Source organism: Streptomyces sp. CB02366 (assembly GCF_001905905.1).
Classification (GTDB): domain Bacteria; phylum Actinomycetota; class Actinomycetes; order Streptomycetales; family Streptomycetaceae; genus Streptomyces.
Map to the genome: position 1 here is coordinate 569,822 of NZ_LIVT01000004.1, position 56,054 is coordinate 625,875.

The 56,054-nt window shown below is 76.2% G+C and carries 21 protein-coding genes and 1 pseudogene (1 of these 22 cut by a window edge); 14 read left to right on the forward strand and 8 right to left on the reverse strand.

Features of this window, described 5'->3' with window-relative positions:
• Nucleotides 1-742: the 5' end (the start) of an MFS transporter gene (locus AMK24_RS16880; RefSeq protein ID WP_384579283.1), read on the reverse strand. The gene continues 752 nt to the left of window position 1, outside the view; the window shows 742 of its 1,494 coding nt (coding positions 1-742); the start codon lies at nt 740-742; the stop codon falls past the left edge of the window.
• A gap of 250 nt (nt 743-992) precedes the next feature.
• Here AMK24_RS16880 and AMK24_RS16885 point away from each other — a divergent pair, with 250 nt between their 5' ends.
• From AMK24_RS16885 to AMK24_RS16915, 7 genes are all read left to right on the forward strand, one after another.
• Nucleotides 993-1,643 (forward strand): TetR family transcriptional regulator, encoded by a 651-nt coding sequence (locus AMK24_RS16885; protein WP_073769558.1) that lies wholly within the window; start codon nt 993-995, stop codon nt 1,641-1,643.
• A 151-nt stretch (nt 1,644-1,794) separates the two neighbouring features.
• The gene (locus tag AMK24_RS16890; RefSeq protein ID WP_073769559.1) at nt 1,795-3,003 is read left to right on the forward strand and encodes an alpha/beta hydrolase; all 1,209 of its coding nucleotides are present in this window, start codon (nt 1,795-1,797) and stop codon (nt 3,001-3,003) included.
• Between the two features lie 86 nt (nt 3,004-3,089).
• Nucleotides 3,090-4,055: a DUF4429 domain-containing protein gene (locus AMK24_RS16895; RefSeq protein ID WP_073769560.1), complete on the forward strand. Its 966-nt coding sequence runs from the start codon at nt 3,090-3,092 to the stop codon at nt 4,053-4,055.
• 128 nt (nt 4,056-4,183) lie between these two features.
• The gene (locus AMK24_RS16900; protein WP_073769561.1) at nt 4,184-5,533 is read left to right on the forward strand and encodes a sensor histidine kinase; all 1,350 of its coding nucleotides are present in this window, start codon (nt 4,184-4,186) and stop codon (nt 5,531-5,533) included.
• On the forward strand, nt 5,530-6,219 hold the full coding sequence (locus AMK24_RS16905; RefSeq protein ID WP_073769562.1) for a response regulator: 690 nt from the start codon (nt 5,530-5,532) through the stop codon (nt 6,217-6,219). Before AMK24_RS16900 ends, AMK24_RS16905 begins: the two co-directional genes overlap by 4 nt.
• A gap of 423 nt (nt 6,220-6,642) precedes the next feature.
• The gene (locus AMK24_RS16910) at nt 6,643-7,821 is read left to right on the forward strand and encodes an alpha/beta hydrolase (protein WP_079190540.1); all 1,179 of its coding nucleotides are present in this window, start codon (nt 6,643-6,645) and stop codon (nt 7,819-7,821) included.
• Nucleotides 7,818-9,065: an acyltransferase family protein gene (locus tag AMK24_RS16915; RefSeq protein ID WP_199876439.1), complete on the forward strand. Its 1,248-nt coding sequence runs from the start codon at nt 7,818-7,820 to the stop codon at nt 9,063-9,065. The genes AMK24_RS16910 and AMK24_RS16915 overlap by 4 nt, the downstream gene beginning before the upstream one ends.
• An 87-nt stretch (nt 9,066-9,152) precedes the next feature.
• Here the strand turns inward: AMK24_RS16915 and AMK24_RS16920 are convergent, their stop codons facing one another.
• Complete coding sequence (locus AMK24_RS16920) at nt 9,153-10,166, reverse strand: aldo/keto reductase (protein WP_073769563.1); 1,014 nt, start codon at nt 10,164-10,166, stop codon at nt 9,153-9,155.
• Nucleotides 10,166-10,660 carry a MerR family transcriptional regulator gene (locus AMK24_RS16925; protein WP_073769612.1) on the reverse strand — a complete coding sequence of 165 codons (495 nt, stop codon included), beginning with the start codon at nt 10,658-10,660 and terminating at the stop codon, nt 10,166-10,168. Before AMK24_RS16925 ends, AMK24_RS16920 begins: the two co-directional genes overlap by 1 nt.
• Nucleotides 10,661-10,817: 157 nt before the next feature.
• Here AMK24_RS16925 and AMK24_RS16930 point away from each other — a divergent pair, with 157 nt between their 5' ends.
• From AMK24_RS16930 to AMK24_RS16955, 6 genes are all read left to right on the forward strand, one after another.
• On the forward strand, nt 10,818-11,093 hold the full coding sequence (locus AMK24_RS16930) for a small hydrophilic protein (RefSeq protein WP_073769564.1): 276 nt from the start codon (nt 10,818-10,820) through the stop codon (nt 11,091-11,093).
• Complete coding sequence (locus AMK24_RS16935; RefSeq protein ID WP_107427409.1) at nt 11,083-12,537, forward strand: sensor histidine kinase; 1,455 nt, start codon at nt 11,083-11,085, stop codon at nt 12,535-12,537. Before AMK24_RS16930 ends, AMK24_RS16935 begins: the two co-directional genes overlap by 11 nt.
• A complete protein-coding gene (locus AMK24_RS16940) occupies nt 12,534-13,193 on the forward strand; it encodes a response regulator transcription factor (RefSeq protein WP_073769566.1) in 660 nt (219 codons plus the stop codon). The genes AMK24_RS16935 and AMK24_RS16940 overlap by 4 nt, the downstream gene beginning before the upstream one ends.
• Before the next feature lie 182 nt (nt 13,194-13,375).
• Complete coding sequence (locus AMK24_RS16945) at nt 13,376-14,809, forward strand: SLC13 family permease (protein WP_073769567.1); 1,434 nt, start codon at nt 13,376-13,378, stop codon at nt 14,807-14,809.
• The gene (locus tag AMK24_RS16950) at nt 14,806-16,035 is read left to right on the forward strand and encodes a glycerate kinase family protein (protein WP_073769568.1); all 1,230 of its coding nucleotides are present in this window, start codon (nt 14,806-14,808) and stop codon (nt 16,033-16,035) included. The genes AMK24_RS16945 and AMK24_RS16950 overlap by 4 nt, the downstream gene beginning before the upstream one ends.
• Nucleotides 16,036-16,117: 82 nt before the next feature.
• Complete coding sequence (locus AMK24_RS16955; protein ID WP_073769569.1) at nt 16,118-16,930, forward strand: serine hydrolase domain-containing protein; 813 nt, start codon at nt 16,118-16,120, stop codon at nt 16,928-16,930.
• 115 nt (nt 16,931-17,045) lie between these two features.
• Here the strand turns inward: AMK24_RS16955 and AMK24_RS16960 are convergent, their stop codons facing one another.
• From AMK24_RS16960 to AMK24_RS16980, 5 genes are all read right to left on the reverse strand, one after another.
• The gene (locus AMK24_RS16960) at nt 17,046-18,362 is read right to left on the reverse strand and encodes an RICIN domain-containing protein (RefSeq protein ID WP_073769613.1); all 1,317 of its coding nucleotides are present in this window, start codon (nt 18,360-18,362) and stop codon (nt 17,046-17,048) included.
• A 162-nt stretch (nt 18,363-18,524) separates the two neighbouring features.
• Nucleotides 18,525-22,220: a hypothetical protein gene (locus tag AMK24_RS16965; RefSeq protein WP_073769570.1), complete on the reverse strand. Its 3,696-nt coding sequence runs from the start codon at nt 22,218-22,220 to the stop codon at nt 18,525-18,527.
• A complete protein-coding gene (locus tag AMK24_RS16970) occupies nt 22,217-23,143 on the reverse strand; it encodes a type VII secretion system-associated protein (RefSeq protein ID WP_079190541.1) in 927 nt (308 codons plus the stop codon). Before AMK24_RS16970 ends, AMK24_RS16965 begins: the two co-directional genes overlap by 4 nt.
• Nucleotides 23,144-23,448: 305 nt before the next feature.
• The gene (locus AMK24_RS16975) at nt 23,449-24,246 is read right to left on the reverse strand and encodes a type VII secretion system-associated protein (protein ID WP_073769571.1); all 798 of its coding nucleotides are present in this window, start codon (nt 24,244-24,246) and stop codon (nt 23,449-23,451) included.
• 16 nt (nt 24,247-24,262) lie between these two features.
• Nucleotides 24,263-55,846 (reverse strand): lonely Cys domain-containing protein, encoded by a 31,584-nt coding sequence (locus tag AMK24_RS16980; protein ID WP_143203715.1) that lies wholly within the window; start codon nt 55,844-55,846, stop codon nt 24,263-24,265.
• A gap of 58 nt (nt 55,847-55,904) precedes the next feature.
• Here AMK24_RS16980 and AMK24_RS16985 point away from each other — a divergent pair.
• Nucleotides 55,905-56,054 (forward strand): annotated as a pseudogene (locus AMK24_RS16985) (daunorubicin/doxorubicin resistance ABC transporter ATP-binding protein DrrA); the annotation flags it as partial.

Below are 56,054 nucleotides of genomic sequence, written 5' to 3' on the forward strand. Positions count from 1 at the left end.
TCAACGGGACGGAGCGGAACATCTTCAGCGGGACGAGGGGTTCCTTCGTCCGGTTCTGCCAGATGCCGAAGGCGATGAAGGCCGCGACGGCGGCGCCCAGCCAGGCCCAGGTCCGGCCGTCGCCCCAGCCCCAGGACTCACCGGCCTTGATGATGCCCCAGATGAGGGCGAACATCGCGCCGGAGAGCAGCACGATGCCGATCAGGTCGAAGGAACGCGGGGCGTTGGGGGCGCGGTGGTCCCGGAGGATCACCAGGCCGAAGACGAGCGCGAGGACGCCCACGGGCACGTTGATGAAGAAGACCGACTGCCAGCTGACGTGCTCGACGAGGAGGCCGCCGACGATCGGGCCGCCCGCGGTGGACGCGCCGATGACCATGCCCCAGATCCCGATCGCCATGTTCAGCTTCTCGGCGGGGAAGGTGGCGCGCAGCAGGCCGAGCGCGGCCGGCATCAGCAGGGCGCCGAAGAGGCCCTGCAACACGCGGAAGAGGATGACCAGCGAGATCTCGCTGGAGAGGCCGATCGCACCGGAGGCGAGCGCGAAGCCCGCGATGCCGATGAGGAAGGTCTGGCGGTGGCCGAAGCGGTCGCCCAGCTTGCCCGCGGTGATCAGCGCGACGGCGAGGGCGAGCAGGTAGCCGTTGGTGATCCACTGGACGTCGGCGAGCGAGGCGTCGAGGTCGCGCTGGATCGCGGGGTTCGCGATGGCGACGATGGTGCCGTCGAGGGCGACCATCATCACACCGATGGCGACGGCGAAGAGGGTCAGCCAGGGGTGGCCGCGAAGCCCCTTGACCGGGGCGGGTACTGCGTTGTCTTCAGGCTCCCGCGGCGCCTTCTCGACGGTGGTCTGACTAGTCATAGCGGCGAGACTAGTGACAGTCTCTGACAGTTGACAAACCAATTCACAAGACAGTAACTGTCACGTGGCTCACACAGGGCTCAAAGGTATGCTGAGCTGGAGAAATACGGAAAAGAGGGACGGCTACGTGACCGACGGGCAGGCAGGCGCGCCCCGGGCCGGACTGCGTGAACGCAAGAAGCAGCGCACCCGCGACGCCCTGGTGCGCGCCTCCCTCGAACTGTTCACCACCCAGGGATACGAGCGCACCACCGTCGACGAGATCGTCGACGCCGTGGAGGTCTCGCAGCGCACCTTCTTCCGCTATTTCGCGAGCAAGGAGGACGCCACCTTCGCGGTGCAGGAGCTGGTCGAGTCCCGTTTCCTCGCCGAGCTGCGCGGCCGCCCCGCGCACGAGGCCCCCTTCGAGGCCATGCGCGGGGCGGTGCTGTGCGCGTGGAACAGCATCGGCGAGGCGATCGAGGAGATCGTCACCGTCGACCTCCATATGCGCACCTATCAGATGATCGAGTCGACCCCCACCCTGCTCGCCGCCCACATGCGGCGCGGGGTGGCCCTGGAGAACCAGGTCGCCCTGCTGATCGCGGAGCGCGAGGGGCTCGACGTGGAGCGGGATCCCCGGCCCCGGGTGGCCGTCGCCGCGTTCTCCGCGGTGATGCGGGTGACCGGCCAGCTGTGGGGCCGCGGCCACGACCCCAGCGTGGAGGCGTTGCGCGATCTGACCGAGGAGTACCTCGACCAGCTCGTCCCGGCCCTCGCCCGCGACTGGCGGGGGTAGGAGCGGAAGGGGCGGTGGCGTCGGCCGGCGGTGGCCCGAACGGCGTGCCGGGTGACGCTCCGTGAGAAATCGGGGGTCAATCCCTCGCGGACGGGTGATGTGCCTCACGCGGGTCACGGAGGTCGGCGCGCGTCTCCTAGGGTGTGCCGCAGTGACTTCCTTCGACACCTCTCCCACGTTGACCGTCTGGCGGACTCTGCTCGCCTTGGCGGTGGTGTTCGTGATGCTGGCGACGACGGGCTGGAGCGCCGTCCGCGATCAGCACGGGATCGGGGAGCGCGAACGGGCGCTCGCCGCCTGGGCGCGGGACCGGACAACGGGTCGGGAGCTGCCGGAAGCGGACGCCCCCGCCGCCCGGCTGGCCCGCTTCTTCGCCGGCCTCACCTCGGCGCAGCGCATGGCCCTCGCGGTGCGGCACCCGTCGGTGGTGGGGAATCTGAACGGAGCCCCGGTCACCGTGCGCTACCGCGCCAACCGGGTGGCTCTCGGACGCGCCGTGGCCGTGGAGCGGGCGCGGGCCCGCGACCCGAAGCTCTCGCCGAGCGGCCGGGCCGAGGCGCGGGCCCGGCACGACAGGTTCCGCTCGCTGCTCAGGGAAAGACGCCAGATCCTGGCCTTCGACCCGTCCGGGCGGGGCCGTGCGGCCGAGGTGTTCGGGAACCTCGACCGGGCCTCCCGGGTCTCCGTCGTGGTTCCGGGCGTGGACACGCATCTGCTGACCCTGGAGCGCAGCAAGCGCCGGTACGCGGCGCCGGTCGGCATGGCCGAGTCCCTGTACGGGGCGGAGCGTTCGGCCTCGCCGGGCACCCGTACCGCCGTGATCGCGTGGGCCGACTACACCGCCCCGGCCGGGGTCGGCATGGACGCGGCGCTCGGCGGGCTCGCCGCCGAGGGCGCGATCCGGCTGAACGCACTGGTCGACGCGTTGCCCGGCAGCTCCAAGGTCTCGCTTTTCTGCCACAGCTACGGTTCCGTGGTCTGCGGGGTGGCCGCGCACCGGGCCTCGGCCCGGGTGGGCGACATCGCGGTCGCCGGCAGTCCCGGCATGCGGGCCGCCCATGCCTGGCAGTTGAGGACCGGCGCCCGGATCTGGGCGATGCGCGACGGGGACGACTGGATCGAGGACGTACCGCACCTGGAGTTCGGCGGGATCGGCCACGGGGCCGACCCGGTGGACCCGGCCTTCGGCGCCCGGGTCGTCTCGGCGGCCGGCGCGGCCGGGCACAGCGGTTATTTCGTGCCGGGTACCGAGAGCCTGGACAACTTCGCCGCGATCGGCGTCGGCGCCTACGGTTCCGTCAGCTGCGCAAGCGCCGCCGGCACGTGCCACAACGGTATTTCCGGCGGCCCGGAGGGCTGACGCGCGTAGAGGGGCGTGCCGGGCGGATTGACGGGGAGTTGCTTCGAGGGGGGACGTGCGCGACCGTGCCGCATACGATGAGGCACATGGGTGATGCGCTGGCCGGAATTCATGCCACCTGGGAGTTCGACACCGACTCCGTGCTCATCCGCTTCGAACGGGGCCTCCGCACACCGAAGCTCTTCCAGAGCCTGCGGGAGCGCCGCATCCCGTATGCGGCGCTGTCGTCGGTGACGCTGACCCCCGGCAAGCGGGGCACGGTGGTTCTGCGTGCCGTGCCGAGAGCGGGCGCCGATCCTCTGGTGGAGGCTGCCTCCGGGCAGCTCAAGGAGGGGTGCGACCCCTATCGGCTGGTGCTCCCGGCGGAGCGGGAGGGGCTCGCCGAGCACTGCGCGCAGGAGCTGCGGGCGTCGCTGGACCCGGCGTACGACGAGCCCGCGGACCGCTTCCTGGTGGCGGCCCCCGAGGCCCCGATGCACTTCAAGGCGTACGACGGCCGGGCCAGTTTCGACGGTGAGCGGATCTCCTTCCGGTGGTCCTGGACCGGGGCCTCCAGTGCCAAGTGGAAGGCGGGCGACCAGACCTTCCGCGTGAGCGAGCTGGCTGGAATCGTGTGGCGCTCCCCCGAGGCGTTGGACGGCTATCTGCGGTTGATACCCCGCACGGCGGCCCCGCTCGACCCCCGCGCCGGCGGCAGCCTGGGCGATCCGCTCGGTCCCGGGTGCCGCACGGACGCGGACGGCGTGCCGGTGGCCGACGCGCCGGGCGAGCCCCCGGCCGCCCGGGCCGCCGACCAGGACCCGGCCGCTGTGCTGTTCGGCCTGGGGTACGGGCCGGTGCACGAGTCGCTGCCGTTCGCCGCCGCCGTCCTGGAATCCGTACGCCGGACCCAGCCCGCTCCCGCCGCCGCCCCCGCCCTGGTGAGCGCCGGGCGGCGTGATCCGGCGGACATCGCCGAGCGGATCCATCACCTCGGCGAGCTGCACCGGGCCGGTCTGGTGACGGACGCCGAGTACAGCGCGAAGAAGGCCCAACTGCTCGCGGAGCTGTGACCCCGCCGGTCCTCCGGCGCCAGCCGGCCGGACCCCGTACCCCGTACCCCGGTATGAGACGACCCGCCCCCGGTCGGAACCACGGTATGACGCCGCCGGCCCCTCGGCCTGCCTAGGCTGACCGGGTCATGTCCACTCCCCCCGCCGGGCCCCCGCCGCCCGCCGACGGCCTGCTGAGCGCCGCCCGCCGCAATCTGCGCGAGCTGGCTCACGGGCTGTCCCACGCCTCCCATCCGTCCACCCCGCTGCTCGCGGACGCGCCGAAGCGGTGGCACCGCCTGCTGCCCTACGCCGTGGTGCTCGCCCTGGCCGCGATCTTCATCCCGGTCACCATCACCGTCCTGGCCTCGGACTACGGTGTGCCCGGCGCACTGGCCGGGGCGCTCGGGGTGGCCCAGGCCGCCCCGCTGCTGATGCTGGCCCACCGGCCCCTCCAGGCGTGGTGGATCATCTTCCCGGCCGACGTCGCCGGCGCACTGGTGCTGCTGGCCCACGACCCGGGGCGGTACGACACCTGGCCCTGGCCCCCGCCGACCCTGGTCGCCTACCTCTTCCTGCTGCTGGCGCTGGGCCTGCGCGAGACCCGGCGGACCGTCGTCGCCGTCTGGGCGGTGACGGCGGCGGCGGGGGCGGCGCTGCAGCTGGTCGCCCCCGCGGACCGCAGCACCGGCAGCGCGCTGCTCCTGCCGGTCCTCGGCGCGGTGGTCCTGGTGATCGGCGGGGCGGTACGGGAGCGGGGCGAGGCGACCCGGCGGCTGGCCGAGCAGGAGACGATCAGCGAGGAGGAACGGGCACGGCGCACGCTGCTGGAGGAGCGGACGCGGATCGCCCGGGAGCTGCACGACGTCGTCGCGCACCACATGTCGGTGATCACGGTGCAGGCGGACTCCGCGCCGTACCGGATTCCCGGGCTGCCGGAGACCGCGCGGGAGGAGTTCGCGTCCATCGCGGCGGCGGCCCGGGAGTCGCTGGGGGAGATGCGGCGGCTGCTGTCGGTGCTGCGCAGCGACGGCACGGAGGGGGACCGGGCCCCGCAGCCGGGTCTGGGCCGGCTCCAGCAGTTGGTGGAGGCGACGGTACGGGCGGGCCTGCCGGTGACGTTGTCGCTCGCGGCGGAGCTGGGCGAGGTGCCGCCGGCGGTGGACCTGTCGGCGTACCGGATCGTGCAGGAGGCGCTGGCCAACGTGGTGCGGCACGCCCCCGGCGCGCGCACCCAGGTGTCGGTCCGGGCCTCGCGGGGCCATCTGAACGTGCTGGTGGTCAACAGCCCCGCGCCGAAACCCACGGCCCCGCTGGAGAGCGCGGGGACCGGGCACGGGCTGGTGGGGATGCGGGAGCGCGTACGGTTGACCGGCGGCTCGCTGGACACCGGGCCGCTGCCGGACGGCGGGTTCCGGGTGGCCGCCCGGATGCCGCTGCCCCCGGCCGCTTCCCCGTCCGCGTCCCCTTCCGTATCCCCTTCTCCGGAGGATCTGTGACCATCCGCGTGATCATCGTCGACGACCAGGCCATGGTGCGGGCGGGGTTCGCGGCGCTGCTGGCGGCGCAGAGCGACATCGACGTGGTGGGCGAGGCGGCGGACGGCCGCCGGGGGATCGAGGTCAGCCGCAACCAGCATCCCGACGTGGTCCTGATGGACGTGCGGATGCCGGAGATGGACGGGCTGGCCGCCGCGCGCGAGCTGCTGAACCCGCCGGTGGGGGTGGTGCACCGGCCGAAGGTCCTGATGCTGACGACGTTCGACGTGGACGACTACGTGTACGAGGCGCTGCGCGCCGGGGCGTCCGGGTTCCTGCTGAAGGACGCGCCGCCCGCCGATCTGATCGCGGCGGTACGGGTGGTGGCGGCCGGGGACGCGCTGCTCGCGCCCTCGGTGACCCGGCGGCTGATCGCGGACTTCGCGGCGCAGCGGCCCGCCGGGGCGACGCGCGGCGGCCAGGCGCTCCGGCTGAACGGGCTGACCCCGCGGGAGAGCGAGGTGCTGGAGCTGATCGCCCGGGGGCTGTCGAACCAGGAGATCGCGGAGCGGCTGGTGCTGGCCGAGCAGACCGTGAAGACGCACATCGGGCGGGTGCTGGCCAAGCTGGAGCTGCGGGACCGGGCGCAGGCGGTGATCTTCGCGTACGAGTCGGGGCTGGTGACACCGGGCGACGCGAGGACGTAGACCCCACCGACGCCCCGGGGGGGGGCAGAGGGGCGCGAATCCGCCGGCGTCCGGGACGCCCGGGGCGGCAGGGACGCCCGGGGCGGCAGGGACGCCCGGGGCGGCAGGGGCGCGAACCCGCCGGCGCCCGGGAAGGCGGCGGCGCGAGCCCGCCGACGGCTGTCGGCCGCGGGGCGCCGGACCCGTCCGCGTCCCCGGGAGCGCGGGGCGCGGGCCCCTGCCGCCGGGCAGGGCGGGGCGGCGGGCCCCGGACACGGTCCCGCCGTCGCGGGAAGGCCCCGGGCCGTGCCCCGCGATCCGGCCCACCCCCTACCCCGGTATCACTCCGCGGTTGGCACTCCGGTGTGATGCCGCGTCACCCGTCCTCTTCCTACCTTCCTCCCGGCCGCGCCGACCGGTGCGGAGCAGGAGAGGGAGGGAACCATGCGCCGATACGCGAGGGCTCTGGTCGCGTTCGCCCTGGCCGCCGGGGTGGTGGCGGGAACGACCGGCTGGGTGTCGGGGGATGCGCAGCAGGCGCTGACCGGGCCGCCGCCGGGCAGTGCGCAGTGGCGGACGGACCGGGCGCTGGGCAGGGAGCTGCCCGACCCCGAGCGCTCGACGCCTGCCGAAGTCGCCGTGTTCTTCGCCGGGTTGAGCGACGAGCAGGGCCGCCTCCTGGCCCTGCGGCACCCGTCCGTCGTCGGCAACCTCGACGGAGCGCCGCTGGAGCTGCGCTACCGCGCCAACTCCCTCGCGCTGGCCGCCGACGACGACCCCCGTTACCGTTCGCTCGCCGCCCCCGGCCGCCGCATTCTCGCGTTCGACCCGCGCGGACGCGGCCAGGCCGCCGAGGTCTTCGGTGACCTGCGCACGGCGTCGCGGGTCGCGGTGGTGGTGCCGGGGAACGACAACGACGCCGGGACCTTCGACCGGAAGACCGTCGCGCACGGGGCCCCGCGCGGCATGGCCAGGACCCTGCACACGGCGGCCGGGCCGGGGACGGCGGTGGTCGCCTGGGTCGGGTACACCACCCCGGTGGGCGTCGGCCTCGACGCGGCGACCGGCGACCTCGCGGAGGCGGGGGCCGGGCGGCTGACCCGGTTCGCCGAGGGGCTGAAGGCGGACGGGCTCCCCGAACCCGCCGTGTTCTGCCACAGCTACGGCTCGGTGGTCTGCGGTCTGGCCGCGCACCGGCTGCCCGCCACCGACCTGGTGGTCCTCGGCTCCCCCGGCATGCGGGCGGACGATGTCACGGGGCTGCGGACGAAGGCCCGGGTGTGGGCGGCGAAGGACCCCACGGACTGGATCGACAACGTGCCGAACGTGCGCTTCGCCGGTCTCGGCCACGGGACGGACCCGACCGACCCGGCCTTCGGCGCGCGGCGGGTACCGGCGGACGGGGCACGCGGCCACGCGGGGTACTTCGCGCCGGGAACGGACTCGCTGCGGGCCTTCGCCGCCATCGTGCGCGGCACCGCCGCCCCCGAGGGCGCGCGGGCGCCGGTGAGCGCTCGGGCCCGACAGGACCGGCCGGCCCCGAAGAGCGCCCGCGCCGACGCGGGCGTACGGGCGCCGGAGAACACATTCGGCGCGCCCCTCCCGGAAGGTGCGACCCGATGACCGCCCTGTCGGTGTACGCCGCCCGCGACCACGCCCGGCGGTTCGCCGCCCGTGTCGACGCCTCCACCCCCGCTCACCGCGACCGCGCCCTGGACGGACTGCGGGCGCTGGCCCTGCTCGCCGTGCCGCTCGGCCACTGGATGCTCGGCGGGTTCCGGCTGGACGCCGACGGCCTGCACAACGCGAGCCCGCTGAGCACGTTCGGCGGACTGGCGCCCGCGAGCTGGGTCCTCCAGATGCTGGGGATCTTCTTCCTGGTCGGCGGGTACGCCTCGGTCCTCTCCTACCGCCGCCGGCCCTCCACGACCGGCGCCTGGCTGGGCGGGCGGCTGGCGCGCCTGGGCCGCCCGGTGCTCGGCGTGACGGCCGTGTGGGCGGTGCTGCTCTCGGTCCTGTCGTGGCTGGGCGTGCCCGGCGACACGTTGCGTACGGCGTCGACGCTGGTGATCCAGCCGCTCTGGTTCGTCGGGGTGTACACCGTGGTCACGGCCCTCACCCCGCTCTGCGTCGCCCTGGCGCGGCGGACCGGCGGCTGGGCGGCGCTGCCGCTGGCGGTATCGGTCGCGGTGGTGGACTTCCTGCGCTACGGACCGTTCGCGGAGGCGATGCCGTCCTGGCTGGGCGTGCTCACCGTCCTGCCCGGTTGGCTGTTCGCGTATCAGCTCGGCGTGTCCTGGGGCGAGGGCCGGATCGGGAAGCGCGGCGCCCGGCTGCTGCTGGCCGGGGGCGGGGTGCTGTTCGCCGTGCTGCTGCTCGTCTTCCACTATCCGGCGTCGATGGTCGGGGTGCCGGGCGAGGCGCGGACCAACTCGCATCCGCCGTCGCTGCTGGTGGTGGCGCTGGCGGCGACGCAGAGCGGGGCGGCGATCCTGCTGCGCGACCGGCTCGGGCGGCTGCTGCGCAGGCCGCTGCTGTGGGCGCCGGTCGTGGTGGTCAACCTGTCCGCGATGACGATCCTGTGCTGGCACCAGAGCGCGATGCTGGCCGCGGCCGTACCGGCTTCGCTCGCCGGGGCCGGGGGCGTGGCGGTGGCGGGGCTGACGACCGCGCCGGAGACGGTGGGCTGGCTCCTCGCCCGGTTGGCGTGGCTGCCGGTGTTCGCCGCGCTGCTGGTGCTGATCGCCCGGTACGCGCGCCGCTTCGAGGCCCCGTGGCGGGCGGGCACCCGCGCCGCGAACGCCCGCCGCGCGCTGGCCGGGCTCCTCGCGGCGGGGTTCGCGGTGTTCGCGCTGGGGCTGGCGTGAGCTGGGGCTGGCGTGAAGGGGGCGGCCCGGTCCGGGCGTACGGAGGTCCGGCTGGAGACCGCGCCCGCCGGGGCCCGGGCGCCGTGCCTACTCCCGCGCCGCCGCCGTACTGCTCATGTCCGGGTAGCGGTCCCCCGCCACCCGGCCCGCGATCGGCTCCAGGGCGGCCAGGTCGTCCTCCGTCAGGGCCAGCCGGGTCGCCGCCGCGTTCTCCAGGAGGCGGGCGCGCCTGCGGGTGCCGGGGATCGGGACCACGTTCAGGCCGTGCACCCGGGCGCGTTGCTGGACCCAGGCGAGGGCCACCTGCGCGGCCGTCGCCCCGTGGGCGGCGGCGATCGTGTGGACGGGCTCCAGCAGAGCCGCGTTCGTACGGGCGTTGTCGCCGCTGAACCGGGGCTGGCGCCGGCGGAAATCGCCCTCGGCCAGCTCCCGGCCCGCGTCGGTGAAGGCCCCGGTGAGGAAGCCCCGGCCGAGCGGCGAGTACGGGACGAACGTGACGCCCAGCTCCGCCGCCGCGCCGACGGCGCTCTTCTCGACGTCCCGGCTGAAGAGGGACCACTCCGACTGGAGGGCGGCGATCGGGTGCACGGCGTGCGCCTCGCGCAGTTCGGCGCCGGTCACCTCGCTGAGCCCGATCTGCTTGACCTTGCCCTGCTCGACCAGTTCCGCCAGCGCGCCGATCGATTCGGCGAGCGGGACGGCCGGGTCGCGGCGGTGCATGTAGTAGAGGTCGATGACGTCGGTGTCCAGCCGGCGCAGGCTCGCCTCGACGGCGCCGCGGAGGTAGGCGGGGTCGTTGCTGACGCCCCGGTGGAGGGGGTCGTCGGTGCGGACGAGGGCGAACTTGGTGGCGAGGGTGATCTCGTCCCGGTGGGCCCGGACGAACGGGGCGAGGAACTCCTCGTTGGCCCCGCGCCCGTAGGCGTCGGCGGTGTCGAGGAGCGTGACGCCCGCCTCCAGGGCCGCGTCGAGGGTGTCGCGGGCGGAGAGTTCGTCGGTGTCGCCGTAGAACTCGCTCATCCCCATGCAGCCGAGTCCCTGGACGCCGACCCGCGGCCCGCCCGCTCCCAGCTCCACCGTGGCGATCTTGTCAGTGGTCATCAGGCGCTGTGCCTTTCCGGCGCCCGGCGGGCGCCCGCGTAGAACCCGATCTTGTGGTCGAGGACGGCGAGGGTGTCGTGGAGCTCCGCGATCCGCGCGACCACCTCGCGGCGGGTCGCCTCCAGCAGTTCCCGCCGTGCCCCGACGGTGGACTCGCCCTCCCGCAGCAGCTCCGCGTACCGCACCATGTCGGCGACGGGCATCCCGGTCATCCGGAGCTTGCCCACGAAGGCCAGCCAGTCGAGGTCGCGGTCGCTGAAGCGGCGCTGCCCGGTGTGCGAGCGGTCCACATGCGGCATGAGCCCGATGCGCTCGTACCAGCGCAGGGTGTGCGCGGTGAGCCCGGTGCGGGCGACGACCTCGCTGATCGTGTAGCCGTCCCGGCCCGCGGGGCGGGGGGAGGGAGCGGCCGTGCGGGCGTCCGCCGTCGGGGCGGGCCGCGTCCGTGCGGGCGTCGCGGGAGTGCTCCGGGAGGTTCCGTCGGTCACCGTCATGCCCTCCACGCTAGATCCTTGGAGTGCACTCGAAGCAAGCGTGGCCGGCGGTTCTTCCGGACCGGGCCGCCGACCGGGAAAGTCCCTTATGCCGGAGATGAAGGAATGTTCATCCTCGCTTCATCTTCGGACCGCCCGGGACCGCCAGGGTGAACGCATGGCTTTCTCACCTCGTCTGGCGGCCCTGGCGGCCGTCGTCGCCGTGCCCCTCGGCATAGCGGCCACCAGCTACGCCATGACCGACACCTCGGAGGCGCCGAAGGTGCCGCCCGCCGTCCAGCTGGAGGAGAGCCCGCGCGGCACTCCCCCGGCGAGCGGCGGCCCGGCGCCGAGCGGTTCCGCCGCTCCGACCCGTACACCGGACGGCTCCGTCGTCCCGGGCCCCTCCGCGGCCGACGACGACGATGACGACGACTTCGGTGATGACGGTTAGCCTGCCGAGGGTCTCCGCCCGGGTCCGCATCCTGCTCTGGCTGCTGGTCGTGATGGCGGTCGCGCTGGGCGCGGTCGCCGTCACCGTGCGCTCCATCCTCCAGCGGGACGTGGACCACCGGATCAGCCAGCTGCTCACCCAGGAGACCGGGGAGTTCGCCAACTTCGTGCCGCAGGGCGTCGACCCGGACACCGGCGACCGGTTCGGCACGGCGGACCGGCTGCTGCGGATCTATCTGCAACGCCAGTACGCCGACCCCGACGAGGAGTTGCTGGGCCTCACCGGCCGCCCGGGCGACCGGCCCGACGCCATCCGCCAGCGGCGCGACCTCCCCCCGGACACCGCTCTGTGGCGGGACGGCGCCTCGCTCACCCGCATTCACGCCTCCGAGGACTCCTTCGGGACGCTGGAGCGCCCGCAGGGCGAGGTGCGCTGGGCGAAGGTCGAGATCGGGCCGTCCGCGGGCGGGCCGCCCGGGGCGTTCGTCGTCGCCTTCCACCCGGAGCGCGAACGGGCCGTCGCCGACAAGACGTTCTGGACGCTGCTCGCCCTGTCGGGGGTGGCGCTGCTGATGACGACCGGGGTCGGCTGGGCCGTCGCCGGACGCATCCTCGCCCCCGTACGGCTCGTCCGGGCGACGGCGGCCGAGCTGACCGAGCAGGACCTCACCCGGCGCATACCCGTGGAGGGCCGGGACGACGTGGCGGCCCTCGCGGAGACGTTCAACGCGATGCTCGACCGGCTGGAGCGGGCGTTCGCCGCGCAGCGGGTCTTCGTCGACGACGCCGGGCACGAACTGCGCACCCCGATCACCATCGTCCGGGGCCACCTGGAGCTGATGGGCGACGATCCGGCGGACCGGGAGGAGACGGTGCGGCTGGTCACTGACGAGCTGGACCGGATGAGCCGCATCGTCGAGGACCTGCTCCTCCTCGCGGGGGCCGAACGCCCCGACTTCGTCCGCCCCGAACCCGTCCAGCTCGCGGAGTTGACCGCCGACGTCTTCGTGAAGGTGCGGACCCTCGGCGACCGGGAGTGGCAGCTCGACGGCGTCGCGGACCGCGAAGTGCGGCTGGACCCGCAGCGGATGACGCAGGCGATGGTCCAGCTCGCGCAGAACGCCGTCCAGCACACCGTCCCCGGCCAGCGCATCCGGATCGGCTCCCGGGTCGAGGCGGCCCGGGAGGGGGCGGACCGGGCCGGGCCGGACCGCGTCGAGCTGTACGTCGCGGACCACGGGCCCGGAATACCGCCGGAGGACGCCGAGGTGATCTTCGAGCGGTTCCGGCGGGGCACGTCCCGGCGCGGCACCCGCACCAGCGGGGCGGGGCTCGGCCTCGCCATCGTCAAGGCCATCGCGGAGGGCCACCACGGACGCGTGGACCTCCGCCGGACCGAGGGCGGCGGAGCCACCTTCGTACTCACCCTGGAGACCGATTCGTGAACCGCATCCTGATCGCCGAGGACGAGGAGCGCATCGCCTCGTTCGTCCAGAAGGGGCTGCGCGCCAACGGCTTCACCACCGTCGTGGCGGAGGACGGGGACCTGGCGCTCGGCCACGCGCTGACCGGCGGGTTCGACCTGATGGTGCTCGACATCGGGCTGCCGGGCCGGGACGGCTTCACCGTGCTGCGGGAGCTGCGCGAGGCCCGGGTCACGCTGCCGGTGATCGTGCTCACCGCCCGCGACTCGGTCCGGGACACCGTGGCCGGGCTGGAGGGCGGCGCCGACGACTGGATGACGAAGCCGTTCCGCTTCGAGGAGTTGCTCGCCCGCATACGGCTGCGGCAGCGCACCGCCGCCCGCACGCCCGAGGTCACCCTGTTGCGCAGCGGGAGCCTCGCCCTGGACCTGCGGACCCGCCGGGCCCGTGCGGGGGAGAGGACGGTGGACCTGACGGCGCGCGAGTTCGTGCTGCTGGAGATGTTCCTGCGCCACCCCGGCCAGGTGCTGTCGCGCGAGCAGATCCTGTCGCACGTGTGGGGGTACGACTTCGACCCCGGCTCCAACATCGTGGACGTGTACGTCCGGGCGCTGCGCCGGAAGTTGGGGGCGGAGCGGCTGGAGACGGTACGGGGCATGGGCTACCGGCTGCCGTAGCCCCCGGACCGACGCCGGGCGGCCGGGCGGCTGAACGACCAGGTGACCGGGCGGCCAGGTGACCGGGCGGCCCGACGGCGCGGTGACGGGACGGCCCGGCGGCCGGGCCGCCCCGGCGGAGATGAAAAGCCCTTCACCGGCCGCTCATCGACCGCTCACCCCGCCTTCCGAGGCTGTACAGCGTGCCTCTCCCCCTCCGGCAGACCGCCGGCCTCTGCGCCGTCCTCGGACTCTGCGCCCTCCTCGCCGTCCCCGGCGCCGCCCCCGGCCTCGGCGTCGACGGGCGGCTCTCCCTCGCCGTCTTCGTCCTCGCCACCGCCGCCTGGATCGCCACCCCGGTGGACGACGCCTACGTCGCGCTCGGCGCGGGCCTGGCGCTGACGGTGACGGGAGTGATCAGCAGCGAGACCCTGTTCGCCACCTTGGGCGACGAGACGGTGTGGCTGCTGATCTGCGCCTTCGTCCTGGCCGCCGCCGTGACCCGGACCGGTCTGGCCGGCCGGGCCGCCGTCTTCCTGGTCGGCGGCGCCCGGACCGTACGCCAGCTGGTGCACCTGACCACGGCCGGCCTGGTCGTCACCGCGTTCGCCGTGCCGGCCACCTCGGGCCGGGCCGCGCTCGCCCTGCCGGTGTTCCTGGCCCTGGCCGCCGCACTGCGGGAGCGGGCGCGCCTCGTCATCATGCTCGCGCTCCTCTTCCCGACCGTCATCCTGCTCTCCGCCGTGGCCACCCTGATCGGGGCGGGCGCGCACCTGATCACGGTCGGGGTGCTGTGGGAGCAGACCGGGGAGCGGCTGGGCTTCGTGCGCTGGCTGGTCCTCGGGCTGCCGCTGGCGGTCGTCTCCTCCCATCTGGCCGCCGAACTGGTGCTGGTGACGACGACCCGGCGCGCCGACCGCAAGGGGCCGGTCAGGATCACGGCGGCGCAGATCCAGGAGCACTCCGGGACGGCCGTCGAAGGGCCGTTCACCCCGGCGGAGTCCCGGTGCCTGCTGCTGCTGGCGACGGTGGTCCTGCTCTGGTGCAGTGAGCCGCTGCACGGGGTGTCGCCCGCCGTCGTCGCGCTCATCGGCGCGCTCGTGGCGACCTCGCCCGCCCTCGGCACCGTGCGCTTCAAGGACGGGCTGCGGACGGTCCCCTGGCCGCTGCTGCTGTTCATGGCCGCCACCATGGCGATGGGCGTCGCCCTCTCCGACTCGGGTGCGGCCGACTGGCTGGTGGGCTGGATACCCCTGGGGGCGTCCACGCCCCCGTGGTTGTTCCTCACCGGTGTGGTCGTCGTCAGCACGGCCGCCCATCTGGCGCTCCAGTCGCGCTCCGCCCGCTCCTCCGTGCTGGTGCCGCTGGTGGTCGCGGCGGCGGTCGGGGCCGGGGTCAACCCGGTCACGGCGGCGCTGGCGTCCACGGCCGCCGCCGGTTTCTGCCACACCCTGCCGTCCTCGGCCAAGCCGGTCGCGCTCTTCGCGGAGGTGCCCGGCACCCCGACGTACACCCCGCGCGACCTGCTGCGGCTGTCCGCCTTCCTGGCGCCGCTCACCGCCGCCCTCGTCCTCCTCTTCGCCCTCGCCGTCTGGCCGTTGCTCGGCGTGCCCGTCCTTCTGGAGACCCAGCCATGACCACGCGTACCCACCGCACCGATCGCCCCCACCGCATCGCCATCGCCCCCAGCGGGTTCAAGGAGTCCCTGTCGGCCGCCCGCGTGGCGGAGGCCATCGCCACCGGCGTACGCCGGGTGGTCCCCGACGCCGAACTCGACCTGATCCCCCTCGTCGACGGTGGCGAGGGCACGGCCGAGGCGCTGGCCCTGGCGGGCGGCGGCCGGTTGGTGAAGACCACGGCGACGGGCCCCGTGGGCGACCCGGTCGCCTCCCACTTCGCCTTGCTGGGCGGTTCCGGCCCGCTCACCGCCGTCGTCGAGATGGCGGCCGTCGCCGGTCTCGCCCTGGTCCCGCCGGACCGCCGCCACCCGGGGGCGACCACGACGTACGGGGTCGGCGAGCTGATCCGGGCGGCCCTGGACGCCGGGGCCCGGCGCGTCCTCGTCGGCTGCGGCGACTCCGGTACGTCGGACGGGGGCGCGGGCGCGCTCCAGGCGCTCGGGGCCCGGCTGACCGACCGGCACGGCCGCGAACTCCCACCGGGCGGGGGCGTGTTGCACGAGCTGGAGCGCATCGACCCGTCCGGTCTCGACCCCCGGCTGGCCGGCGCCGAACTGCTCGTGGCCTGCAACCCGTACAACGTGCTGTGCGGGAAGCGCGGCGTGGCCCGGGTGTTCGGGCCGCAGAAGGGGGCGACCCCGGCGGAGGTGGAACTCCTCTCGGCCGGCCTGGAGCGGCTGGCCGCCGTCCTCACCCGGGACCTGGCCCCGCTCTTCGTCCCGCCGGCCGGCGCCCCCGTCGATCTGCGGACGTCTCCCGGCACGGGCGCCTCGGGCGGCCTCGGGGCCGGGCTGGCCGCCGTGGGAGCCCGCCTCCTCCCCCGTTACGACGTCCTGCTCGACGGCCTCGACCTGGACGCCCGCCTGGCCCGCGCCGACTTCGTCATCACGGCGGAGGGGGCGCTCGACCACCAGACCGTACGGGGGAAGATCCCGGCGGAGGTCGCCCGCCGGGCCCGCGCCTCCGGGGTGCCGGTCCTGGTGCTGGCCGGGACGATCGGGCCGGGGGCTCAGGACGTACGGGCGGTGGGCGTGGACGCGTACAGCGCGATCCTGCCCGCCCCGATGACGCTGGTGGAGGCGATCGGCCGCAGCGGCGAGTTCCTGGCCGACGCCACGGAACGCGCGATGCGCATCATGGCGCTCGGCACCCGGCTGGCCCCGATCGCCCCGCTGGCCGCGTGAGCGCGCCCGGGCCGGGACGCGGGTGCACCATCCGGGGGGCGCCAGGGGCGGGGCGTCTCGCGCGGCCGTTAGGCTCGGACCCATGGAGAGCCTGCGCATCATCGACACCTGGCCGGTCACCACGGCGGCGGCGGCCGTCGTCCGGGCGGACGGCACGGTCCTCGGCACGCACGGGCCGACCGGCCACCGCTTCCCCCTCGCCTCGGTCACCAAGCCGCTCGCGGCCTACGCGGCGCTGGTGGCGTACGAGGAGGGGGCCGTCGAGCTGGACGAGCCGGCCGGGCCGGAGGGCTCCACGGTGCGCCACCTCCTCGCCCACACCAGCGGCCTCGCCTTCGACGAGCACCGGGTGACGGCCCCGCCGGGCGAGCGCCGCCTGTACTCCAACGCGGGCTTCGAGGTGCTGGGCGAGCACATCGCGAAGGCGTCCGGCATCCCGTTCGCGGAGTACCTGCGCCAGGCGGTCCTGGAGCCGCTGTCCATGACGTCCACGACCCTGGACGGCTCCCCCGCCCGCGACGGCGTCTCCACCGTGGACGACCTGGTCCGCTTCGCCGCCGAGGTACAGGCTCCCCGCCTGCTCGACCCGCGTACGGTCCTGGAGGCCCAGAGCGTCGTGCACCCCGGCCTCAAGGGCGTCCTGCCGGGCTACGGCCACCAGAACCCGAACGACTGGGGCCTCGGCTTCGAGATCCGCGACTCCAAGTCCCCGCACTGGACGGGCGCCTCGTCCTCCCCGGCCACCTTCGGGCACTTCGGCCAGTCGGGCACGTTCCTGTGGATCGACCCGGCGGCGGGGGCGGCCTGCGTCGCGTTGACGGACCGCGCGTTCGGCCCGTGGGCGGCGGAGGCGTGGACGCCGTTCACGGACGCGGTCCTGGCCGAACTGTCCTGACCCCTCCGCCGCGGGGGCGACGGACGCCCCCCGGGCGAAGGGGAACGCCCCCGTTCCCGCGGTGCGCATCGCTGCACCGCGGGAACGGGGGCGTCGGCTCCGCCGGGGCGGACCCTCAGACGATCCAGTGGTCGCCGTACCCGCAGGGGGCGATTTCGAGCCGGGCGTCGTTTCCGGCGGAGACCCCGCCGGTCGGACGCAGGCACAGGTCGTTGCTGACGGCGTTGCGGATCCAGTTCGTGCCGTCGCCGCGGGGGTCGAGCCACCACAGCTGGTTGTCACCGGACGCGTTGCAGTGGAACTGCGCGACCTTCGTCCCCTCCGAACGGGCGTTGTAGTAGCCGAGGTCCAGGCAGAGCCCGTCCTTGCTGTTGCGGATCAGGAAGAGGGGCGCGTTCTGGGGCCCGCCGTCCTTGTCCACGATGTCGAGGTTCCACAGCTGGTTGTCGCCTGTGGTGCCGTTGCACGGGTACTGGTTGACGGCGTTGTTGATCTGGCCCTTGCCGTAGCCGCCGATGTCCACGCACTGGCCGGTCGAGGCGTTCTTGATCACGGTGTTCTGGACCCCGGAGCGTCCGTTGGCCCACTGGCGGAGCTGCTCGGCCGGCGTCAGCGCCGCGACCTTGGGCTTGGGCTTGGGCTGGGGCTTCTTCTCGACCCGGGGCTTCTCCGGGGACGGGCTCGGGGAGGGCGTGGCCGCCTGCTGGTGGACCACGGGCCCGGCCGGTTTCTCCTTCTTCTCCTTCTTCTCCTCCTTCTTGCTCGGCTTGGCGGAGGGGACCGGCGACTGGCTGGTGTAGGTCTCCGGGACCGGAGGACGTTCGCTGTCCAGCACCGTGCCGGCCGCGTTCTCGGTCCGGGTCCGCTCGGGATCGCGGTCGTCCTGCCCCGCCAAGAGGAAGGGCACCGCGATCAGGATCGCGCCGACGATCCCGGCCGCCGCCAGCATCGGCTTCTTGGGCCGGCTGCCGGGCGGTTCGTCGCCCTCCCGCGAACTCGCGCCACCGCCGCCGCCGGTGCCGGTGGCGGTCGCGGCAATGCCCGGGACCGGGCCGCCGACGCCGGCGGTCGCCGGTTCCGCGGTGGGGACGGACGCCGACGCCGACGCCGACTCCGACGACGCCGACGCGGACGCGGTTCGGGACGGTGCTGCGGCCCAGGAGGGCGCGGAGGAGGCGACGGGTTCGGCGGTGCTCTCCGCCTCTTCCCGGGGCGCGTCGGTACGCGCCGCCGTCGCCTCGCCGACCTTTCCGGCCTCCGACTCGCCGCTCGTGCTCGTGGGGACGTTCGTGGTCGTGTTCGTGGTCGTGGAGCCTCCGGACGCCGGGCCCGCCGCCCGGGCGGCGGCTCCCGCGGCAGGCGCGGTCGTACCGCCCGGCCGCTCGCCGCCCGGGGCCAGAGCGCTGCCGGGGTCGCCGGGCGCTCCGGGCATGGTCACCGCTCGGCGTACCGATACCGAGGGACTCCCGGCGCTCCGGCCGCTCCCCGGGCCGCCCTCTCCGGTGGACGTTCCCGACCGCGTGGGTATGCGGGGGGATGGATCATGGTCTCTTGCCACGTAAGGTCCTCGCTCTTGTCGGGATGGGGTGTCGCGTCACGGTCCGGCCCCCACAGCGCCCGCACAGCGTTCCGGCCAGGGGCCGGCGCCCGGGGGCGTCGCGTCGGGTCCGGGTGCGACGGCTTCCAGCCGGGCGAGCACGGCCCGATCCCCCTCGGGGTCGGGCGCGGCCGTCTCGGCAGGTCCGGTCAGTTCACGCAGATGGATCTGTACGCCGGGCCGGGCGCGGCGGACGGCCAGCACCCGGAAGAGCGTCCCGGGGGCGAACACGACCTCCTCCGGCCCGCGCTGCTCGGAGAACTGCCGTACGCGGCGGCCGGCCACCGACCAGATGACGTAACTGCCGCCCGGCGGCGGCGCGGTGCCGGGATCCAGCCGCACGGTGCTCAGCAGCGCCGCGTCCCGCAGCAGCGTTCCGGGGCGGGGCGGGGCGGGAACGCCGCCGGAAGCGGCGGGCCCCCCGCCGACGCCGCGCGTCACCGCGCCCCGGTAGGACGGCATCCGGTTCAGCGCCGAGGCGACGCAGGCGCCGTACGGCATCAGGTCCAGCTCGCGGTCGCGCAGACTCCGGGTCAACGCGCCGTGGCTGAGCGGTCCTTCGGGGAGGAGCAGGTACATCCGCAGCGCGATGAGATCGGCGCGGGCCGCCTCCTGTTCCTTGCCGCGCAGCGCGGGCATCCGGGCGAGCGCCCGCGCGACGGCCGCGCCGTGCCGGTCCCACATCTCGCCCGCGAGCGCGCGGAAGGCGGTCCGTTCGGCCTCGGAGCTGCGGTGCCCGGGGGCCAGCAGGACCGGGGGCAGCGGTGTCGGGGGGACGTCCTCCCCCTGGTCCCCGCTGTCGCGGCCGGTGTCCGCCGGGCCGGTGTCCTCGCGCTCGGGAACGGCTCGGGCGTCCGGCAGGTCCGGCAGCCGGGCGGCGCCGGAATCCGACGAGGCGGTCGAGGTGACCGGCGCCGTCGCGGGCGCCGGATCGGTCCCCGCGACCGGTACCCCGCGCGCCCCCGGTCCCGGGGACGCCGGAGCGGGGTCGGGAACGCGCACGGCCGTGCCGGACGTGCGGGAGCCCTGGGCGGGGCCCGGTCCGGTGGACGGTTCCGGGGTGGCGGCTGACGCCGGGCCGGCCGCGGTGGACGGTTCCGTACCGTCCTCCTTCGTCGGGGCCCCCTCCCCGGCCCTCTCGGGGCCGGGTGTCCGGAGCGGCGCACCGCCCGCTCCCTCCGGGCCCTCGGCGGGCGCGGGTCCGGCGTCCCCGGCGGGGCCCCGGCCGCCGGGCCCTTCGGCCGGTGCGGGCGCGTGGTTCCGCCGTCGCGCGCCGGAGGGGCCCAGGCCGCCTTCCGGGGCGGTGCTCCCGGCCGTCGCGGCGTTGTGGGCCACCCCCGTCCTCCCGGCCGTCGCGGCTCCGGCGTCCCCGCCGCCTCCGGCCTCGTCCGCCGCTCCCGCACGGCCGGGCCTTTCCGGCCCAGGGGTCCGTGCGAGGTCCTCGCCGGGAGCGGTGGTGGCGGCGTCCGGCCGCGGGGCGTTCGCGAACGGCTCCCGTCCTTCCGGCCGGCCTGCCGGGCCGGAGCGCCGCTCGGACGCCGGGGCCGGAGTCGTCGGGGCTGTGCCGGGGCCGCTCGCCGGTCCCGGGGCCGTCCCCGGGGTGCGGGCACGTCCGGCGAACCCCGTCGGAACGCGGTCGTCCGACCAGTCGAACGTCTCCCCTCGTCGCTCCCGCTCCCGCTCCCCTCGCGCCGCGCTCCTGCCGGACGCGCCCGAGACGCCCGGCCTGCCGGGCGCGCCCGGCATCGCGGACGCGCCCGGCATCGCGGACGCGCCCGGCATCGCGGACGCGCCGGGTGCACCGGACGTACCGGATGCACCCGACGTGCCCGGAGTCACCGACGTACCGGGCGGGGAGGGCGTGCCGGACGTGCCCGGAGTCGCCGCCGTACCGGGTGCCGCAGCCTCGCCTGGCGTACCGGACGCGCCCGCCCCTCTCGCGGTGTTCGCCCCCGCGCCCGCCTCCGCACCTGCGGTCACGGCCTCCCCGGGCTGCTGTGCCCGGTCGGTTCCCGCGCCCCTGCCGGAGGTCCTGGCCGGAGTGGCGGGGGCGGCTCCGGAGGTCCGCTCCGGCCGGTGGGGGGCCGCGGTCCGTGCGGACGGGGTCCGGGGCCCCTGGACCGGGCGCTCCGCCGGTCCGGCCGCCGCCGGGCGCCCAAGGGCCCGTGCGGGCGCGGCCGGTGACGACGGTGCCGGGGCGGGCGCGCCGACCGCCCCGGCCCGGGCGGGCCCGCCCGCGGTCGCCGGTCCGGTCCGGACCGGCGCCGGGGCGGCGTGGCGCAGGGTGCGCAGTCCGTACCGGGCGGCCAGCCGCCGCAGTTCGCGTCCGCCGTCGCGGGCCACACCGTGCACGTGAAGGGTCGCGCGCCCCCGCAGGTCCGGCGCCAGGGCTTCCAGGACGTTCGCCAGGACCGGCCACAGCGATGCGTCGAGGAGTTCGCCCGGCATCCCCAGCTCGATCACCGGTCCGCCCGGGTCCACCTGACGTGCCGTGGAGGGCAGTCCGGGGCCTCCGCGCGGGCCCACCCACATGCCGGCCCGGGTCACCGTGAGCTGCCAGTCCCCGCTCAGGCCGACCACCCCCTCCTCCGGGCGTGCCGGTCCCGGCAGCGGAGGGCTCCAGCGCAGCAGCCGGGGCGGCCGGGCACGGCCCTCCGCGTCGGGCGGGCCGCACCTGACGGCGTCCACGAACGGTATCCACGTCGGCGTGCCGTCCGGCGTCGCCAGGACCGATCGCACGGCGTACGTCCCCATCGGGCCGGAAGCCGCGACGAGCGGCAGCCCGGTCATGACCTCCACCTCGACGTCCAGCCGGTCGGCCACCGACTGCGCCAGCGGGAGCAGGTCGCGCCGCCCGCCGGGCACGAGCCGCACGGCGACCCGCACGTCCTCCGGCAGGGCTTCGAGCACCTCGGCGACCTCCTCGGCCGAGACGTCCTCGCCGAAGGGCACGCCGACCACCACGGCCAGACGCCGGGGGTCGACCGGTACGGCGTGGTAGAGGTCGCCGGGCCGGGCCGCCGCGGCCCCGGCGGGGCGCACCAGCACCCCGGCGGGTATCTGCTCGACGACGCAGCCGCCCGCCACGGTCGACGGCAGGCCGCTCAGCACGGACTGCCAGGACGGCTCCGGGCTGCGCGGGCCCAGGGGTTCGGGTCGCTTCCCCGGCGCGAACCGCCACCAGCCGCCCGCCGACGGGTGCCGTCCTACGCCCTCGGCGGGCGGGACGAAGAGGGTGCCGCCCGGTACGACGAGCGGCGCCCCGTCCGGCGCCTCGACCTCGATCCGCCAGCCGTCGGCGATGCGGCGCGCGGTGGCGGGCCTGCCCTCGGCATCGTGACCGGCCCCGGCCATGACGAGCCGTACGCTCCCGGCCCCCGACTCGCCCAGTGTGTCGAGCAGTTCGCTCAGCTTCGACCAGAAGGCGGTGGAGCCGGCCCCCTCCGCGCCCGCGATGACGGTCACGGTGTCCTCGTCCGCGCCCATGGTGCGGGCCAGGTCGGCGACGTCGGCCGGGGCGAGGGTGTCGTCGGAGAAGGTCCGCAGCAGCAGCATGCCGTCGTGGTCCTCGACCAGGAACCCTTCCCCGGTCCCCTCGTCCGGTCCGGCGGAGGCGGCCGGAGCGGCGTCGGCGCGGTCGCGCCCGGCGCCGGTGTCGCGTCTGCGTGCGAAGAGTCCGCCCCTGCCCCTCATGCCCGGGCCTCCGTCCCGGCCGAGGGCGCGGCGGCTTCCTGCGGGCCGGGCAGCCCGGTGGCCGCCCGGTCGGCGCCGGCCACGTCGGTGGCGGCACGGTCCGCGTCGGCCACACCGGCGGCAAGCCGGTCGGCGTCGGTCACGTGGACCGCCCGGATGCGCGGCGCGCTCGTCCCTCCCGGGCCGTCCGTGGCCTTCGGCCGGGCCTCGCCGCGCTCCTGGGCGGCGATCTCCTCGGCCAACGCCTCGGTCTCCATGATCATCCCGGCCGGTCCGGTCGGGTTGACGTAGAGGGAGTGCCCGGCGGGCAGCCCCGCGACCACGTCGGCCACCGGGACCAGCCGGGCGGCGAGCGATCCGAGGGCGCGGAGGTGGGCGGGGCTGGTGAAGACGGGCACCACGGGGTCGCCCTGGGCCGAGCGGAGGGCCGCCGGTTCGCCGTCGGAGCCGATGAGCACCGCGACCTTCGACGCGGCCAGGGCGCGCAGGACCTCGCCGGCCGGTCCGTAGCCGGTCACGGCGCGCTGGACGGCGGACTCCACCGGGTCGGTGGCCCTGGGCCAGCCGAGCGCCGCCGGGGAGGGGCGGTAACGGTCGTTGTCCTCCCACGCCACGATCGTCCCCGTGGAGTCCGTACGCCACCGGCCGGGAACCGCCCACTCCGGCGGTGCGCCCTGTCCCGACCACGCGGCGTCGGGAACGCTCAACCAGCGGCCGGGCAGCTTCCGGGCCGCCTCGACCACCTCCGGGGGCGGCTCGGGCAGCGGACCGGCCGGGTCCGCCGGTCCGCCCGCGGTCGGGACCGCTTCCGCCGCCAGGGGTTCCGGGGCCGGTATCGCCGGGTCGTCCTCGGCGGCGGGGAGGGGCTCGGGTCCGGGCGCCGGGGGCGTTTCCGGGGCGGACCTGTCGACGTACTCACTCACCGGCGGGCACTCCAAGAACAGAAGACACGAGCCATCGTTGCGAACTCACCCTCATCAGTTAACAGTCCGTCGGCGCGGGCCGGCGGGCGGGGCTCCCTCGGCCGTGGGGCGGGGGGGCCCGGCGAGCGGGCGGCAAACGGAATCCCCGTCCGGGCGACGAGACCGCTCACGGGTGAACCGTACCCGCACGAAGCGGAGTTCGAGGAGGGAGATCCGCGCCGTCCCGCCCTCCCCGCCGCCCGGCCCCCGCCTTCCCCGCCCCTCGGCCCCGCCGCCGTCCGGACGGGCGGCCGGGGCCGGCGGGCTCAGCCCTCTCCCCGGAAGAACTCGGGCCGGGCCCCGGCCGGTCCGGGGGGCCGGGGGGCGGTATCGGGGCCGTCTCCCGCCGCTGCCCCGGGGGGCCACGCGTCGGCCTCCTCCAGGCGCGCGAACTCCTCCAGTTCGGCGCCGGCCGCCAGCAGGGCGCTCGCCGTGACGAGTTGGCCGACCGGAGCGGACGAGCTGAGGACCAGGACTTCCTTCCCCTCGGGCAGGCGGTCCAGGAGGTCGGGAACGAGCATCATCTCGTGCGGCGGCAGCCTGTCCTGGTCCAGTTCCGGCGAGGCCGGGAAGACGGGGACGGCCTGGGTGCCGTCCTGCGCGTCGGTGACGGCGAGGCCGCCCTCGCCGTCGAGGCACACGGCCACTTCGGCGTCGGCGACCATCAGGGCGAACAGGTCCTCCGAGGCGTATCCGGTGGCGACCAGCTGCACGGCGGCGTCCACGGGGCTGACCGGCGGGGCCCAGCCGTGGGCGTCGGGCGAGGGGCGGTACCCGGCGTTCTCCTCCCACTCGACGATCTCGCCGTCGGCGTCGCTGCGCCAGCGTCCCAGGACCGCCCAGGGGGGCGTGGGTTCGTCCTCGTCGCCGCTCCAGTGCCGGTCGATCACGGACAGCCAGTGGCCGGGGGCCGCCTTGGCGGCCTCGACGTAGTCCGCGGGCGGCTCCCGGAACCCCGGCCCGCCCCTCGGCACGGCGGACGGTCCTCCCTGGACGCCGGAAGGGCGCGGGTCCGGGGCGGCGGGCCCCTCGGCCGTCTCCGCGTCGGCGGTGTTGTCGTTCATGGGCTCCTCGCTGCGATCAGGCACGGACGTCGTCCAGTATGCGGCGGATGCGGTCGGTCAGGCTGCCGGAGGGGTCCTGGTCACGGGCCCGGAACCAGGCGTTGACCAGCAGTTCCAGCCGATCCCCCGTCAGCGGCCCGGAACCGGAAGGGAAGTCGGGTCCGAGCGCCGCCAGGACGCGCAGGGCGTCCTCCAGGACGGCGTGGTGCCGCCGCTCCCACGCGGCGGCCTCGGGACCAGCCGTTCGGGGCCGGGCCGGCTCGGGGCGCGCGGTCTCCCCCGGCCCCGGGGGCGGCGGGGCCAGGACGGATTCCGGCGCGGAGGCCAGGGCCTCCACCACCTGGCTCAGCCGTGCCGCGGCGTCGGTGGGCGGGCCGCCGGGCTCCTCCGGGGTCGCGACCGGTGGGCGGTCCGGGCCCTCGGGGATTCCGGCCAGGTGGCGGTCCCCGTCGAGCACCAGCAGGGCGGTGGGGGCCCCGGCGGTGCGCTCGCCGTGGTACGTCACCTCGCCGTCCGGGCCCGCCACGGCCACCGTCACGCCGAGCCCGCGTGCCGTCGCCGCCGCGAGCGGGCCCATCGGCAGGGCCGGCGCCCCGTCACCGCGGGACGGGTCGGCGAGCAGCACCCTCAGCCGCTGTACGGGGCTCAACTCCACCCGTGACGCGGGGATGCGGTCGCCCAGGAGCATGGCTTCCGTGCGTACGGAGACGCTGAGGGAGGCCCCGACGCGGTCCAGGAGGGCCAGCGGAAGATCGCGGTCCGCGGCCAGTCGCCGTATCTCCTGCCCGGCCACGTCGTCGTCGGTGACCTCGCCCGCCAGCCAGGCGCGGAACTCCTGCGCCGTTCCGGCGCCCGCCTCCCCGAGCGCGCCGCCCGCCACCGGGCGCACGGCGAACAGCAGTGTTTCCACGGCCCGTTCACCCTCCTCCGGCGCCTCGTGGAGGGCGAGGGCCGTCCCGTCGAATACGGCGGTGTCCGGGCCGGTACGGCGGAAGCGCTCGCGGAGCGCGGAGGCGTCGCCCTGCCCGGCCCCGGCCTCGCCCGCGGAGGCGGCGGGCCGGGCGGCTCCGGTGGGCTCGGAGGGCTGGGCGGAGTCCGTGAGTTCGGCGGAACCGGGGAGTTCGGTGGAACCGGGGAGTTCGGTGATCCGCGGCGACGCTCCGGTCTTCACGGCCGGGCCGGGCGCCCCCGTCGCGGACTCCTGGGCCGGTCGCCGGGGCCTCCAGACGGTCCTGGACCACTGCCCCAGCTTCTTCTCCCGCAGTGCGGTGATGCGCAGCGGGTCGAACGGGTCGTCCTCGACGAGGTCCAGCGGCCCGGAGTAGGCGAAGGCGCTGCGGCCGGTGCGGTCGGTGAACGGCTGGGTGCGCCGGGCGTCGCCGTCCGTGAAGCCGGCCATCGGGAAGACGACGGGGACGTCGACCCCCGCGTCCGTCACCAGCGGCGCCAGGTCGAGCAGCGCCCAGAGTTCCTCGTCGGGAACGGGCAGCGGGGCGTGTCCGGGCAGGTGGACGACGATGCCGCCGTCGTCCGCCCGGACCCCGGTCCAGATCACCAGGGAGGCCCCGCCCGGCTCCGTGGACCTCCACGGGGCCGGGTGGGGCAGGGTGAGGACGTCGCCGCCGGCCTTGACCCGCGCGTACCACTGTGCGCTCTCCACGCCGTTCGGGGCCGGGCGTCCGCTCCAGTTGTAGCCGGTCGGTTCCGTCCCGTCGGTGAGGATCTGCCGGAGGGCGCCCAGTTCGCGGAGGTGGTGGGCGGCGAGTTGGTGCGGGTCGGCGATGTCGATCCGGCGGGCGTGGGCCCGTACCGCGAGGAACGTCAGTTCCGCCGTCGTCTCCTCGTCCCAGGGGTCCGTGTCCGCGAGGTGGAGGGCGCGGCGGCCCAGGCTCTCCTGCTGGGCCGGGTCCATCCGGAACAGGACCAGGTCGACGGCGGCCGTCATCGCCCAGAAGGCGCGGGCGATGTCCCTGGGGCGCGGCGTCACGGGTTCGGGGAGCCCCACCGCGTCCCGGACCAGTGCCGTGCCCTCGCCGCCGGAGAGTTCGTCGACGGTGTACGTCAGCGCGGTGTCCGGGAGCATCCCGGTGAGCGTGCTGCCGGGGTGCCGGTCGATCTGCTGCCGGGCGGCGTCCAGAACGCCCAGGTAGGCGTCGCGGCCCGGGGCGTCCCCGCCCACGCGCCGGGCGAGGAACGTCCACAGCTCCATCCGGAACGGGGTGAACCGCCGCATGCCGGGGTCGTCGGCGCGCAGGGTCTCCAGCGCGGCGATGCCCCTCAGCACCCGCTCGTACCGGCCGCCGGGCGTCCAGCGGTCGTCCTCCACGCCGTGGTCGAAGACCAGGCGCAGCGCGCGGACCAGCCGCAGCGTGGCCGCCCGGACCTCCGGCGGCACGGTGCCGGGGTCTCCGTGCAGGCCCGCGACCGCGGCCAGGCGGTCCAGTTCGGCGTCGGTCGGCTCGGGCCGGACGCGCACCACGCGGCCGACCACGCCGCCGGGGGTGTCCTCCAGCAGGTAGGAGTCGTCGTCCAGTCCCGCGGTCAGGGTCGGTCCCTCGACCTCCAGCCGGCTGGCGTTGGCCGTGTGCTGGATGAGGGACACCTCGTCCAGCGGGTCCTCCACGGGCGGTGCCGGGCGGCCCTCCTGCGGCTGGTCGAGGGGGTGGCCCGGCGACGCCGCGTAGCAGACCTGCAGGCCGATCCGGTGGCCGGGCGGCAGCTCGTGGACCTCGCGCAGTCCGCCGATGTACCGCCCGCCGTCGGCGGCGTTCAGCCATACCGTCGAGCCGTCGCGCAGGACGATCTCCAGCGCCCCGGGGGAGCCGTGCCCGTAGTACGTGTAGACGGCGGGGTCCGGGGTGTACGGCTCGGTGCCGACGACCTGGTCGCCCAGGGTGGTGGCCGCGTAGTGGACGCGCCGCCGCCGGTGGAAGAGGCCGCGCAGCATCCTCTCGCGCTGGTCCAGGTCGTCGCCGACCGAGACCCTGCCGTAGCGCTCGCGGCGGTCGAAGACCAGGGGCCGGGTCGCCACGTCGCTGTCGCGGAAGGTCCTGCCCTCGACCGAGGTCCACTGCCGGTCCTCGAAGGGGGCCGGCGTCGCGGGCGGGTCGAAGGGCACCCAGTCGCCGTGCCAGCCGGCGGGGTCGTGGACCGTCATCGTCGGGATGCGGGCCCGGAGGGCGGAGTCGTGGCGCAGCCGCCCGTCGCCGCTGGGCGCCCACACCCGCCGGCCCAGGCGGGCGGCGACCGCGCGCACCCACTCCAGGTACTGCGAGCCCGCGTACGGGATCGCCAGGACCACCGGCACCCGGGGCGGCAGCGCGGCCAGTTCCGGGTCCCCGGCCAGCTTCTCGGCGAACGCCTCCGGGGTCGTCCCCCGGGCGTCGAGGGCCCGGTCCCCCACCAGGTACGCCTCTCCGCCCCAGGGGGCGGGCTCGTCCGGCTCCCGGGTGACCGTTCCGTCCGTGACCTCCCGTACCCGGTCGGTCCGTACCCGGTCGGTCCAGGCTCCCGTCAGGTCGCGTCCGAGGACCGCCCCGGCGTCGTCCCGCAGCACGGTGGCCGGGTCCTGGAAGGGGTCCGCCCCCTGGGCGGCCGGGGTCGGCGGGCCGAAGAAGGTCAGATGGTCCCGGCCGGGGGCGGCCGGGGCGGTGAACCGGCGGGCTGCGGCGGTCCAGTGGCCCGGGGCGCCGGTCTTCGGGTCGGGCAGGGTGACGATGCCGAGCGGGGCCCGGGGGCTGGGGGCGGTGAGCGCCATCGGGGCGCTGTAGGCGTAGGAAGGGCGTCCGGTGCGCTGGGAGAACCGCGGCGCCAGCTCCGGGCTCGGGGCTCCCGGCCCGGTGGTCAGGAACAGCACCGGGATGCCGAGGGGGAGGGTGCGCAGCGCGGGGGCCAGGTCGAGCAGGGCCAGGAGTTCGTCCTCGGTCACGGGGACGGGGCCGCGGCCGGGCAGGTGGAGGACGGGGGCGCCGGACGGGCCGGCCTCGATGACGGTGAGGACGGGCATGGGCTTGCCGGGGCCGGTCCACTCCGGCGTGAGCCGGTGGGCGGTGGTCCCGTCGGAGCGGTGCACGGCGCCCCAGTCGATCCCGGCGGGGGCGGTGGCGCCGGACCAGTTGACGCCCTGGACGTTGGGCCCCTGCCGCAGCAGGGCCGCCGGGGCGAAGGCGCCGCTCTCCGCCAGGTGGAACGCGGCGAGCAGGTCGTGGTCGGCGGCGTCCAGGCCCCGTGCGATCGCCTTGGCCGACACCGCCCACACGGCTTCCTGCCGGGTCCGGTCCCAGGCGGTGGCGGCGTCGAGGTGGAGGACCTTGCGGCCCATGGCCTCCCGGGCGGCGGCGGTCATCGGGCGGAAGAGCTGGGCGGCCCGTGCCGTGGCCCACAGGGTGGACGCCACGTGGCGCGGGGTGAAGGCCGCCCGGGGCGGCAGCGACTGCACGTGGCGGATCATCTGCTCGCCCGCGCCCGTCAGTTGCTTCAGGGTGATCTGGAGCGCGGGCGAGGGTACGGCGTCGGTGAGCCGGGCCTCGGGGTCGGCCGCGATGCGGGCGGCCGCGTGGTCGAGGAGGGACCGGTATCCGGCCGGGTCCGGGGCCCGGCCGGTGTGCTCGCGGACGAAGAAGTCGAACAGGTCCGCGCGGAACGGGGTGAAGGAGCTGATGGCGGTGTCGTTGGCGCGCAGGCGTTCCAGCGCGCCGATGCCCTTCAGCGCCTGCTCGTAGCGCCCGCCGGGGGTGGAGCGGTCGTCCTCGATCCCGTTGCCGAAGACCGCCCGCAGGGCGCGTACCAACCGCAGCGTCGCCTCCCGGGTCTCGGGCGGCACGTCGTCCGGGCTCCGGTGCAGGCCGGCCTCGCGGGCCAGCCGGTCCAGCTCGGCGTCCTGCGGTTCGGGGCGGCGCAGAATCCTGCGGCCCCGCTCCCCGTTCGCCGCTCCCATGGCGGAGCGCCGGGTGGCGTCCATGCCGGTCATCCGGGTGGAGCCGTCGGTCTCGCGGCGGGTCAGGTTGGCGACGTGCTGGTCGAGGGGGACGTCGCCCAGCGGGTCGTCGACGTGCGGGACGGGGGCGAACGACGGCTGCTGGTGGGCGGGGTCGCCGTCCGAGGCGCTCCAGCAGACCTCCAGGTGCATGCGGTGGCCCGGCGGCAGCTCGCGGACCTCGCGCAGCCCCGCGATGTACGCGGCGGCCTCGCGCTTGCCGAGCCAGACGGTCCGGCCGTCGCGGAGCGGGAGCTGCATCCGGCCGGGTTCGCCGTGGCCGGCGTAGACGTAGACGGCCGCGTCCATGGAGACCGGTTCGGATGCCGTCTCCTGGGCGCGGGCGCCGGCGGGCGTCCAGTGGACGAGCTGCCGCATCCTGCGCAGGGCGCGGAAGTTGTGCTCCCGCCGCCGCATCCCGTCCTGCCGGTGGACGGCCATCCTGCCGAACCGCTGGTGGTCCTCGTCGGCGAGCGGGCGCGTGACGACGTCGCTGTCGCGGAACACGGTGCCGTCCAGCGCCGTCCACGTCCGGTCGGCGTAGGGTCCGGACGCCGGTGAGGGGGCGACGGACACCCATGCCCCGACCGGCGCGTCGGGGTCGGGGTCCATCGTCACCGGGACGTGGGCGTCGCCGGTGCCGTCCGGGACGATCCGGCCGAGCCCGCTGGGGCCCCACACGGTGCGTCCCAGCCGGTCGGCCACCGCCCGGAGCGTCCGCTGGTAGCGGTCGCCGGTGTGGGGGACGGCGAGGACGACGGGCACGTCCTCGGGGAGCTTCGCCAGTTCGGGGTCGGCGGCCAGCGCGTCGGCGACCGCCTCCGCGTCCAGGACCCGGCCGTCCGGCAGCAGCACCCGCCCGTCCTCGCCGTCCGCGCTGACCACGTACGCGGTGTCCGGCCACGGGGCCGGGCCGGTCGCGACGACCTTCGGCGCGGCCCCCGGCCGCGTCTCGATGGTCCGCAGGGTCGCCGGGAGGACCCGGCTGACGCTTCTCCCGGTCCAGTCGCGGCCCTGCGCGTCCCCGGACGGGCCGGTCAGCAGGGTCTTCGGGGCCAGCAGCGGATCGTTCGGCCCGGTGAACGTGCCGGACGCCGGGGGCGGGGCGGCGGTGGTCGACGCGGCGGCGGGCGCGGTGGCCGGGGCGGTGGGCGCGGTGCCCGCGGGGGCGAAGAAGGCGGGGCCGGCGGGGCCGGCGGCGGGTGTGTCCCAGGCGCGCACGCTGTGGTGGAGCGGGGTGATCGCCTTCCCCGACAGCTCCAGGTCGATCCCGGCCGCTCCGGCGGCGGAGAGCAGCAGGAACTGCAGGGCCACCGGCAGCGGCGGCTCCACCTGGCCGTTGGCGGCGAAGTACGCGCTGATCGCGGTGCGCAGGTCGCCCCAGGTGAGCGGGGTGGTGACGCCATTGGCCGCGCGGGTCCGCTCCAGGGCCCAGAAGCCCTGGAGCAGCGCCTCGAAGGCGTTCGCGTCGTTCTCCAGGAGGGGGCCGTAGACCAGGCGGATCGCGCGGACCCAACGGCGTACGTCCGGCGCCCGGCCCCGGTCGCCGGTGACCCGCTCGGCCCACCGGCCGCGTTCGGCGCTCGACAGCTCGGGGCGGAACCCGGCCCACCAGTCGCCCTCGGCCAACTGCCAGCGCGGTCCGCCCAGGTGGTCGGCGGCCACCAGGAACGCTTCCGCGCCGCTGCCGGTGGTCCAGACCCAGCGGTCCAGGCCGTTGGCCAGGATCTGGCCGGCCGGCGGCGTCTCCAGCGGGTCGAAGGGCGGCGGCCCCGCCAGGTCGGCCCCCGTCACCACGACCGGCCGCTCGGGGGCGAGCGCGGTGAGGTCCCCGTCCACCGCGTACAGGAAGTCCACGATCCGGGCGTAGTCGAACGCCGCGTCGGTGCCGTCGGTCAGGGCGAGGAGCGCGCCGCCGGGCCCGCCGCGCAGCCCGACCAGGTAGGCGTCCTGGAACGGCAGGCTCTGGACCGGGCTCTCCAGGGCCACCGGGCCGGAACGCACGTAGGTGAAGCCGACCACCTCGGGCAGCAGGCCGTACGTCTGCCGCAGTCCGTCCTGCCAGGCGTGCAGCGGCAGGGAGGACGTTCCCACCGGGGTCTCCCGCGCGTCGCGGTGCCGGACCGCCATCACGCGGTCCAGGAGGACGCGGGAGCCGTCCATCGCGACCACTTCCGCGTACCAGGGCAGGACCGGCGGGGTCTGCGCCGGGTCGGCGAGGACGGCCAGGGCGCCGCGTGCCGCGTCGAAGATCTCCCGGGCCCTCGTCCGCCCGCCCGGGGGGATGTTCGGCAGCAGCTCGTACGCCTCCACGAGCGCGGCCCGCAGAGCCAGGTGGGCGGGGTGGTCGGCGGGCAGCGGCCGGCCCAGGGCGTACGCGCCGAGCGCCAGCGCGACGGCCCGGCCGTCCCACTCGGTCAGCGGCCGGCGGGTGGGGCCGCCGGCCTGCGGGATGCCGGCCCGTGCCGCCACCACCAGGAAGCCCGCGACGCCCTGCACCACCGGGTTGTCCGTGATCCGCCGGACGGACTCGCGCAGCACGTCGTCGGGGAGCGGGGCCCGGGACCCGAGGGCGCGCTCGTAAGCGGCGCGGCTGAGGGCGGACAGCTCGGTGACGGCGCGCTGGATCTCCTCGGGCGTCATGAACTGGCCGGTGTAGCCGAAGTGCCGCAGCTCCGCGAGGACCAGGGGGACGGCCAGCCGGCCGTCGTCGGTGTCCAGGGTGGGGTAGTCGCCGTCGTCCATGCCGACGGCGTAGCGCTGGCTGATGGCCTCGCCCTCGGAGGTGCGGCCGGTGAGGACGGCGGTCCAGTGCTCGCGGGGCGTGGGCACCTCCGTGCCCGCGGTGTCGAAGAAGGCGGGGTCGGCGGGCAGGTGCGGGGCCAGCCGGTGCCGGAAGAACTCCAGCAGTCTGCCCAACTGCTCGGCGGCCTCGGCGGAGAGCTGGTCGTGGCGCTCGTCCAGGAACGCCCGGGCGCGGGGGCGCAGCGCCCGCAGGATCCGGTCCAGGGCGTTGCGCGAGGCGGCGGGCAGGAGGTTCTTGATCAGCTCCGGGTCGGCGCCCGGCGGGCGGGCGTGGTCGAAGACATCGCCGATCGGCGCGGCCACGACGTTCTGGAAGCCCAGCCAGCCGTAGCCCCACACCTCGTCGATCTCCGGGATCGCCGCGAGGAACGGGGCGATGTGGCTCTCCACGGCGGGCGTGCCGAGGATGTGGTTCGCGTACGTCGTGATGAGGGACTGGCCGAAGCTCCGGGCGCCGGCGATCGCGGTCTCGAACTTCGGGACGGTCAGCCGCTGGTGGGCGATGTCCTGGAGCTCCCGGAGGCCCACGGTGGGGTAGCCGAGGGTGAGCTGCCCGTAGGCGGTCCGGTCGAAGCCCTCGGGGGCGGGGTTGACCGCGGTCTTCAGTCCCGTCTCGGTGAACGTCCAGCCGCCGAGCGGGCCCAGCATCTCGGTGAGCGGGACGGCGGCCCGCCGCTCGTCCGGCAGCCTTCCGACGGCACGCGCCCGCTGCAACTGGGCCATGCCCTCCTCCTGGGACTGCCGGCGCTCCCCCGGGAGTACGGCCATGGGGTCGAGGACGAACTCGCCGATGACGAAGTTCCGCCGCACCGGGCGCGGTTCTCCCGGCGCCACCCGCGGCTCGTCGACGTGGAGGAGGCCGTCGGCCGTCATCCAGAAGCCGCGGCTGTCGGTGACGAGCGTGATGCCGGGGCCGTGGGCCAGGACCAGGGTCGAGGTGAGGCGGCCGGGTATGTCGAGGAAGAGGTCGCGGCGTTCCTCGACCTCCAGGCCGATGGCGCCGTAGCCGGGCTCGACCGCCGCGTCCAGCCCGGCGAGGGCGGTGGAGGAGGACGGGGAGAACTCCGGCAGCGCGTGGGCCAGGGCCTGCCCGGCGGGGCCGACGACCACGGCCCGGGCGTCGGACGCCGCGACCGCCGGGGGGAGCGACGACACCTGGCGGCCGTGCCCGGCCGCCAGGTCCACCCACACCACGCCGCCGCGTCCCCCCGGGTGGTAGGCCGCCCAGGCGTGCCCGGTCGCCGCTCCCTGACGGCGTGCCAGGACGAAGGCCGCCGCTCCCGGGCCCTGGGCGGCGACCGCCCCGGCCACCGCGTCCCACGACCGGACCCGGCGCCATCCGGGGCCCGCCACCAGCGACGTTTCCGCCACGGGTACGCCGATCACCGAGTCGTCCACCGTTCCGGCCGGGCGCACGCCCCGGGGGAACAGCTCGCCGCGCAGCGCCCCCAGCAGGACCAGGCACCGTTCGGCCGTCAGGCCGCGCAGCGGCTCCCGGCCCGTCACCCGGGGGACCAGCGCGGTCAGTTCCGCGCGGCTGAGCGGCGGCGGTACGGGGGCCTCGACCCCGGTCAGGCTGCGCGGCGCCGTGAGCGCGGTGGAGGAGGGCGCGGCGGGGGCGGTGGGCGGGGCCGTGTCCGGTACGGAGGCGGGCCGTGCGGGCGGCTTCGGCGAGGAGAACAGGGCGTCGCCGTACGGGGCGGGCACGAGGACGCTGGAGTTCAGGCCCCGCAGCCACGCCTTGTGCCAGACGCCCTGCCGGCCGCCCGCCGTGCCGGGCCGCCCGATCAGCCGCAGCGGGGCGGGCGCGCCGTCCGGCGGCGGGGTGGTGGGGGCCACCGTCAACGCGCCGCCGTAAGACCAGCCGTTGCGGGCGGTGCGGTCGGAGAAGGCCTCGGACAGGGTGGCCGCGCGCCCCGCGCCGCTGCCCGCGCCGGACAGCACGAACAGCACGGGTACGGCGAGCGCGACGGTGCGCAGCGGCGGGGCCAGGTCCAGCAGGGCAAGGAACTCGCGGTCGGCGACCCGCAGGGGCCGCATGCCCGGCAGGTGGAGGACCACGAAGCCCTCGGCGTCGGTGTCGGTCCACACCACCATGGCGTCGCCGGGCTCGCCCTCGGCGGCCCAGGGCGCGCGGAAGTGCTGGAGCGGGGCGCCGTCGTCCCCGGTGTCCTGCCGGCCCACGACCCGCAGGTCGAGCCCGGCCGGCGCCGGACCGCCGCTCCAGTTGAACCCCTGGAAGGCCTCCCCGGCCCGGAGGTGGTGGGCGGGGCCGAACGCGCCCCGGGAGGCGAGCTGGAAGGCGGCCAGCGTGAAGAAGTCCGCCGGGTCGAGCCCGGCCGCGACGGCCTGGGCCGTCAGCGTGTACAGCTGCTGCTTCCGCGCCGGGGCCCACTCCTCGTCGGGGAACAGGTGCAGGACCCGGCGGCCCAGCTTCTCCGTGAACGCGTCGTCCCGGCCGGCCATCTGCCGGGCGGCGCCCGCCATCGCCCAGAAGGCCCGCGTCACGGCGCGCTTGGTCACCGGGACGTTCTCGGGCTGCCGCAGCACGTTGCGGACGAGCGGTTCGCCGAACTGCGTGACCTGCCGCACCGCGTGCTGGATCGCCGGATCGCCGATGGCCTCGCCGAGGGCGGCCTCCGGCTTCCGCTCCAGCAGTCCGGCGGCCAGGTCCAGGACCTTGCGGTAGTCGTCGGGGCCCGGGTTCCTTCCTGCCGCCCGCTGGGCGACGAAGGTCCACAGCTCCATGCGGAAGGGGGTGAACCGGCTGAGCGCCGCGTCGTTGGCGCGCAGGGTCTCCATGGCGCCGATGCCCCGCAGCAGCCGGGCGTGCAGGGCCTTGTCCTGCTCGGCTTCGGGGCCGAAGACGAGGCGCAGGGCCCGCACCAGGCGCAGGGTGGTCGCCCGCACCTGCGGCGGCGCTTCCCCGTCGTCGGTGTGCAGGCCGGCGGTCCGGGCCATCTCGTCCAGCTCGTGCGGCAGGGGCTCGGGGACGACCCACCTGCGCCGTCCGACGACTCCGCCGGGGGCGTCGTGCAGGATGTGGGCGTCGGTGTGGAAGCCGCTGCTCATCAGCGCCCCCTCGGTGACCCGGCGGCTCACGTTCGCCGTGTGCTGGGCGAGGGGGACCTCCTCCAGCGGGTCCTGGACGGCGGGCGCCGGGCGGTTGTCCAGCTGCGGCAGGGCCGGGTTGCCCGCCGCGTCGCTCCAGCAGACCTCCAGCTTCATCCGGTGGCCCTCGGGCAGTTCGGCGACCTCGGGCAGTCCGCCGATGTACCGTCCGCCGTCCGCCGCGCCCAGCCACACCGTCCGGCCGTCGCCCAGGGCGAGTTGCAGGCCGCCCGGCAGCCCGTGGGCGACGTACACGTACGCCGCCGGGTCCGGGGTGCGGGGCTCCTCGCCGATCAGGGCGGTCCGGCCGCCGGACGCCATCAGGTGGACCTGTTTCCCGGCGCGCTGGTAGGACCGCATCAGCTCCTCGCGGCCCCGGACGTCGTCCGCGTGCGACATCCGGCCGAACCGCTCGTTCCGGTCGGAGACCAGGGGCCGGGTGAGGACGTCGCCGTCGCGGAAGACAGTGCCGTCGAGCGCCGTCCAGGCGCGGTCCGGGAGCGGTGCGACCGCCTTCGTCGGCCGGAACGGCACCCAGGAGCCGAGCGGCTGGTCCGGCCCGTGGTCGATGAGCGCCGGGACGTGCTCGCGCTTCTTGTCGCGCACCAGGCGGCCGTCGCCGCTGGGCGCCCACACCGGCCGCTCCAGCAGATTGGCGACCGCCCGCAGGTAGGCCAGGTACCGCTGGTTGGCCAGGTACGGGACGGCCAGGACGACGGGGACGTCCCCGGGCAGCTTCGCCAGTTCGGGGTCGGCCGCGAGTTCGGCCGCCAGCTTCTCCGCGTCCAGGGCGTGCCCGCCGGGGAACCGCACCCCGTCCGGGCCGCTCTCGCCCCATACGACGTACGCGGAGTCGCCCCAGGGTGCGGCTTCGTCCGCGCCGGCCTTCTCCTGGGGCGGGGTGCCCGGCCGCTCCTCGTACACCCGGACGCGTCCGATGCGCAGGCGGCGCACCTTCTGGTCCGTCAGGTTGCGTCCGCGCGGCGCGCCCGAGGCGTTGGTCATCAGCGTCCCGGGCGACAGGAGCGAGCCGGCCGGGGGCCCGTCCTGCCCGCCGATGCTCAGGGAGGCGAGGTCCGGGAGCCGGCCGGCCTTCCGGTCCGACGGGCTGAAGACGGTCAGGTCGCCCGTGCCGGACGCGGCCGGGGCGGCGCCGGTCTGCCGGGCCGCGCGGGTCCAGACGCCCGGGGCCCTGGTGGCCGGGTCGGTCAGCGCGAGGATGGCGAGCGGGGCGGCGGGGTCGCCGGAGGAGAGCATCATCGGCGCGCTGTACCCGTAGGCGGGGCGTCCGGTGCGCCGGGAGAACCGCTGCACCAGCTGGGGGCTCAGGGCCCCCGGGCCGGTGGTCAGGAACAGCACGGGGTGCTTCAGCGGGAGGGTCCGCAGGGCGGGGTCGCTCTCCAGCAGGGCCAGGAACGCGTTCTCGGTCACGGGGAGGGGGGCGCGGCCGGGCAGGTGGAGCACGATCCGCCCGGCCCCGTCGACCTCCACGACGTTCAGCATCGGCATCGGTTTGTGCGGGCCGGTCCAGGCGGGCGGCACCGGGCGGATGCTGCTGCCCTGGGGTCCGAACACCATCTGCCGCACGCTGCCCCAGTCGACCCCGGCGGGCATGGCGGTCCCGGACCAGTTGACCCCCTGGACGTTCGCCCCCTGCCTGAGCAGGGCGGGCGGGGAGAACGCGCCGCTCTCCGCGAGGTGGCGGGCGGCCAGCACGTCCTGGTCGCCGGGGTCCGCGCCTTCCGCGATCGTGCGGGTCAGCAGCGCCCACAGCGACTCCTGCCGCGAACGGTCCCAGGGCGTCGCGGCGTCGAGGTGGAGCACCTCGCGGCCCATGGCCTCGCGGGCGGCGGGCGTCATCGGGCGCAGCAGCCGGGCGGCGCGGGCCGTGGCCCACAGGGTCGAGGCGATCAGGCGGGGGGTGAACGGGGCGGGGGCGGGCAGCGACTGCACGTGGCGGATCATCTGCTCGCCCTTGTCCGCCAGTTGCCCGAGGGCGGTCTCCAGCGACGGGGCGGGCACCGCGTCGGTGAGCCCGGCGTTCTCGTCGGCGTCGATCCGCTCCGCGGCGAAGTCGAGCAGGGCCACGTACCCGCGCGGGTCGGGGGCCCGCCCGGTGTGCTCCTGGACGAAGAAGTCCAGCAGGTCCAGCCGGAACGGGGTGAGGTGGGCGATCTTCCCGTCGTTCGCCCGCATCCGCTCCAGGGCGACGATGCCCTTCATGACCCGTTCGAACCGGCCGTCCGGCCCGCCCCGGTGGTCCTCGAACGTGGTGCCGAACACGGTGCGTACCGCCCGGACCAGCCGCAGCATCGTCTGCCGCGTCTCCGGGGGGACCGGGTCCGGGCCGCGGTGCAGTCCCGTGTCCCGGGCCAGGGCGTCCAGGGCGGGCCCCAGCGGTTCGGGGCGGCGCAGGACCCTGCGTCCCCGTTCGCCGGTCGCCGAGGCCAGGGCGATGCGCTGGGTGTCGTTGAAGCCGGTCTGGCGGGTGGAGCCGTCCGTCTCCCGGCGGGTGAGGTTGGCCACCGCCTGGTCGAGGGGGACGTCTTCCAGCGGATCGTCGACGTGGGGCGTCTCCCCCAGGTAGGGGTACTGGCGGCGCGGGTCGCCGTCCGAGGCGCTCCAGCAGACCTCCAGGTGCATGCGGTGGCCAGGCGGCAGCTTCCGCACCTCGGGGAGGCCCGCGATGTACGCCGCCGCGTCCCGCTTCTCCAGCCACACCGTCCGGCCGTCGCGCAGCGGGAGGTGCATCCGGCCGGGTTCGCCGTGGCCGGCGTAGACGTAGACGGCCGCGTCCATGGAGACGGGTTCCGAGCCGACCGGTTCGTTCTCGGTGCCCGCGTCGGTGCCCGCGGGCAGCCGGTGCGACAGCTCCCGCAGCGTGCGGAACCTCCGGAGCCGCTGCGCCCGCCGCCGCAGCCCGTCCTTCTGCTCGACGGCCAGCCGCCCGAAGTGCCGGTGGTCCTCGTCGGTCAACGGCACGGTGAGGACGTCGCTGTCGCGGAACACGGTGCCGTCCAGCGCCGTCCACGTCCGGTCGAGGTAGGGCCCGGTCGCGGTCGAGGGCTCGACCGCGAGCCAGTCCCCTACGGGGGCGTCGGCGTCGCGGTCCAGCAGCGCGAGGACGTGGGCGCCCGACCCGTCGGGGACGATCCGGCCGGCCCCGCTGGGGCCCCATACGGTGCGGTCCAGCCGGTCGGCCACCGCCTGCAGCGTCCGCTGGTAGCGGTCGCCGGTGTAGGGAACGGCGAGGACGACGGGCACGTTCTTGGGGAGCTTCGCCAGTTCGGGGTCGGCGGCCAGCGCGTCGGCGACCGCCTCCGGGCCCAGCTCCCGGCCGTCCGGCAGCAGCACCCGGCCGTCCTCGCCGTCCGCGCTGACCACGTACGCGGTGTCAGGCCACGGGGCCGGGCCGGTCGCGACGACCTTCGGCGCGGCCCCCGGCCGCGTCTCGATGGTCCGCAGGGTCCCCGGCAGGACCCGGCTGACGCTCGCCCGGGTCCAGTTGCGGCCCTGTGGGCTTCCGGACGGTCCCGTGATCCTGGTCTTCGGGTCGAGCACGGGGTCGCCCGGCCCGGTGAACGCGTCCGACGCCGGGACCGACGCGGGCGCGGCCGGGGCCGGTACGGGCGGCTGTGCGGCGGGGGCCGGGGCGAAGAGGGACATCTCCTCGTCCCGGTCGGTGACGTCCTCGACGACGCCGCCCGCGGCGGGTGTGTCCCAGGCGCGCACACTGTGGTGGAGCGGGGTGATCGCCGTTCCCGACAGCTCCAGGTCGACTCCGACCGCTCCGGCGGCGGAGAGCAGCAGGAACTGCAGGGCCACCGGCAGCGGCGGCTCCACCTGGCCGTTGGCGGCGAAGTACGCGCTGATCGCGGTGCGCAGGTCGCCCCAGGTGAGCGGGGTGGTGACGCCATTGGCCGCGCGGGTCCGCTCCAGGGCCCAGAAGCCCTGGAGCAGCGTGGCGAGGGCGGCGCCCTGGTCGTCGACGGTGGGGCCGTAGACCAGCCGGATCGCGCGGACCCAGCGGCGTACGTCCGGCGCCCGGCCCCGGTCGCCGGTGATCCGCTCGGCCCACCGGGCCAGTTCGGGGGTGGTGGGCTCGGGGCGGAACGCGGCCCACCAGTCGCCCTCGGCCAGCTGCCAGCGCGGTCCGGTCGGCCCGTCGCCGGGGGCGAGGACGGGTTCGATGCCGCTGCCGGTGGTCCAGATCCAGTGGCCCAGGCCGTTGGCCAGGACCTGGCCGGCCGGCGGCGTCTCCAGCGGGTCGGCGGACGGCGGGCCCGCCAGGTCGGCCCCCGTCACCAGGACGGGCCGCTCGGGGGCGAGCGCGGTCAGATGGCCGTCGGAGGCGAAGAGGAAGTCCACGATCCGGGCGTAGTCGACGACGGCGTCGGTGCCGTCGTCGAGGGCCAGCGCGGCGGCGTCGGGCCCGCCGCGCAGCCCGACCAGGTAGGCGTCGTGGAACGGCAGGTTCTGGACGGGGCTCTCCAGGGCCACCGGGCCGGGGCGCACGTAGGTGAAGCCGACCACCTCGGGCAGCAGGCCGTACGTCTGCCGGCGGGCGTCCCGCCACTCCTGGTCGGGGCGGGAGGAGGTGCCCAGCGGGGCGCCGTCGGGGGTGCGGTGCCGGACCACCAGGACACGGTCCAGGAGGACGCGGGAGCCGTCCATCGCGACGAGTTCGGACGCCCACTCCAGCGGCGGCGGTGTCCGCTCCGGGTCGGCCAGGATCTCCAGGGCGCCCTGGGCGGCGGTGACCATGGCCCGGAGCCTGGGGCGGTGCGGCGGGGGAAGCGTGTCGACGGCGTCGGCCGCCTCCTGGACCGCCGTGCGCAGCGACCGGTGCAGGGGGTGGTCGGCGGGCAGGGGGGCGCCGAGCGCGTACTCGCCCAGCGCGCGGGAGATCCGCTGGCTCTCGCCCACCGGCATCAGGCGGCGGGTGGGGCCCGAGGGCTGGGGCAGGCCGGCCATGAGGACCATCTGCACGAAGTGCGCGAGCCCGCGGACGGCCTCGTTGTCCAGGACGCGGTTCAGGGACGCGGTCAGGACGTCGTCGGGCAGCGGGGCCCGCTGCGCGAGGGCCCGGCGGTAGGCCTCGCGGCTGAGCTGCGACAGTTCGGCCACGGCCTGCCGGATCTCCTGCGGTGTCATCAACTGCTCGCCGTCGTAGGCGAAGTGGCGCAGCTCCGTGAGGACCAGCGGGAGGTCGAGGCGGCCGTCGTCGGTGTCCAGGACCGGATACCGGTCGTCGTCCATGTCGACCACCTGCTTCTGCGTGACGGCCTTCCCCTCGGAGGTGCGGCCGGTCAGCACGGCGGTCGTGTGCTCGCGCGCGGAGGGGGCGTCGCCGATCGTCGCGTCGAAGTAGCCCGGGAAGAGGGGCCGGTCCGGGGTGATCGTCCTGCGGTACAGCTCCAGCAGCCGTCCGAGCGTGGCGGCGAGCCCCGCGCCGATGCCGTCGTGGTGGCGGTCGAGGAAGTCCCTGGCCCGGGGGCGCAGCGCCCGCAGGACCCGGTCGAGGGCCGGGCGCGACGCCACCGCCAGGCCGTTCTTCACCATGAACGCGGCCGGGCCCTGGTTGAGGATGACCCCGGTCGGCCGGGCGACGACGTGGGCGTAGGCGAACCGGAGGTAGCCCCACAGGTCGTCGACGTCCGGGACCGGGGCGAGGAAGGGGACGACCACGTCGGGCACGTCGGTCCGGCCGGTGACGGCGCGGACGAAGTCCGCGGTGGCCTTCATCGCGAACTCGCGGCCCGACGCCTCCACGGCCCCGATCGCGCCCTTCGGCAGCCGGTCCACCGCCCGGTCCTGGAGCACGCTCAGCCCCAGGGCGGGGAAGCCCGTGGTGGGCTGCACGTAGGCGCGGTCCGTCCGGACCGGGGTCCGGCCGACCAGGGCCCTGCCGCCCAGGGCGGTGACCGTCCAGTCGTCCTCGGCCGGCAGGAGGTCGGCGAGGGGGATCTGCGGGGCGGCGCCCGGCTCGTCGCGGGCGTCGAGGGCCCGTTCGACGCGCGCGAGCCGCTCCAGCGTCTCCTCGGGGGACTGCCGCCGCTCGCCGGGGAGCACGGCCATCGGCTCGACGACGATCTCGCCGATGAGGTAGCCGAACTGCTGGGGCTTCGGGTCGCCGGGCGCCAGGGGCGGAAGGGTCAGGTGGAGGCGGCCGTCGGCGGTCCTTGTGACGCTCGCGTGGTCCGTGACGATCGAGAAGCCGGGGGCGGTGGCCAGGACCTGCTTGGCCGGGACGTCGCCCATGCCGCTGATCACGAAGACCAGGCGGCGTTCGATCTCCAGGCCGAGGGCGCCGTAACCGCGTCCGGTCGCCGCGTCCACCAGGGAGTGCGGGATGGACGACGACGCGGCGAAGGCGGGCAGGGCGTCCTCGACGGCCCGTCCGGCGGGGTCCACGACGACCGCCCGCGCGTCGGACGCCGCGACCGGGGGCGGCGCGGAGGAGAGGTGGCGGCCGTCGCGGGCGGAGAGGTCCAGCCACATCACGCCGTCGAAGCCGCCGAGGTGGTAGGCGGCCCACGCGTGGCCCAGCAGGTCGCCCTGACGCCGTGCCAGGACGAACGCCGCCGCGCCCGGCCCCTGGGCGGCGACCGCCCGGGCCACCGCCTCCCACGCGCCCACGGGGCTCCAGCCGGGCCCCGGGACCAGGGCGGAGGCCGGCGCCGTACCGCCGAGCACGGCGTCGTCGACCGTGACCGCCGGACGGACACCGCCCGGGTACAGCGCCTCCCGCAGCGCGCCCAGTAGCACCAGGCACCGCGGCACGGTGAGGCCGTGGCGCGGCGCGGGGCCCGCGATCCGGCGGGCCGTCGCCGTCAGCCGGGGGCGGCTGAGCAGGGCGGGCACGGGCGGGGCGGGCGGCGCGGGGACGGGTGCGTGGGGCTGCGGCTCGTACGCGCCGCCGGTCTCGTCCCACAGCGCGCGGAAGGCGGCCCAGGCGTCGTCCTCGGCCCGGGGGTTGGCGCCCCACGGGTGGCCGGCCTTCGGGTCGGGTCCGTACAGCTCGCGGAGGAGCGGCAGCAGCTTCGGCTCGTGGCGGCGGACCCACTTCGCCCCGTTGTTGCGGGGACGGCCGGTGTACGGGTCGGTGCCGGTGTTCGTGCCGAGGTAGGCGTTGGTGAGCTGGGCGAAGTACTCGAACTCGTTCCGGGCGGAGTAGTTGCGGCGGGTTCCGGTGCTGTCGTACAGCGGTCCGTCGGGCCAGGCGGCGAAGCCGCCCGCGAGCACCTTGTCGTGGTACGCCTCGGTGACGAGGCGGCGCTGCTCGTCGGTGAGGCCGTGGCGGTGGAGGGCGTGCGCGAACTCGTGGGTGGCGGCGGAGTATCCGTCGGCGTACAGCCCCGAGCCGGGTACGGCGGTGGTGTCGCCCAGCAGGTTCTCCTCGCCGACCGCGACCAGCCCGCCGGCCTCGACGCCGCGCAGGACGTCGTAGGAGCGCGCGTTCTCGTCCGTCTCGCCGCGCAGGGCGCCGAACGCGTCGAGGGACGTGGTCGCGGCGTCCTTGGGGACCACGATCATCCGCGCGCCCTCGTTCAGCATGCGCTCCGCCACGGCGGGCGAGCGCAGCATCCGGGCCACCTGCGCCCGCGCCTCGATGCCCGCGGAGACGGGGAGGTCCACGCCGGGCGGCACGTCGACCGTCAGGAGGGCGGCGGTGCGCGCGAACTCCTCGGCGGGCAGGGTCCGGCGCAGCCGCGCGGTCAGCGCCCGGTCGGCGGCCAGCGCCTCCCGGTCGGCGGACGACAGCGGCAGCAGCCGGGAGGTGCGCTCGTCCTCGGTCATCGCGGCCAGTTCGGCGGCCAGTGCGGCGCGTTCGGCCGCGGGCAGGTCGGGGCGGGGCGGGGGCAGCGGGGCCGTGGCCGGGGCCGTCGCAGGGGCCGGGTTCGGGCCCGGGGCCGGGGCGGGTGTTTCGGGCGGCGGGGCGGGCAGGGGCTGTCCGCGCAGCCGGCCGGCGCGGGTGGGGCGGGCGGGCGTGGAGGAGACGGTGCCGCGCAGGGACGGGCCGTCGCCGAGCCCCTCGGCGCGGCGGCCGGTGTCCAGGGCGTCGGTGAGGGCGGGCAGCTCCTCCCACGCCTGGCTGTGGCGGCGGCCCTGCTCGTCCAGCTCCTCGCGTACTTCGGTCAGTTCGGCCTCGATGCCGTCGAGCTGGTCCTGGATCGCGTCGCGCGCCCCGGTCGCCCGCCGCAGGGCGGTGTCCGCCTGCCGCAGGACGCGGTCCGCCTCGGCCGCGTCCTCCTCGGCGCGGCGGAGGTTCCCGGCGAGCGTGGTCTCCCGCCCGAGGGCCCCTTCCAGGCCGGTCCGCAGCTCCCGCGCCGCCTCGCGGGCGGTGTCCGCCTCGTCGAGGGCGTCCTGACGCCGCTGGTGCAGGGCCCGGCCCCGGTCCCGGAGCGCGTCGGCGCGTTCGACCGCCGCGTTCAGGGCCGCCTGTCCTGCCGGGCCCTCCGGATCGGCGTCCGGGGCGGCGTCCGGCGCGGCCTCCGGATCGGACTCCGGATCGGACTCCGGATCGGCGACGAGCTCTTCGAGCCGTGCCACCTCGGCCCGCGCCTCCTGCCACCGGGCGTGGAGCAGGCGCTCCTCGTCGGCGGTGTCGTCGTACCGGGCCCGGGCGTCCCGGGCGACGGTGTCGAGCCGTGCGATCTCCGCCCGCGCCTCGGTGATCCGGCCCCGCAGCGCGGTGAGTTCCGTCCGTGCGGTCGCGGCGGCGCGGCGGGCGTCCGTGTGGGCCCGGTCGGCGTCCCGGTGCGCGGTGGTGGCGGTGTCCAGCGCCCGGTGGGCGGTGTCCAGCGCGGCGAGCGCGCCCGGCTGCCGCCGGGTCAGCCGCCCCTCGCGGTACCGGGCCGCCGCCTCGGCGCGTACGGCGTCGAGGTGGACGCCGATGGCGTCGGCCACGTTCTGCCAGGCGTCGTCGGTGGCCGCGGTGGTGTCGGTGAGCGAGCCGTCGGCGGCGAAGGGCCAGATCCGCAGCCCCCCGCCGGTACGGATGACCAGTTCGACCGGCTTCCCGGCCCGGGCGGCGGTGAGGGAGCCGACGAACAGGGCGCGGGCCAGCCGCGTACCGTCCGGGTCGGGGCCGAGCGCGAGCCACAGCTCCGCCGACGCGTCGTCCGCGTCGATGGCGTCCGCCAGCACGTCCGGCAGGTCGGTGACGGGGTGCCGGGCCCAGTCGCGCAGGTCGTCCGCGCCCTGGGCGGCGAGGATCGCGGGCAGGTCGTAGACGCGCGGGCCCGGTCGCGCCGGGGTGACGCCGAAGCCGAGGACGTCCCGCTCCCACAGCCGGGTGGTGGAGCTGCCGGTGACGTACCGGACGCCGCCGGGGCCGCTGACCTCGATGACGGTGTCGACCAGGGTCTCGTAGGTGCGGGGGATGCGCCGGTCGGCCGGATCGCTGGTCGCCCCGGTCCGCAGCCGGCTGAAGGAGAAGGCGGAGGTGTTGCCGCCCGAGGAGAGGGCGTGGGGCTGCTGCGCCGCCAGCGGGAAGGTCACCCCCAGGATGTGGCGGTTGCCGTCGGCCAGGCTGTAGGAGCCCTGCTGGTTGAGGACGAAGGAGCCGGCGGCGGACGAGGTCGTCGCCGAGGTGCGGTTCTGCCGGCGGACCCGGTCGATGGCGACGTCGCCCGCCTCCGTGACCGGTCGCGGGTTGTGCAGGGATATCCGCAGGGACGGCGCGGTGTCGGGGCTCTCGACCGGCCAGCTGCCGGGCATCCTGTCGGTGAGGCCCGCCGCCGTGCGGGAGGGGTCGAGGCTGATCTCGCCGGCCTGGACCAGTTCGGCGAGCCGGGCGGCGAGGGCCTCCGCCGAGGCGTTGGCGGGCAGCCCCCACGAGGCGGCCATACGCGGGTCCACGTCGTGCAGCGCCTGCGTCAGCTGCGGGGCGGCGTTGTAGTCGTACACCGGCGTCGGGCCGGTGGTCTCCAGGCGGACGCCCTGCGGGAAGGGCGTGGTCCCCTCGGCGGCGGCGTCGGCCGCCGTGAGCAGCAGCGGGTCGCGGCCGAGCAGCGCGGGCGGTCGGGGCCCCTCGTGCCGGCGGGGCCGGTCGGCCTCGGAGGCGACGAAGCGCAGGGCGGTCGCCGCCGGTACGGAGACCCGGCTGACCGGGCGGCCGCGCAGCAGGCGCCCGATCCAGGCGCGGGTCCGCTGCCCCACGTCCCCGTCCAGGCCGGACAGGTTGAGCAGTCCGGCCTGGAAGAGGGCGCCGGGGATGTTGGCGGGCCACTGCCACACGACTTGGGAGCGGACGGTGGCGGTGTAGCGGTAGTCGACGGTGAAGTCGGCGACGCTGCCCGACCGCGTCCAGAAGCGGTCCTCCGTCGCCACCTCGGAGCGGGCCGTACGGGCCCGGGTCTCGGCCACCGCCAGGGACGGCCCCTCGCGGTCGGTCCACCCGGTGGCGCCGGGGCGGGGATAGCGGGAGACCAGGTTGGCGGTTCCCTGGCGGGTGGTGGTGGTTCCGGAGGTGGTCGCCCTGGACTGCGGGGTGTGGGTGTCGACCTGCTCCAGGCCGGTGCCGGCGTCCGCCCTGCGCCCGCGCAGGCCGCGCAGAGCGGGCGTCTGGAGCACCGGTTCGGCGGTCAGGGCCACTTCGACCAGGCGTGCCCCGCCGTAGGCGACGTGGAGGAAGTGGAAGCGCACCTGCCCGCCCGGTCCCCGGCCGGGCAGCGCGCGCAGGGCGGCCGGCTCGGTGACCCGGGCGATCTCGGTCGCCACGCCGGGGAGGTAGGAGGCGTGGCCGGGGCGGACGACGCCCGGGGCCTCGTTCTCCACCAGGGCGGTCAGCTCCCGGCGCATCCGGTCGCGGCGTTCGCGGCGCTGGGCCGTGCCGTCGAGCTGGGTCACCGACATGACGATCGCCTTGCCCAACTGGCGGGTCCGGGCGTACCGGTCGGGCAGCGGCACGTCGAGCGGGTTCGGCGTCAGGGCGGGGACGCCCGGCATGCCCGCGAACCAGGCCGCCAGTTGGGCCACGGCCTGGGCGGGCGCCAGGTACGTGACGGCGCGCGGCAGATCGACGGCGACCGTGACCGGGGCGTAGGCGCCCAGGCCGACGGTGTTCCCCGCGATGTTGCGCACCCCCCACCTGACGGTCATCAGCAGCGTCAGGTCGTTGCCGATCCACAGGGTGTCGCCGCTGAACTCCGTGGCGTGGGTGATCTTCGTGGCGGAGCCCACGGTGCCGGTGGCGTCGGTGCGGCGGGACTGGGAGTAGCGGCCGCCCGGGTTGGCCTGGTGGACCAGCAGATCGGGCGGGGTGGGGGCCGACTGCAACGCCGTGACCTGGAGGTTGCCCTGGTGGGTGACGCCGACGCCGCGCTGCCGTCCGGCGGTGTCCCCGCTCATGACGTCCTGCTCCGAGTAGAGCGATTCGGAGCCCAGGCGGCGGGGGTTGGAGAGGTAGCCGGTGATCTCCAGCATCATGACCTGGTCGGCCGCCATGCCGGGCAGCGTCAGCCCCTCCACCACGTAGGCGCCGCCCAGGATCTGCTGGGCCCGGGAGATGAGCTGGCCGGGCCTGATCGCGTCCTGCCGGGCCTCGGCCGCCACGGTGCCCCGGTCGTTCAACGAGGCGCCCGCCACGGCGACGGAGGTCCACTTGTAGGTCGCCGCGACGCCGTCCGTGGACGTCCTGGCCGCCCAGATCACCGGGGTGGCGGCCCAGTTGACGGCGGAGCCGGCCCGGTTGACGGCGCCGGACAGGGGCGCCGGGAGCGCCTCCTTCACCGCGGAGCCCCGCCGGGCGGTCTCCGTGGCCAGCCCGGACAGGGTCGCGGAGGCGCGCTGGACCGCCCGCCCGACACGGCCCCGGCCCGGGTTGCCGGGGTAGGTGCCCGCGACGATGCTCCGCAGGGCCTCCATCAGCGCGGTGGTTCCCCGGAAGGTGTCGACGAGCGCGCCTTCCGGCAGCCGGGTCAGGCCGGGCAGCGGGCGGCCGCGGTCGTCGACGAGGGCGAGGCGCCGCTGGTCGTCCGTCGCCCCGCCGTCGGTGACCGGTTGCCGGATGACATGGCCCGGGCGGGGGGCGGGCGCCGGGGTGGGGGCGGGGACGCGGGTGCGGTAGTGCGGCACCAGCAGCCGGACGCTTCCCGGCACGGTGTGCGCGGAGGCCGCCTGGAGCTGCATCTCCACGTCGCCGTCGGCCTCCGCCTCCTCGGCCCGCACCGGGTTCCCCTCGGCGTCGGTGTCGGCGAACCGGACGAGCGGGTCGTCGTCGGCGCCCTCGTACAGGTCGAGGCCGAGCCGGGCGGGCACCTCGAACAGTTCGCTGCCGTTGCGGGTGGTCATCGTCAACTGGTCGTAGCCGACCTGTCCGGCGCTGGAGGAGGCGTCGGTGAGCTGCCGGGTGCCGAGGTAGTCCGGGGCGGTGTTCAGCCCCCACGAGCCCTCGGCGAGCGGGGCGTTGAGGCCGCCGCCCCCGCCGAGGGCGCCGCTGAGCGCCGTGCCCCGCTGGCGGGCGCCGCCGGACTCGTAGGAGCTGGAGCCGATGTGCAGCACGTCGGGCAGCCGGCGGCTGTGGACGGCGGGCCGGGCGGTGTCCCGCGCGGCGGTGAAGACCAGTTGGACCCGGCGGGTGCCCGAGACGGCGTTCGGCCGCTCGAACCAGACCGGCTCCCCGCCGTCCACGGCGTCGGGCGCCGAGGAGGCGAGGCCGAAGGTCGAGCGCATCTGCCGCAGCCGCCGCAGGTTCTCCAACTGGGCCACGACGAGCGGTTCGTCCAGCCGGAACGCCGGGGCCCTGTGCCGGGGCCGGTCGGGCGGCAGGAACCCTTCCCGGCGCAGCCACGCCTCGGCCGCCGTGAACAGCGGGTCCGCTCCGTCCACCTTGAGGGGCGTCTCGGTGTACCCGATGCTCTCCAGGTTCTCCAGGTGCTCGGGGAGTTCGCGCAGCTCCGCGGGGGTCGGGCGGTGGCCCGCCATGGTGGTCCGCTGGGCGATCCGCAACCGCAGGCCGTCCTCCCACGGTCCGAACGTGCTGCTGACCAGGCCGCCGCCGGCCCGGTGCAGCCGCACGGTGTAGGTGACCCGGCCGCTGGTCAGCAGGTGGCTGCTCTTGGTGCGGAGCCCGTGCATGAGCGTGGCGCTGCTGACGTTGCTCAGCTGTTCGTTCAGCTGCCAGTTGACGGCGGCCTTGCCCATCAGGTTGCCGCCGAAGGACGAGCCCGCCGCGGGGTGGCCCGGGGCGTGGTCGGTGGTGAACGACGGGCCGCCCGCGCCCTCGACCCCCACGCCGCTGGTCAGCTTCGCCGACTTGTCCACGCTGGAGGCGTGCGAGAACCACGTCTCCAGGGTGGACTTGCCCTCGGCGCTCCGGCGCATCGGCCGTCCCGGCTCGATGACCGCGGTCAGTTCGAGGACGCCGACCGCGTTGCCGTCCTCGTCCAGGAGGGTCGGCGAGAACACCCCGCCGTCGCGCTGGAGGTGCGGGGTGCCCTGGAGCATCCGCTGCGAGAGGAAGTTCTCCAGCGCCCGTTCCGAGTCGTCGTCGAGGCTGCGCAGGGCGTCGAAGGCGTCGTCGCGGAGCAGTTCGGTCAGCAGGCGGCGCGGTTCGGCGACGCTGTCGCCGCCCCACAGCGGCAGGTCGTCGACGTCGCCGGGCTCCGGCAGCCCGGCGGGGTCGTCGCCGTCGAAGGCGAGGTGTTCGTGGAACCAGATCGTGAGGGCGCCGTGCGACCGCTCGGGCAGCCAGTTGTCGGCATCCCCGTCGCGGGGGGTGTCCAGCTGGATCTGCCACCGCCCGTCCACGTCCATCGGGTGGGCGGGTTCCTCGGCCTGCTGTTTGCTGGTGACGAGGAAGGTCTCGCCCACGGTGACGGACTGGGTGAGCTGGTTGTGCGTCGCGGAGACGTTGACGGTGCTGTCCCACCAGCGCAGCGCACCGGCGCTGTCGTCCGGGAAGATCCCGCTCCACGGCACCGAGCCGGTGCGGATGTTCCCCGCGCTCTCCGCGTGCGAGGACGACTGGCCGCCGCCCGCCCTGGCCTCGACCCCTATGTCCGGGAGCGTCGGCGGGCGCCGGTCGGCGCCCTGCCCGTACTTCGCGGACCGCACCGGGTCGGCGTAGGAGAGGCGTACGTCCACCGTCCGGTCGCGGCCCGCGTGCCGGAGCGTGATCCGGTACCCCTGGCGGCTGCGCAGGTACGGCCGGTTCAGCTCGACCTCCTCGGCGCTCAGCACGTCCTGGAGCCGGGTCAGCAGCCCTCGTCCGTCCGTGCTGTCCGGGTCGGCGCCGAGGGCGGTGACGATCCGCCGGTGCAGTCCGTCCAGGACGGTGGCGGGGGTCGGCTCGTGGATGACGAGGCCGATGTGGCCGTCGTGGCGTCGGCCGTGGTCGAGCAGGTACTGCGAGAGTCCGCGGGGCGCGGTGGCGGCGGCCCCCGCCGCGGAGGAGGTTCCGAGCGCCCGGCCGGTGAACGTGTGGAGGGCGCCCTGCTGGGCGGAGGCGCCGGGCAGGGCGGCGGGCCGCCGGGGCTGCCAGTGATCCGGCCGCTGTGCCGTCTCCCCCGTCAGCACGATCACGTTCCGGCCGCTCGCCGGGTGGGGCAGGAGGGCGCCGGGCAGTTCGGACAGCAGCGTCGTCCGGGCCGTCCCCGCACGCCCGGCGACGTGCTGGGCGAGCCCGCCGGGGTTGGTGTGGGCGCCGACCATCAGGAGCGGGGCGTGCAGGGCGATCTGCTGGTGGACCCGGTCGTGGCGCAGCAGGGCGGCGATCTCGCTGCCCGGCACCCACCGGCTGGAGCCGTCGGGCCAGGGCATGGAGATGTGGCCGTTGGTGCTGTCGGCGTGGACCACGTACGCGTTCGCGGCCGATCCGGCGGGGGTGGCGGGCCACGGGGCGGGGTGCGGGGTGGCGGCGTCGAGGCCGCCGTCGGGCGAGAGGAGGTACCCCTCGGTCGCGATGTCGCCGGTGACGGGCCGGCGGGTCCAGTCGCGGCCGGTCGGCACGCCCTGGGCGGTCAGCCGGGTGCCGTCGTCGAGGGCGCCGTGCCGTACGAGGTCCCAGGCGGCGAGGTCCGCCGGGTCCGCGGGGTCGAACCCGGAGACGGCCGCACCGGCCATGAGCCACAGCAGACGGTCGCCCGCCTCGTCCGGCGTCGGTTCGGCGGACGGGTGCAGGTGGAGCGCCTTCTTCGCCAGGGCCACGGGGTCGGTCGTGTTCCGCAGGGCCTCGGCGCCCCGGACCGCGCCCCACACCAGCCGGCTCACGTCCGTACGCGTCACCGCGCCCGCGTCCGGCAGCCGCAGCACGTCGGCGGCGAGCGCGGCCAGGTCCCGCCCGGCCAGGCGCTTCAGCGCCCAGTCCAGCGACGGCAGGGGCGTGTACTGGTGCAGCGTCAGCCGCCCGGCGGCGGCCTCGTCCTTCTTCGCGGCGGCGTCGAGCAGGACCCGCCGGACGTCGTCCCGGGACGGCGGGTCGTTGCTGGTGCGCCGGTGGCGCGCGTGGACGGCCAGGTGCAGGTGGTGCAGGGTGAACGGGCCCGCCACGCGCAGATGCGGATCGGCCCGGCGCATGTTCTCCAGGGCGCCGATGCCTTCGAGCAGGGTCCGGAACCGCCCGTCCGCGGCCACGTCCGCGCCGAACGACCGCCGCAGGGCCTTCACCAGCCGCAGCGTCGTGTCGAGGACGTCGGCGGGGACCGGGCCCTCCCCGGTGTGCAGTCCCGCCGTCCGTGCCAGGGCGGCCAGTTCGGCCGGTCCCGGTTCGGGGAGCAGCAGGCGGCGGGCGCCCGGTTCGCCCGAGGGGCCCGCCAGCACGCCCGCCTTCGGGGTCTCGGCGCGCATGAGGACGTGGACGCGGTCCACGGCCATGACGGCGGCGCCGCTGCCGTTGGCCACTCCCTGGGCGTACGAGGTCACTCCGAGGACGTCGAAGACGTACGGGGGTTCCGCCGCGTCCGTCAGGTAGGGCAGGTCCTCCGCCGAGGCGTCGGCCCAGCACGACCCGAGGTCGATGACGGCGTCCGGGCCGAGCTTCCGCATGCTCGGACGACGGCGGATGTACCGGCCCGTCTCCTCCCCGCCGACCTGGACCGGCGGGCGGCCGTCCGCCACCTCCATCACCCCGCGCAGCGGCATGCCGTGCTGCGCGAAGTGGTAGACCGGACGCCCGTTCTCCAGCAGCGCGGCCGGTTCGCCGATCGTCCCTTCCGACACGGGGTCGAACTGGGCGAACTCGGTGATCTCGGCCATGGCTTCGAACATGGGCTCGTTCGTGACCAGGTCGGGGTCTGACATCGTGACGCGGCCGAAGGAGCGGCCGTCGTCGCCGATGGTCCGCGTCTTGATGGAGGCGTCGGGGAGGACCGTGCCGTCCAGAGCGGTCACGAAGCCTTCGTCGGCGGTCCCGTGGGGGCCCAGGTCGTCGGCGTCGCTGCGGAACCAGCCGCCCAGGGGCAGCCCTTCGGACCGCCGGTTCTCCACGACGATCCGCTCGACGCCGGAGGCGGGGTCGGGGACCAGGCCGACCCGGCCGCTGTGCGCCCAGACGCCGTCGCGGCCCGTCCGGAACGCCAGGGTGCGGGGCAGGACCAGGCCCTGGTCGCCGCCGTGGCCGAGGACCAGGACGACGGGCGTGCCAGCCGGAAGTCCCGCGACCCCGGGGTCGCGGGCCACCAGCTCCACGAACTCCTGCCAGGGCACCTGGAGTTCGCCCTGCCCCCAGGGGAGCAGGACGTGGTCGTGCCCGCCCTCGGCCACCACGACGTACGCGCCCGCCTCGGCGTTCCACAGCGGCTCCAGCGGTCCCTGGAACTGACCGTTGCGCCGCTGCCACACCTGCGTGGTGTCCACCGGGCCCACGGGCCGCCCGGTGAGGTTCAGGCCCTGGTAGGCCCCGTCGCCCGTGAGGATGTGGCGCCCGTGGTCCAGCGCGCCCCCGGCCGCCAGGTGGTAGGCGCCGAGCGAGGCGAGGCTCGTCGACCAGCCGGCGGCCATCGCGTTCTCCACCGTGGCGAGGAGCCCGGTCCGCAGCTCGGCCGGGACCTCGGCGCCGGCGGGCAGGTGGAGCACGCGCCGGGCCAGGGCGTCCGGATCCGGGGCGCCGCCGGGTTCCTCCAGCAGCGCCAGCCGCTCCAGTTCGGCGACGGCCCGCGCGTACGGCTGCGCCGTCGCGGGCGCGCCGCCCGGCACCCTTTGGGGCAGGCCCAGTTCACGTCGCACGCGGCCGGCCAGCTCCGTACCCGACACCGCGTGGGCGCCGTGCTCGGCGAGGTGCCGGGCCACCCGCCGTACGGCGTCGAGGTGGTCGCCGCGCGCGTGGCGGGAGTCGGCGAGCACCGGATGCAGTTCCAGCGGCAGCACCAGCGAGGCCGCCCGCCGCCACGCCTCGGCCGGGTCGGCGCCGGTCGGCGCTCCGGGGGCCCGGGGCGTGGCGCGCGCGAACTCCTCGTAGGCGGCGTGCCAGGTACGGCGGGAGGCGCGGGCGGCGATCCCGTCGAGCGCCTCGGTCCAGGGGCCGGGCCGGTTCATCAGCAGGCGCACCTGCTGGACGGGGTCGGTGATCCCGCTCTCCGCGAAGCGCACGGAGCCGTTGAGGGCTGCCTGGAGGGCGGGCCCCTGGTCGGGGGCGACGCCGGCGGCGGCCAGCTCGTCCGCGGTGATCAGGTCGTCGGGCGCCGGGCGCGGCGGGTCGCCGGGCAGGTCGTCGGCGGTGACCAGCGCAGCGGTGGACCGCCGTTGGACGTCCGTACGGTGGACCCGCGGCACGATCGACGCCACGGCGGCGTCGAGGGCGGCGTCCGCGCCGAGGTCGCGCAGCCGGTCCAGGGCCGCGTCGAGCCGCCGCTGCGCCCGGTCCACGTCCTGCCACGCGCCGTACAGCCGCGCGGTGTCGCCGCTGCCGCCCCGGCCGCCGGCCACCCGCTCGTCGAGCGCCCCGGCGGTGCGGGCGGCCCGGCCGAAGGCGGCGACGGCGTCCTCGTACTCCCGGCGGGCCGCCTCGACGGCGTCCTCGGCCCCCGTGGAGGCGGGGAAGTCCAGCGGGGCCGGAGCGTCGGCGGGCGCGCTCTCCGGCTCCGTGCTCCGGCCCTTGCCCTTGCCCGCTCCCGGGGCGGCGACCGTCCCGGCGCCCGGACCGACGGCGGTGGCTGTGGCGGTGGCGGTGGCGGGAACGGCGACGGGCGGGGTCTCCTCGGGGTCCTGCCCGGGGGCCGGGCGGCCGTCCGCGTTCGTGGACGTGTCCGTGGACGTGTCCGTGGGTGTGGACGTGTCCGTGGACAGGGACGTGGACGTGGGTGTGGAGGTGACGGGCGCGGTGGCCTCGGCCGGTCCGGTGCCCCCGACCGGTCCGGTGGTCTCCGCCGGTGCACTGGACGTGGTGCGGAAGGGGACGGCCGCCGCGACCGGGGGCTCGGGGTCGGCGGCGCCGGGTGCGGGCGTCCGCAGGGCGCGCGCCGGGTCGTCGATGCCGCTCGGGGGGCGGGCGCCCCGGGCGGTGAGCGGGTGGTCGACGGGGGCGGCACTCGTGACGACGGACTCGACCGCCTCCAGGAAGTGCGGCGGAACGGCGGGACCGGGCGTCCGCGCGCCCGCGTCCTTCGGCCGCACCAGTCGGCGCAGCAGCGCCTCGGCCTCCGGGCCCCGGGCCGGTACGCCCGCGTAGCCCAGCACGTGCCGGAGCACCGCCGCGTCGTCGCGGGCCTGCCGCTCCGCCGCTTCCTCCGGGGAGGCGGCCGGATCGGCGGTGTGGAGCCGCCAGTTGAGGTGGTCGGACCCGTCCGGCCGTGCGGTGCGGCTCAGTTCGACGGCCTCGGGGTGGTCGGGCGCGGCCGTGAGCGTGAGGTCGAGGTGTACCTGGTCGCCCGCCCCCGGGAGCACCAGGCCGTTGTTCAGGTGGGTGTCCAGGAACGTGCGCATCCGCTCCTGCAGGGCGTCCAGCTCGGCCGGGGGGAACCCCTCCCCCGTCCGGACCGGCAGGTGGAGGGAGACGTTGCTCAGCCAGCGGCCGTCGTCGGCCTGGACGCGCTGGACCCACGCCCGTACGGGGGTCTCCGGGCCATGGGGCGCAACCGTGTCCGCCGGGGCGCGGCCGGGGTCGAGGGGCGGGTCGGTCCGTACGGCGGTGGCGGGCGCGTCGTGCCGTCCCGCCCGCCACTGCTCGGGCCGCACCGGATCGGCCACCGGCACGGCGGCCTCGGGTGTCGGGCCCGCCGGGATGTCCGTGCCGGGCTCGGCTGCGGGGTCGCCCGTGGGGTCGCCGGTGGGGTCGCCGGTGGGGTCGCCGGTCGGCAGGTCCGAGGAGGTGCGCACCGCTTCCGGCGGGGCCGGGGCGGTCCCGGGCCCGGTCGCGTTCCGGCCCGCACCCGGCGCGGGAGCGGTGTCACCCGTGCCGGTGGCACGCGGCTGGGGTGCGGCCGGAGTCGCCGTGTCGTCGGCCGGGTCCTGCCGGTTCTCCGGGGCCGTCGAGTCCGCCGGGTCCGTCTCCTGCCGGCCCGGCAGGTCGTTCGTGTCGCCGCGCCCGCTCTGGCCGTTCGGGGAGGACTGCTGCGACGGCTGCTGCGACGGGTTCCCCGACCCGGAGCCGCCCTGCTGCGTGCCCTGGTTCCCGGCCGCGGGGGCCGGGGCGTTCGGCCCGGCGGAGGTGGCGACGGGGGTCGGAGGGGCGACGGCGTCCGTGTCCGCGCCGGCCGGGGCCGGGAGGCCGCCGGTCTGCTGGTGCGCGGTGGCGTCGGGGCCCGTCTGCCCGCCGGTGCTCCGGCCGCCGGTCCCCCGCCCGGGCACGTCCTGTCCGGTTCCGTCCTGTCCGGTCCCGTCCTGCCGGTGGTCCTGTACGCCGTCGCCGTTCCCCTCCGCCGGGGCGTCGTCGGGGAGGTCGGCGGTGTCGGCGCCGTTCGAACCGCCGACAGCCCCCGGGGGCGGGGCGGTGGACGAACCCTTCGGCCCGGTGAGGTTGTCGGGAAGGCCGCTCGTCGATCCCGAGCCGTTCGGGGACGTACCCGGCAGGAGGCCCGGAGCCGGGTCGGCCGCAGGGTCCGGGGCCGTGTCGGGCGTCAGGTCGTACGAGGCGGGGTGGGTGCTCGTGCCGGTCCCGGGCGCGCGCCCCGAGGTAGGCGGGGGCGTCATCGGCGTGGTGTCGGGCAGGGACGAGGACGGCAGCGCGGTGGGCGTGGACGTCGAGGACGACGGCAGCGACGACGTGGGCGGCGGCAGGTGGGGCAGGGGCGAACCACTCGTGCCGGGGAGGCCGTTCGTGCCGGGCGTCCCGTCCGTGCCGGGGAGGCCGTTCGTGCCGGGAAGGCTGTTCGGGCCGACCACGCCGTTCGGGCCGGTCAGACCGTTCGGGCCGCTGACGCCGTCCGCGCCGCCCGTGTTCCGGGGGGCGGGGCCGGTGGAGCCGGTCGGTGCGTCGGAACCCGCCTTCGGCAGGGTGTTCCCACCGGTCGGGGACGACACCGTCGGCGGCGGCGTGTACGGGGGCGGCGGCAGGACGCCGATCCCGCTGCCCGGACCGTTCGACAGGTCGGCCGGGACGGTGTCCGGAAGGGAGGCGGAGGGGCCGGGGGTGAACAGGCCGGTGTCCACCACCGGGGGGCTCTTGACGGCCGGGCCGCCGGACTTCTCCGGCCCCGAGGGTCCCCCGTCACCGCCGCCCAGCACGCTGTCGGGGCCGGGCAGGTCGTTGATGTCGGTGAACCGGTCGTTGTTGAAGTAGTTGTCGTAGATCGAGAGGGCCCCCGCGCCGACCGCCAGCCCCGCCCCCATGTCGAACACGGTGCTAGTGCCGGAGCCGACGAAGGTCGCCTCCTCGATGATCCTCGACCCCGACGTGCTCTTCCTGGACGAGCCGACGACCGGGCTCGACCCGCGCAGCCGGGGCGAGGTCTGGGACGCGGTACGGGCGCTGGTGGCGGGCGGTACGACGGTGCTGCTGACCACCCAGTACCTGGACGAGGCGGACCGGCTGGCCTCG

What these genes read in the sequence shown, in the direction of transcription:
- AMK24_RS16895 (WP_073769560.1), top strand. Translation starts at nt 3,090, where the DNA reads ATGGGTGATGCGCTGGCCGGAATTCATGCCACCTGGGAGTTCGACACC.
- AMK24_RS16900 (WP_073769561.1), top strand. Translation starts at nt 4,184, where the DNA reads ATGTCCACTCCCCCCGCCGGGCCCCCGCCGCCCGCCGACGGCCTGCTG.
- AMK24_RS16910 (WP_079190540.1), top strand. Translation starts at nt 6,643, where the DNA reads ATGCGCCGATACGCGAGGGCTCTGGTCGCGTTCGCCCTGGCCGCCGGG.
- AMK24_RS16915 (WP_199876439.1), top strand. Translation starts at nt 7,818, where the DNA reads ATGACCGCCCTGTCGGTGTACGCCGCCCGCGACCACGCCCGGCGGTTC.
- AMK24_RS16920 (WP_073769563.1), bottom strand. Translation starts at nt 10,166, where the DNA reads ATGACCACTGACAAGATCGCCACGGTGGAGCTGGGAGCGGGCGGGCCG.
- AMK24_RS16925 (WP_073769612.1), bottom strand. Translation starts at nt 10,660, where the DNA reads ATGACGGTGACCGACGGAACCTCCCGGAGCACTCCCGCGACGCCCGCA.
- AMK24_RS16930 (WP_073769564.1), top strand. Translation starts at nt 10,818, where the DNA reads ATGGCTTTCTCACCTCGTCTGGCGGCCCTGGCGGCCGTCGTCGCCGTG.
- AMK24_RS16935 (WP_107427409.1), top strand. Translation starts at nt 11,083, where the DNA reads ATGACGGTTAGCCTGCCGAGGGTCTCCGCCCGGGTCCGCATCCTGCTC.
- AMK24_RS16950 (WP_073769568.1), top strand. Translation starts at nt 14,806, where the DNA reads ATGACCACGCGTACCCACCGCACCGATCGCCCCCACCGCATCGCCATC.
- AMK24_RS16955 (WP_073769569.1), top strand. Translation starts at nt 16,118, where the DNA reads ATGGAGAGCCTGCGCATCATCGACACCTGGCCGGTCACCACGGCGGCG.
- AMK24_RS16960 (WP_073769613.1), bottom strand. Translation starts at nt 18,362, where the DNA reads ATGCCCGGAGCGCCCGGCGACCCCGGCAGCGCTCTGGCCCCGGGCGGC.
- AMK24_RS16965 (WP_073769570.1), bottom strand. Translation starts at nt 22,220, where the DNA reads ATGAGGGGCAGGGGCGGACTCTTCGCACGCAGACGCGACACCGGCGCC.
- AMK24_RS16975 (WP_073769571.1), bottom strand. Translation starts at nt 24,246, where the DNA reads ATGAACGACAACACCGCCGACGCGGAGACGGCCGAGGGGCCCGCCGCC.
- AMK24_RS16980 (WP_143203715.1), bottom strand. Translation starts at nt 55,846, where the DNA reads ATGGGGGCGGGGCTGGCGGTCGGCGCGGGGGCCCTCTCGATCTACGAC.